At 64.5% G+C, this 57,671-nt stretch carries 42 protein-coding genes, 6 tRNA genes and 1 other RNA gene (2 of these 49 cut by a window edge); 28 read left to right on the plus strand and 21 right to left on the minus strand.

What is annotated here, in order from left to right; genetic code table 11:
* The 3 genes in view from H0193_RS09040 to H0193_RS09050 are tightly spaced (at most 20 nt apart) and all read right to left on the minus strand, a layout consistent with a single transcriptional unit that may run on beyond the window.
* Nucleotides 1-482: the start of an arabinofuranosyltransferase gene (locus H0193_RS09040; protein WP_181889498.1), read on the minus strand. The gene continues 1,348 nt to the left of window position 1, outside the view; only the first 482 of its 1,830 coding nucleotides appear in the window; the start codon lies at nucleotides 480-482; its stop codon lies off the left edge, out of view.
* A gap of 20 nt (nucleotides 483-502) precedes the next feature.
* Nucleotides 503-1,147, minus strand: a complete 645-nt coding sequence (locus H0193_RS09045) for a response regulator transcription factor (RefSeq protein ID WP_181889499.1) — start codon at nucleotides 1,145-1,147, stop codon at nucleotides 503-505.
* Entirely contained in the window at nucleotides 1,144-1,821 is a 678-nt protein-coding gene (locus H0193_RS09050; RefSeq protein WP_181889500.1) for a sensor histidine kinase, read from the minus strand. The genes H0193_RS09045 and H0193_RS09050 overlap by 4 nt, the downstream gene beginning before the upstream one ends.
* Before the next feature lie 83 nt (nucleotides 1,822-1,904).
* Between H0193_RS09050 and H0193_RS09055 the strand changes: the two genes are divergently transcribed.
* Entirely contained in the window at nucleotides 1,905-2,579 is a 675-nt protein-coding gene (locus H0193_RS09055) for an ABC transporter ATP-binding protein (RefSeq protein WP_181889501.1), read from the plus strand.
* Nucleotides 2,576-3,967 carry an FtsX-like permease family protein gene (locus H0193_RS09060; RefSeq protein WP_181889502.1) on the plus strand — a complete coding sequence of 464 codons (1,392 nt, stop codon included), beginning with the start codon at nucleotides 2,576-2,578 and terminating at the stop codon, nucleotides 3,965-3,967. Before H0193_RS09055 ends, H0193_RS09060 begins: the two co-directional genes overlap by 4 nt.
* Nucleotides 3,968-4,084: 117 nt before the next feature.
* Here the strand turns inward: H0193_RS09060 and H0193_RS09065 are convergent, their stop codons facing one another.
* The 3 genes from H0193_RS09065 to H0193_RS09075 are packed head-to-tail and all read right to left on the minus strand — an operon-like array spanning nucleotide 4,085 to nucleotide 6,515.
* Nucleotides 4,085-4,849, minus strand: a complete 765-nt coding sequence (locus H0193_RS09065; RefSeq protein ID WP_181889503.1) for a decaprenylphospho-beta-D-erythro-pentofuranosid-2-ulose 2-reductase — start codon at nucleotides 4,847-4,849, stop codon at nucleotides 4,085-4,087.
* A 12-nt stretch (nucleotides 4,850-4,861) separates the two neighbouring features.
* Nucleotides 4,862-6,259: a decaprenylphosphoryl-beta-D-ribose oxidase gene (locus H0193_RS09070; protein ID WP_181889504.1), complete on the minus strand. Its 1,398-nt coding sequence runs from the start codon at nucleotides 6,257-6,259 to the stop codon at nucleotides 4,862-4,864.
* Between the two features lie 19 nt (nucleotides 6,260-6,278).
* Nucleotides 6,279-6,515, minus strand: coding sequence for a hypothetical protein (locus H0193_RS09075; protein WP_181889505.1), 237 nt, complete (start codon nucleotides 6,513-6,515; stop codon nucleotides 6,279-6,281).
* Nucleotides 6,516-6,540: 25 nt separating this feature from the next.
* Between H0193_RS09075 and H0193_RS09080 the strand changes: the two genes are divergently transcribed.
* Complete coding sequence (locus H0193_RS09080; RefSeq protein ID WP_181889506.1) at nucleotides 6,541-7,323, plus strand: hypothetical protein; 783 nt, start codon at nucleotides 6,541-6,543, stop codon at nucleotides 7,321-7,323.
* Nucleotides 7,324-7,334: 11 nt separating this feature from the next.
* The gene (locus H0193_RS09085; RefSeq protein ID WP_338026637.1) at nucleotides 7,335-7,763 is read left to right on the plus strand and encodes a GtrA family protein; all 429 of its coding nucleotides are present in this window, start codon (nucleotides 7,335-7,337) and stop codon (nucleotides 7,761-7,763) included.
* On the opposite strand, the gene glfT1 is transcribed toward H0193_RS09085, so the two are convergent.
* Nucleotides 7,750-8,652 carry a galactofuranosyltransferase GlfT1 gene (gene glfT1 / locus H0193_RS09090; RefSeq protein ID WP_181889507.1) on the minus strand — a complete coding sequence of 301 codons (903 nt, stop codon included), beginning with the start codon at nucleotides 8,650-8,652 and terminating at the stop codon, nucleotides 7,750-7,752. The genes H0193_RS09085 and glfT1 overlap by 14 nt on opposite strands.
* 54 nt (nucleotides 8,653-8,706) lie before the next feature.
* Here glfT1 and H0193_RS09095 point away from each other — a divergent pair, with 54 nt between their 5' ends.
* On the plus strand, nucleotides 8,707-9,681 hold the full coding sequence (locus H0193_RS09095; protein ID WP_181889508.1) for an endonuclease domain-containing protein: 975 nt from the start codon (nucleotides 8,707-8,709) through the stop codon (nucleotides 9,679-9,681).
* Between the two features lie 178 nt (nucleotides 9,682-9,859).
* On the opposite strand, the gene wzt is transcribed toward H0193_RS09095, so the two are convergent.
* Nucleotides 9,860-10,666 (minus strand): galactan export ABC transporter ATP-binding subunit Wzt/RfbE, encoded by an 807-nt coding sequence (gene wzt / locus H0193_RS09100; RefSeq protein WP_181889509.1) that lies wholly within the window; start codon nucleotides 10,664-10,666, stop codon nucleotides 9,860-9,862.
* Nucleotides 10,667-10,683: 17 nt separating this feature from the next.
* On the minus strand, nucleotides 10,684-11,532 hold the full coding sequence (gene wzm, locus H0193_RS09105; protein WP_181889677.1) for a galactan export ABC transporter permease subunit Wzm/RfbD: 849 nt from the start codon (nucleotides 11,530-11,532) through the stop codon (nucleotides 10,684-10,686).
* A 144-nt stretch (nucleotides 11,533-11,676) separates the two neighbouring features.
* Between wzm and H0193_RS09110 the strand changes: the two genes are divergently transcribed.
* A complete protein-coding gene (locus tag H0193_RS09110; RefSeq protein WP_181889510.1) occupies nucleotides 11,677-12,888 on the plus strand; it encodes an aminotransferase class V-fold PLP-dependent enzyme in 1,212 nt (403 codons plus the stop codon).
* On the opposite strand, the gene H0193_RS09115 is transcribed toward H0193_RS09110, so the two are convergent.
* A complete protein-coding gene (locus tag H0193_RS09115; protein ID WP_181889511.1) occupies nucleotides 12,885-13,820 on the minus strand; it encodes an NAD(P)H-quinone oxidoreductase in 936 nt (311 codons plus the stop codon). The genes H0193_RS09110 and H0193_RS09115 overlap by 4 nt on opposite strands.
* 31 nt (nucleotides 13,821-13,851) lie before the next feature.
* Here H0193_RS09115 and H0193_RS09120 point away from each other — a divergent pair.
* Both H0193_RS09120 and H0193_RS09125 read left to right on the plus strand, forming a co-directional pair.
* Nucleotides 13,852-13,939: transfer RNA gene (locus H0193_RS09120), tRNA-Ser, on the plus strand.
* Nucleotides 13,940-15,207: 1,268 nt separating this feature from the next.
* Entirely contained in the window at nucleotides 15,208-20,340 is a 5,133-nt protein-coding gene (locus tag H0193_RS09125; RefSeq protein ID WP_181889512.1) for an SdrD B-like domain-containing protein, read from the plus strand.
* A gap of 68 nt (nucleotides 20,341-20,408) precedes the next feature.
* On the opposite strand, the gene H0193_RS09130 is transcribed toward H0193_RS09125, so the two are convergent.
* A complete protein-coding gene (locus tag H0193_RS09130; RefSeq protein WP_181889513.1) occupies nucleotides 20,409-20,906 on the minus strand; it encodes a hypothetical protein in 498 nt (165 codons plus the stop codon).
* A gap of 85 nt (nucleotides 20,907-20,991) precedes the next feature.
* Between H0193_RS09130 and H0193_RS09135 the strand changes: the two genes are divergently transcribed.
* Nucleotides 20,992-21,082: transfer RNA gene (locus H0193_RS09135), tRNA-Ser, on the plus strand.
* Nucleotides 21,083-21,084: 2 nt separating this feature from the next.
* Nucleotides 21,085-21,157, plus strand: a tRNA-Arg gene (locus tag H0193_RS09140).
* A 318-nt stretch (nucleotides 21,158-21,475) separates the two neighbouring features.
* On the opposite strand, the gene H0193_RS09145 is transcribed toward H0193_RS09140, so the two are convergent.
* Nucleotides 21,476-23,800 carry a hypothetical protein gene (locus tag H0193_RS09145; protein ID WP_181889514.1) on the minus strand — a complete coding sequence of 775 codons (2,325 nt, stop codon included), beginning with the start codon at nucleotides 23,798-23,800 and terminating at the stop codon, nucleotides 21,476-21,478.
* Between the two features lie 137 nt (nucleotides 23,801-23,937).
* Between H0193_RS09145 and mgtE the strand changes: the two genes are divergently transcribed.
* From mgtE to H0193_RS09165, 4 genes are all read left to right on the plus strand, one after another.
* Entirely contained in the window at nucleotides 23,938-25,299 is a 1,362-nt protein-coding gene (gene mgtE / locus H0193_RS09150; RefSeq protein WP_392398647.1) for a magnesium transporter, read from the plus strand.
* A gap of 109 nt (nucleotides 25,300-25,408) precedes the next feature.
* Nucleotides 25,409-25,484: transfer RNA gene (locus H0193_RS09155), tRNA-Arg, on the plus strand.
* Between the two features lie 982 nt (nucleotides 25,485-26,466).
* Nucleotides 26,467-31,488: a carboxypeptidase regulatory-like domain-containing protein gene (locus tag H0193_RS09160; protein ID WP_181889516.1), complete on the plus strand. Its 5,022-nt coding sequence runs from the start codon at nucleotides 26,467-26,469 to the stop codon at nucleotides 31,486-31,488.
* A gap of 183 nt (nucleotides 31,489-31,671) precedes the next feature.
* Nucleotides 31,672-33,885 (plus strand): hypothetical protein, encoded by a 2,214-nt coding sequence (locus H0193_RS09165; protein ID WP_181889517.1) that lies wholly within the window; start codon nucleotides 31,672-31,674, stop codon nucleotides 33,883-33,885.
* Between the two features lie 72 nt (nucleotides 33,886-33,957).
* Here H0193_RS09165 and H0193_RS09170 read toward each other — a convergent pair whose 3' ends face one another.
* The gene (locus H0193_RS09170) at nucleotides 33,958-34,962 is read right to left on the minus strand and encodes a prephenate dehydrogenase (RefSeq protein ID WP_181889518.1); all 1,005 of its coding nucleotides are present in this window, start codon (nucleotides 34,960-34,962) and stop codon (nucleotides 33,958-33,960) included.
* 50 nt (nucleotides 34,963-35,012) lie between these two features.
* Between H0193_RS09170 and H0193_RS09175 the strand changes: the two genes are divergently transcribed.
* The 6 genes from H0193_RS09175 to tgt all read left to right on the plus strand — a co-directional run bounded on the left by H0193_RS09175 (nucleotide 35,013) and on the right by tgt (nucleotide 40,097).
* Nucleotides 35,013-35,495 (plus strand): tRNA adenosine deaminase-associated protein, encoded by a 483-nt coding sequence (locus H0193_RS09175; protein WP_181889519.1) that lies wholly within the window; start codon nucleotides 35,013-35,015, stop codon nucleotides 35,493-35,495.
* Between the two features lie 22 nt (nucleotides 35,496-35,517).
* Nucleotides 35,518-35,952: a nucleoside deaminase gene (locus H0193_RS09180; RefSeq protein ID WP_181889520.1), complete on the plus strand. Its 435-nt coding sequence runs from the start codon at nucleotides 35,518-35,520 to the stop codon at nucleotides 35,950-35,952.
* A gap of 75 nt (nucleotides 35,953-36,027) precedes the next feature.
* Nucleotides 36,028-36,255, plus strand: a complete 228-nt coding sequence (locus H0193_RS09185) for a CsbD family protein (protein ID WP_181889521.1) — start codon at nucleotides 36,028-36,030, stop codon at nucleotides 36,253-36,255.
* 38 nt (nucleotides 36,256-36,293) lie between these two features.
* Nucleotides 36,294-36,381 (plus strand) — tRNA-Ser (locus H0193_RS09190).
* A 108-nt stretch (nucleotides 36,382-36,489) separates the two neighbouring features.
* Nucleotides 36,490-38,853 (plus strand): MMPL family transporter, encoded by a 2,364-nt coding sequence (locus H0193_RS09195; protein ID WP_181889522.1) that lies wholly within the window; start codon nucleotides 36,490-36,492, stop codon nucleotides 38,851-38,853.
* Entirely contained in the window at nucleotides 38,850-40,097 is a 1,248-nt protein-coding gene (tgt, locus tag H0193_RS09200) for a tRNA guanosine(34) transglycosylase Tgt (protein ID WP_181889523.1), read from the plus strand. The genes H0193_RS09195 and tgt overlap by 4 nt, the downstream gene beginning before the upstream one ends.
* A gap of 83 nt (nucleotides 40,098-40,180) precedes the next feature.
* Here the strand turns inward: tgt and H0193_RS09205 are convergent, their stop codons facing one another.
* Nucleotides 40,181-41,461, minus strand: a complete 1,281-nt coding sequence (locus H0193_RS09205) for a zinc metalloprotease (protein WP_181889524.1) — start codon at nucleotides 41,459-41,461, stop codon at nucleotides 40,181-40,183.
* Between the two features lie 535 nt (nucleotides 41,462-41,996).
* Complete coding sequence (locus H0193_RS09210; protein WP_236883443.1) at nucleotides 41,997-42,638, minus strand: queuosine precursor transporter; 642 nt, start codon at nucleotides 42,636-42,638, stop codon at nucleotides 41,997-41,999.
* Nucleotides 42,639-42,657: 19 nt separating this feature from the next.
* Here H0193_RS09210 and gluQRS point away from each other — a divergent pair, with 19 nt between their 5' ends.
* Both gluQRS and H0193_RS09220 read left to right on the plus strand, forming a co-directional pair.
* Nucleotides 42,658-43,596 carry a tRNA glutamyl-Q(34) synthetase GluQRS gene (gene gluQRS / locus H0193_RS09215; RefSeq protein ID WP_181889526.1) on the plus strand — a complete coding sequence of 313 codons (939 nt, stop codon included), beginning with the start codon at nucleotides 42,658-42,660 and terminating at the stop codon, nucleotides 43,594-43,596.
* A 97-nt stretch (nucleotides 43,597-43,693) separates the two neighbouring features.
* Nucleotides 43,694-46,927, plus strand: a complete 3,234-nt coding sequence (locus H0193_RS09220; protein ID WP_181889527.1) for a YPDG domain-containing protein — start codon at nucleotides 43,694-43,696, stop codon at nucleotides 46,925-46,927.
* 69 nt (nucleotides 46,928-46,996) lie between these two features.
* Here H0193_RS09220 and H0193_RS09225 read toward each other — a convergent pair whose 3' ends face one another.
* The 3 genes from H0193_RS09225 to H0193_RS09235 all read right to left on the minus strand — a co-directional run bounded on the left by H0193_RS09225 (nucleotide 46,997) and on the right by H0193_RS09235 (nucleotide 49,558).
* A complete protein-coding gene (locus H0193_RS09225) occupies nucleotides 46,997-48,688 on the minus strand; it encodes an alkaline phosphatase D family protein (protein ID WP_420838848.1) in 1,692 nt (563 codons plus the stop codon).
* A gap of 91 nt (nucleotides 48,689-48,779) precedes the next feature.
* Nucleotides 48,780-49,283, minus strand: coding sequence for a ferritin (locus H0193_RS09230; RefSeq protein WP_181889678.1), 504 nt, complete (start codon nucleotides 49,281-49,283; stop codon nucleotides 48,780-48,782).
* A 189-nt stretch (nucleotides 49,284-49,472) separates the two neighbouring features.
* Nucleotides 49,473-49,558, minus strand: a tRNA-Ser gene (locus tag H0193_RS09235).
* 122 nt (nucleotides 49,559-49,680) lie between these two features.
* Between H0193_RS09235 and ffs the strand changes: the two genes are divergently transcribed.
* The 6 genes from ffs to H0193_RS09265 all read left to right on the plus strand — a co-directional run bounded on the left by ffs (nucleotide 49,681) and on the right by H0193_RS09265 (nucleotide 55,547).
* An RNA gene (gene ffs / locus H0193_RS09240) (signal recognition particle sRNA small type) lies at nucleotides 49,681-49,778 on the plus strand.
* Nucleotides 49,779-49,797: 19 nt separating this feature from the next.
* Nucleotides 49,798-51,078 carry an aspartate aminotransferase type Ic gene (locus H0193_RS09245; RefSeq protein ID WP_181889529.1) on the plus strand — a complete coding sequence of 427 codons (1,281 nt, stop codon included), beginning with the start codon at nucleotides 49,798-49,800 and terminating at the stop codon, nucleotides 51,076-51,078.
* Nucleotides 51,079-51,088: 10 nt separating this feature from the next.
* Nucleotides 51,089-53,245 (plus strand): DNA polymerase III subunit gamma and tau, encoded by a 2,157-nt coding sequence (locus H0193_RS09250; RefSeq protein WP_181889530.1) that lies wholly within the window; start codon nucleotides 51,089-51,091, stop codon nucleotides 53,243-53,245.
* Nucleotides 53,246-53,284: 39 nt separating this feature from the next.
* Nucleotides 53,285-53,659, plus strand: a complete 375-nt coding sequence (locus tag H0193_RS09255) for a YbaB/EbfC family nucleoid-associated protein (protein WP_181889531.1) — start codon at nucleotides 53,285-53,287, stop codon at nucleotides 53,657-53,659.
* Nucleotides 53,660-53,721: 62 nt separating this feature from the next.
* Complete coding sequence (gene recR, locus H0193_RS09260) at nucleotides 53,722-54,348, plus strand: recombination mediator RecR (RefSeq protein ID WP_181889532.1); 627 nt, start codon at nucleotides 53,722-53,724, stop codon at nucleotides 54,346-54,348.
* A gap of 116 nt (nucleotides 54,349-54,464) precedes the next feature.
* A complete protein-coding gene (locus H0193_RS09265; RefSeq protein WP_181889533.1) occupies nucleotides 54,465-55,547 on the plus strand; it encodes an HNH endonuclease signature motif containing protein in 1,083 nt (360 codons plus the stop codon).
* 52 nt (nucleotides 55,548-55,599) lie between these two features.
* On the opposite strand, the gene H0193_RS09270 is transcribed toward H0193_RS09265, so the two are convergent.
* From H0193_RS09270 to H0193_RS09280, 3 genes are all read right to left on the minus strand, one after another.
* Nucleotides 55,600-56,322, minus strand: a complete 723-nt coding sequence (locus H0193_RS09270) for a glutamine amidotransferase (protein WP_181889534.1) — start codon at nucleotides 56,320-56,322, stop codon at nucleotides 55,600-55,602.
* The gene (locus tag H0193_RS09275) at nucleotides 56,315-57,601 is read right to left on the minus strand and encodes a Mur ligase family protein (protein WP_181889535.1); all 1,287 of its coding nucleotides are present in this window, start codon (nucleotides 57,599-57,601) and stop codon (nucleotides 56,315-56,317) included. Before H0193_RS09275 ends, H0193_RS09270 begins: the two co-directional genes overlap by 8 nt.
* Nucleotides 57,602-57,611: 10 nt before the next feature.
* Nucleotides 57,612-57,671 carry part of the coding region annotated (locus H0193_RS09280; protein ID WP_181889536.1) for a DNA polymerase III subunit epsilon on the minus strand (this coding region is incomplete at its 5' end). The annotated region continues 767 nt past the right edge of the window, so 60 of the 827 annotated nt are shown.

Below are 57,671 nucleotides of genomic sequence, written 5' to 3' on the forward strand. Positions count from 1 at the left end.
ATACCCAGCACGTTGGCGGTGCGCCCGCCCAGCCAGAACCACCCCATGGGGTAGAAGGTGGGTAGGTCCTTGTACGCCATGTCCGCGTGGCCGAGGTTTTCCGTCATGCGCGACAGGAACTGGGTGCGGAAGCCCTGGTCCACCTGGATGCCGTCCAGGTAGAGGCGGGTCGCGCCCAGCGGGATGCCGATAGACGACACCACCAGCCCCGCCGGCACCAACGACATCATGGCCGAGGAGATCCAGGGTTTCTTGCCCTTGGTCCACAGCACGGCCAAAACGACGCCGACGCCGATGCAGACGAAGGACGCGGCGGTGGCCAAAGACCTGGTCACCATCGACGTGTTAAACGCCGGCAGCGAGATCTTGTGCAGCACGAACCAGGCGGCCAGGGCGATCACGCCGCCGGCGAGCCCGGCCGCGACAGTCCGGGCAGCGGTTTGCCCGACCGACAGCTCGTCGGGGTGGTAAGCGGTAGTCATACGTAACAGTTTCGCATACGCTATCCAACTCCACGTTCTGCCAGGTACATCAGGATCGCGCGTACTCGACGGTTGTCCTCGTCGGGGGTGAGCCCCAGTTTGGAGAAGATGCTGGAGACGTGCTTCGCCACCGCAGCGCCGGAGAGGTAGAGCTGCTCGGAGATCTGCGCGTTGGACAGGCCCTCCGCCATGTGTTCGAGTACTTCCGTCTCGCGCGGCGTGAGCGTGGTTAGCCAGCGCGAGCTCGCGGCCATGAGCGCGCTCGCCACGTCCGGGTCGATGACCACCCCGCCGGACGCCACGGTTTCGCACGCCTGGATGAAGTCTTTCACTTCGGCGACACGATCCTTGAGCAGGTAACCGGTGCCGCCGTCGCCACCGGAGAACAGTTCCCGCGCGTAGGCGGGCGCAACGTACTGCGAGAGCACCAGCACGTTAACCGGGCCCTGCTTGCGTAGCGCCAGCGCGGCTTGGAGGCCGTCGTCACGCATGTTCGGTGGCATCCGCACGTCTGTGATCACCAGGTCGGGCACATGCGTATCGACGACTCCCTGTACCCGATCCGCACTGTCCACCTGCGCCACAACCTCGTGGCCGCGCCGGGTGAGCAGGCCGGCGACGCCTTCCCGCAGCAGTGCGGAGTCGTCCGCGATGACAATCCTCATGGCGCAATCCCACTTTCTCCCCGGAACAACAGCAACGGAATACGGGCGGTGACGGTGGTCGGCCCACCGTCGGGCGAGGTCACCTCCATCGTCCCGCCGAACGCCGCGATCCGTTCCTGCATGCCGTCGAGCCCGCCGCCGGAGGTGATGTGCGCGTTGCCGCCGCCCTGGTCGGTCACCGAGATGTTCAGAGTGTGGTCACAAGTCACGAGCACGCTGACAGGTTTTTGGGGTGCATGCTTCGCGGCGTTGGTGAGTGCTTCGGCGGTGAAGAAGTAGGCGGCGGCGGTGACGGAGCCGTCGATACGCGGCAGCTCGTGCGGCGCGCGGACCGTGACGTGCGGGCCGTACTGCGCGGCGGCCGTCTCGATCGCGGCGATGAGCCCGTGGTCCGATAGCTCGCGAGGGTGGATGCCGCGCACGGTTCTCCTGAGTGCGTCGAGGCCGTTGTGGAGGTCGCGGGCGGCGTCGTCGAGAAGCGGCGAATCGACATCCAGCCTGGCCTCGCCCAGCTTCATCGCCGCGGCCACGAAATGCTGCTGCGCGCCGTCGTGCAGGTCGCGCTCGATGCGCAGGCGTTCCACCTCGTAGGCCTCCGCAATCTTGCGCCGCGATGCGGTGAGCTGGTGAATTTTTGCCGCTGCCCGCTGTTCGTGGTTTATTCTTCGCCGCATGTCCGAAAGCGTAGCGGGGTAGAGCTAGCACTACCCATATTCGGGAGTCAGGGCCATAGTGCTTAGCGACGACCACCTGTGAAATGGAAACCATGCTTGAACTCAGAGACATCACTAAGTCATTCCCCCAGCAGCGGGTCCTCGAAGGCATCAGTCTGACGGTGGGCGACGGCGAATCCGTGGCCATCATGGGGCCTTCGGGCTCTGGTAAATCGACGCTGCTGCACTGCATGTCCGGCGTGCTCGTTCCCGACCAGGGCGAGGTGCTGTTCGACGGCCGCGATGTAGCCGCAATAAGCGACGCCGAACGCTCGCGCCTGCGCCTGGAGCACTTCGGCTTCATCTTCCAAGACGGCCAGTTGCTGCCGGAGCTGACCGCCACCGAAAACGTCGCGCTGCCGCAGATCATGCGCGGGGTGTCGCGATCTCAAGCGCACAAGGATGCGGTGGACATGCTCACACGTCTGGGTCTGGGTGCCTATGTGGACCGGTACCCGGGGCAGCTCTCCGGCGGGCAGGGGCAGCGCGTAGCCATCGCGCGTGCTTTGGCCGGGCCGCCGTCTGTGGTATTCGCTGACGAGCCGACGGCGGCGTTGGACCAGGCCACCGGCCACGAAGTTATGCAGCAAATCGTGGCCGTGTGCCAGAAGTTCGGTGTAGCACTCGTGGTGGTCACGCACGACCCGAAGATCGCCGACTGGTGCAGCCGCCGCGTTGAAATCCGCGACGGCCTGATCCACTCGGAGGTGGCGCTATGAGTTCGGTGACGTTGATGCGGTCGGCGGTGTCGCAGACAAGCGAAGGGCGCTCGCAGCGGCAGATCGGCGAGCGCTGGGTTCGTGCGCTGTCGCTGGTTGCGGTGACGGTGGCGAGCTGGATGATGTGCACCCTTATGGGCGGCACCTGGATGTTCGTGGCGCGCGACAGACACCCGCACGAGGCGCTCGTGGAAGTCTCGAAAGACCTGGGCGGGCCGATCTCCATCACGTATATCTTCCTCGCGCTATTCGCGTGCGTGCTGCTCGTGCCGAGCCTGTTGGGTCTGCTCACCCAGGCCGCGCGCGCGAACCTGGGCGGGCGCGAGGAGCACCTGGCGGTGCTTCGCCTCATCGGCGCGACCGCCGGCGAGGTACGCGGGATGATGATCCTGGAATCGCTGCGCCAGGCGCTTGTCGGGTTGGTGCTGGGCTCGGTGCTGTACATAGTTACGTGCCCGGCGTGGAGTTTGCTGACGTTCCAGGAAAAGCGCGTCGACACCTGGGAAATGCTCACCTGGTGGGTCATCCCCATCGCCTGGATCGTCGTGCTGGTGTTGGCTGCGTGCTCAGTGTGGCTTGCTTTGCGACGAGTCTCCGTCACCCCACTCGGCGTCACCAAGAAAATCCCACCAAAGGGACAGAACATGATCACGCTGGTGCTCTCACTGGTTGGTGCGGTGGTGCTGTACCGCTACCTAAGCTCGCTGAGCATCGCTCCGCAGGCAGACGCGTTGGAGTTCGTGGTGGTGCTGGTCGTAGCCGGCGGCATTCTCAACGTCAACGCACTGATCGCCGTCGGCGTGATCCAACTCCTCGCACGCCTGAGCTACCGGGTCCCCGGGGCCGCAAACTACGTTGCCACGCGTCGGGTCGGCCGAGGCGCGAGAACCACCTGGAAGCGAGTGACCGCCCTGTACTTCGTGGCGTTCATTGGCGGTATTGGCGCCTGGATCTCCGCAGTACCGGAAGTCGAGGAAGAGCCCGTCCTGAAGATGATCACGGGTGATACTCCCCCCGGTGTGGCTATCACCGCCGTCTTCGCGGCGGTCTTGCTGGTGTCATCCACCCTGCTCACTCAGGCACTGGCCGTGGTGGAGCAGAAGCAACTGACCAAATCGCTCTACTTCATTGGCGCGCCGGCCGCGTTCCACACCAAGGTGGCCGTGCGCGAGGTTGGGGTTCCAATGCTGGTGGTGGCCCTGCTGGGATTCGGCATGGGCAGCCTGATGGGCACCATCATGGTCATGATCCACGTCAACGTGCTGGACAAGGTGGCCCTGTTCGGCGGGCTTGTTGCGGTCGCGCTGGTTGGCTGTGTCCTGGCGGTGGTGGGGACCGGTCGGCTTCGCGAGCAGGTGCTGCTCGGCATGGGCCGCGCCAAGGACTAGGTGGTCCTGATACTTTCAGACAGAAAAGTCAGGGTCCTGGGGATATAGGGCCGGTCTGACAAATTCAGCCGCGATCCGTCAGCGGGGACGGGTCGCGGCTGAATTATGCGCGCAGTACTAGAAGTTCAGCTTGCTCATGATCGGCGCCGGGATGGCCTTCAGCACCAGAGAGATCGGGCCGAAGAGCTTGTGCACAAACACGGAGGGTTTGCCGGCCAGGGCGGCGTCGACGGCGGCCTCGGCGACGTCTTCCTTGTTCACGGTGAGCGGGGCCTCGTCGAGGCCGTCGGTCATCTTGGTGCGCACCTGGCCGGGGCGAACCACGGTGACGGTCACGCCGTCGTCCTTCAGGGCCTCGCCGAGCTGCAGGTAGAACCCGTCGATGCCCGCCTTGGAGGCGCCGTAGACGAAGTTGGAGCGGCGCACGCGCTGGCCCGCCACGGAGGACAGGGCGATGATCGTGCCGTGGCCCTGGCGCTTCATGTGCTGGCCCAGCAGGACGCCGACGGACATCGGGGCGGTGAAGTTGGTCTGCGCGGACGCGACTGCCGCCGCCTGGTCCTGCCAGAGCTGCTCCTGGTCACCGAGGGTGCCAAAGGCGACCACGGCAACGTCGACGTCGCCGTCTGCAAACGCGGCGTCGATGACGGCCGGGTGGGAGGCGAAATCGAGCGCGTCGAAGTCCACGAGACGCACGTGGCCTGCGCCGGCGCGCTGGACGGCCGAGATCGCGCCGTCGATACGCGGGGAGTCCTTGCGCGCACACAGGGTGACGGTGGGGTTGCCGCCGCGGGAGGCGAGCTCGGCGACGATGGCGAGGCCGATCTCGCTGGTGCCGCCGAGGAGCAGGATGTGCTGGGCTTGGCCTACTGCATTCAACATGGTCGGTTCTCCTTAGTTCAGCTCAAGTCGGCGGGACATGTCGGACGCGAACACGCCGGTCGGGTCGATCTCGCGGCGGGTCTTCAGCCAGCCGGCCATCCCCGGGTACATGGCGTGGAACTTCTCGGCGGAGGTGCGGGACTCTTTGGCCAGGTAGAGGCGGCCGCCGAACTGCATGACCTGGTCGTCCAGGCGGTCCAGGAACTCGTTCAGGCCCGGGCGGATGGGGAAGTCCACGCACACGTTCCAGCCCTTCATCGGGTAAGACAGCGGCGCCTGGTTACCCTCGCCGAACAGCTTGAACACGTTCAGGGCGGTGTAGTGGCCGGAAGACTGGATGTCGTAGATGATGTCCTTGAACGGCTCCACGGCGTCGGTGGGTACGACGAACTGGTACTGCAGGAAGCCGGCCTTGCCGTAGCCACGGTTCCACTCGCCGATGAGATCCAGCGGCTGGTAGAACTGCGTGAGGTTTTTCACGTCGTTGCGGGAAGGCGAACCCATCAGGTAGTACGCCTCGCCGATGGCCATCAGCGACAGCTTGTTCATGGTCCAGGACGGGAAGATGTCCGGCACCGTCATCAGCTGCGGGGCCTTGAACTTCAGCGGGTCCTTGGCCAGCTTCGGCGCGTACTCCTTGAGCTGGTCCAGGGTGGCCAAGGAACCGCGGGAGATGGTGGAGCGGCCGGTCTTCGGCGGCGCGGAGATCGCGTCGAACCAGGCCGACGAGTAGGTGTAGTTCACCTCGGAGCCGTCGGAGTGGGCCGCGATCGTCTCGTCGAGCGTGTCGGTGCGGTCGGTGTCCGCGATGAAGTAGGCGGTTTCCGTGAACGTCATCTGGATGCGGGCGCGCAGGATGATGCCGGTCAGGCCCATGCCGCCGACGGTGGCCCAGAACAGCTCGGCTGTCTCGCCGGTCGGCTCCAGGTGCAGCACGCGGCCGTCCGCGACGAGAAGCTCCATGGAGAGCACGTGGTCGCCGAAGGAGCCTGCGGAGTGGTGGTTCTTGCCGTGGATGTCCGGGCCGATGGCGCCGCCGATGGTCACCTGGCGGGTGCCGGGCAGCACCGGGACCCACAGGCCGTAGGGCAGCGCGGCCTTCATCAGCTGGTCGAGGGTGACGCCGGCGTCCACGTCGACGATGCCGGTGTCCGGGTCGATGGAGTGGATGCGGTTCAGCGGGGTCATGTCGACGACGAGGCCGCCGCCGTTTTGGGCCGGGTCGCCGTAGGAACGGCCCATGCCGCGGGCGATGATGCCGCGGCGCCTGTGTTCTGGAAGCTCGGAGTTTTCGTCTGCCACCTGCTTGACAGCCTGAGCGATGGTGTCAACGTCGGCGGTGGAGAGGACCTGCGCGGTTGAGGGGGCGGTGCGGCCCCATCCGTAAAGGGATTGGGTTGTCAGTTCCATGCCCTCAACCATAGTCATACTAAAGGTCCATAATCGCGCGAATCTCCGCGGGCAGCTCCTCCTGACTGGAAATCACAGGTTTGCCGGCTGCCTTGTGCTCGCGCAGGATCTCGTAGATCCGGGTGCGGCCTTTGGAGTCCACGAAGGGCAGTTCCTCTGCCATGAGGCGGACCATGAAGTCGGACAACGGGGCGTCGATACGCTGTGCTGCCTCGTGGATCGCGTTGGGGTCGTCACCTTTGTAATGCTTCCTCATGGAAAGAAAGCCTATATTGGGCGCCATGTCCAGCACCCTCTACCGCTCAGACCACCTCGCGCCGGTGATCCGCCTCACCGAGCGCCGGGCTGGTGCGACGCTGCTTGTGCGCGTCGGCCTGGTGTCGGATGAGGTTGTGTACCGGTGGGTGGGCATCGACGAGGACGCGACCATCGCGGATTGCTGCGAGATCGTGGGGGAGGTCTTCGGCGTCGAGGATGTGGGTGCGGATGCGCCGCAGGGGCGTTTGCTTTGCGACGTCCTAAAGTCCCCCGGCGATTCCACCCACTTTTCCCACGGCTTGTGGTCCTTTGAAATGCAGTTGGCCAACGTGTACCCGCGCGACGAGTCCACGCCGCCGTCCGTGTGCGTGGCGGGCTCCGGTTCGTTCGGGTCCCATTCCTTCGACATCGGCGCAGTCAACGCCCGGCTGATGGGGGAGGTCGAAGTGCCGGGGCTGCGCGCCGAGGTGCGCGAGTTCATGGCGCGGGCGCGCGGCCACGACTTCGCCCCGCTGCTGCAGGCCCTGGATGTCGGTGCGGGGGAGCGGATCGAGGCGCTGCCGGTGGAGACCGGGCGCGTGGAGAGGGACGCCTTTTGGTCCCTGGTGTTCGCCCTGACCTGCTGCGCGGGTGCGGAGACCGCGCACATCGCCGAGAGTATCTTCGCCTCGCTCGGGCATGAGGAGTTGGGTATCGGGGAGATCCGGGGGCTGTGCGCGGAATCGCTGGCTTCGCTGGATGAAATTGGCGGCGAAAGGACCCCGGCGGAGATGTTGGATATCTACCGCCAGCTCATGCGCGGGTAGGGTATTCGCCCGTGGCTTCAAGTTCTACCCTGAAACAGCAGCTCGTGCCCTTCCTCTTGGTCGGCGTCGGCTGCGCCGTCCTCGACTTCGGCATCACCTACACCCTGGACGTGCCGTTGGGGTGGCAGCGCGACGTTGCCAAGGCCGTCGGCTGGGTCTTCGGCACGCTCGCCGCGTACGTGCTCAACTCCAAGTTCTCCTTCCAATCCAAGATCAACGCGAAGAAGGCCGGGGCAGTCTTCGTGCTCTACGCCGTGACGTTCGCGGTGCAGATGGTGCTGTGGCGCGTGACGGACTCGCCGCTGACGTCGCTGGGCCTGGTCAACCCGTGGAAGAACGTCGTGTCCTTTGTCATCGCCCAGGGCGTGGCCACCGTAGTCAACTTTGAGCTGCAGCGGCACCTGATCTTCCGCGAAGCCAAGAAAACTATGGCCGCCTAAAGTCCTCTTTGGCTCCCCGCCGAAGTAGCTTCAGCCACTCGATGAACGCCTTCGGGTCCTTCTTCTCCAGCAGGAAGAACCAGCCGAAGCGCACCACCTCCTGCAGCTGCATCTTCTTCATGCCGCGCTGGTTAATGATGTAGCCGCGGTTCCGGTACGTGAAATACCGCTTGGTGGGGTTGTCCGGGAACTGGGCGTGGGCGCGGCCGCCCATGATCGGGTGGAACTCGCCCGAGCCGTCCGGGTGCAGGTAGAACGTGGTCAGCGCCGTGCCGTAGGGAAGTCCGGATTGTGCCAGACGACGGTGGTACTCCACCTCGTCGCCCCGGATAAACAGACGGTAATCCGGCACGCCGATGCGCTCCATCGCCTTTGCCGAGATCAGCGCGCCGTTGAACAGGCTGGCGTACTGGGGCAGGAAGTCGCCTTCGAGCTCATCGACGCGGCGGTGCCAGGTCGTTCCCTGGCGTAGCGGGAACGCCAGCTTCTCAGGGTCGTCGATGTTCGCCACCACCGGGGAGACCTCCGCCAACTGGTGCTTTTCTGCGACCCGATACAGCTCTTTGAGCACGTGCTCATCCTTGGGGCGGCCGTCGTCGTCCGCGCACCAGATGGCGTCCGCGCCCAGGGCCAGGGCGTGCAGGAATCCGTAGGCGAACCCGCCCGCGCCGCCCAGGTTGGTTTTGGATGGGAGGTAGACGGCGCGGTCGGCCGCGAGGTCGTCGAGAAGCATTTGCACCTCGTGTTGCGCCCCGTTGTCCACCACAATCACCCAATCCACCGGATGCGTCTGGTTAACCACCTGCTTCAACGAGTGTTTCAGCAGGTCAACGCGGCGGTGGGTGACAATCACGGCGGCGGTCGTGCCGTTCGGATTCAACGCAGTCATGCTTTTTATTGTGCCCGAGGGATCCAAACGCGCATTCTTCACGTCTAAGTAGGCATGGCGAATTTGTATGACGGGATGAATGTCGGTCCAGAGAACAGCCTGCTCCCCGCCGGGAACCTGCCCCAGGGGATGCAAACGGTGCAGGTGAGCGTGCGATTCCACATGCTCGCGCGGGAACAGAGATCCTACGAGCTAGCCCGGGCGGACTCGCGAAGCCACCCGCGGGGAGTGATCTACCAAGTCCCCGCCGCGTACCGTGCCGCCGCCTTCGGGATAGAGAACCCCTCCAACGTGGTCCTCGCCCATGGCGCGCTTGCGCTGTACGGGCTCAAGTACCGAGTCGAGGGCAAAGACACCGTGCTCATGGACCCATCGGCGGAACGCAACTCACACGGCAACATCTACAAGCCGTCGATCGTGCGCCGCGGATGCAAGCCTGAGCACGTTTGGCAGGTCCGGCACTACGGGCATGCGTTTCAGGTTGCTAGCCCGGCGGCGGCGACGGCGCAGGTGCTGAGGGAGATCCGGAGGACGTCGCAAAGCAATGGCGCCACCTTCGCCGGCCACAGCATGGACCTTGTGGAAGCGGTCACGCTCATCGACTGCGTGCGGCGCCACCTGGGCATTGACCCGGTGGACATCCTGCAAGCGAGCTCAGGGACGGTGTGCCAGCGGTGGCTCACCCGCGCGCTTGCGAAGTCGAGCAAGCTGGCGGACTCGCCGAAAGAGACCGAAATGCGCCTGCTCGCCCAGATGGTGTGCGACAAGTTTGGGTTGCGGCTGGAGGAGCAGGTCGTTGTCCGGGACGGCGGCAAGATCGTGACCACGTTTGACCTGGCCATTCCGGAGCTCGGGATCGGGATCATGTACGACGGTGCCCACCACGGCGAGGCGAAGCAGTGGCACAAAGACACGGAGATCAACACCGACCTCACCATTTGTGGGTGGCGGGTGCTGCGCTTCACCTCGGCGTCGTTGCACAAGTTTGTGGAGAAGCTCGTGGCGCTGATCCACAAGCTCCAGTCCTGACAGATTACGGCAGCCATATGTGCCGACCTGGGGGTTTGAGACCAGCCTGACAGATTCGGCCACGATGTGCCGGGAGGGGAGGGGTGCTCCTGACAGATTACGGTGGCCGTTTGGGGCGACCTGGGGGTTTGAGACCTGCCTGACAGATTCGGCCACGATGTGTCGGGAGAGAGGGGGGCTAGGGCTTTTCGACGTCAGCGTCGCCGTGGAAGCGCTCGACCAGCTCCGCGACGTACTCGCCGGTCTCGGGGCCCTCGTAGGCGCCCACGACGTCGGCGACCAGGCCGGCCTCTCTAATTTCGCCCTTGTCCACCCACAGGGCGGTGTTGCAGAGCTGTGCCAAGAAGTCGTTGGAGTGGGAGGCGAAGACCAGGATGCCGGAGCGCTCCACCATCTCGGCGAGCCTCACGCGGGCTTTGGCCATGAAGGCGGCGTCGACGGCGCCGATGCCCTCGTCGAGCAGCAGGATCTCCGGCTCGATGGAGGTGACCACGCCGAGTGCCAACCTGACTCGCATGCCGGTGGAGTAGGTGCGAAGGGGCATGCTGAGGTAGTCGCCGAGCTCGGAAAACTCGGCGATCTCGTCCATCTTCGCCTTCATCTGTTTGCGGGTCTGGCCCAAGAACAGGCCGCGGATGATGATGTTTTCGTAGCCGGAGATCTCCGGGTCCATGCCCACACCCAGGTCGAATACGGGGGCGACGCGGCCGCGGACGTCGGCGACGCCGCGGGTCGGCTCGTAAATGCCCGAGAGCAGGCGCAGCAGGGTGGACTTGCCGGCGCCGTTGTGGCCGACCAGGCCGACGCGGTCGCCTTCCCGCAGGTGCAGGTTGATGTCGCGCAGCGCCTCCACGACCACGGTGTTGGAGGCGTTCTGGCCGATCTTGCCGCCGGCGGACGACATCACGGCCTTCTTCAGGGAGCGGGACTTGGCGTCGAAGATGGGGAAGTCGACGCAGGCGTTGTAGGTGTCGATGGAAACCATGTGAAACTCCTAAACTCCTAAACCCAGTACGGCACGCGGAAGCGCCAGCGCTTCATGGCAAGCAGGGTGATCAGGACGCCGGCGACGGTGCAGGCAAGGACGATGCCCCAGTGGTAGGCGGCCAACGGTTCGTCGATAAGCGGGGCCCTCACGATCTCAAGGTAGTGGTAGAGGGGGTTGACCTCGGCGAGCATGGCGCGCTGGGCGACCTCGCCGCTCTGGTCCTTGAGGGTGCGGGTGGTCCAGACGATCGGGGTGACGTAGAACAGCAGCTGCACCAGCGCTTCCAGCAGCGGGGCGACGTCGCGGAAGCGGGTGGCAACCATGCCGAAGAACATGGCCACCCACACGCCGTTGACCACGAGCAGGGCCAGGCCGGGGATGAACAGCAGGGTGTGCAGGGTCAGCGGGATGCGGAAAATCAGCACCAAAAGCAGCCAGATCACCATGTTGTGGGCCAAAAACAGCAGCTGGCGCCACACCAGGCGGTACACGTGCACCGACAGAGCAGATGGGAGCTGTTTGATCAGGCCTTCGTTTTCGATGAAGACGTTCGCGCCGTCCTTGATGCAGCCGGAGATGAAGCCCCAGACGATGAAGCCGACGGTGACGTGCGGGAGGAACTCCGCGACATCGATTTGGAACAGCATGGAGTACAGCAGGCCCAGCGCCAGCGACATCACGCCGGTGGCGATGGTGATCCACAGCGGGCCGAGGGTGGACCTCCGGTACCGCTGTTTGATGTCCTGCCATCCCAGTTGCAGCCAGAGCTCGTGTTGGCCCCAGCCGCGGATGAGGTCGTCGAACGCGCGCCGGAAGGTCTTGGACTTCGACGGCGGCGTGTCTTCGCCCGGAGGGCTGGTCATGCGGGCGACGTCTTGGCGCAGCTGATCTTCGTTGTGCACGCAGATCACCCTAGTGCACTGTATTTGCGCACCCGAGCTGGCGGTGTGCGCCGTGTCGGACGGGCGTGCATAATTGGGGCATTCTTGCCTGAAGGGAGGTCGGCCGTGGCGTATGACGTGTGGGGAGTGCGTGGACTCTACACATCGCTCGGTAGCGGCTGGACGTACCTGAACGCCCACACGCAGCCGCAGGTGCCGGAGAAGGTGGCGACGGCGGTCTCGCGAAGCTTCCGCAGCGCGGCGCTGGTGCCGCCGCCGGAGCCGGTGCTGGGATCGCACTCGAAGGAGGCGCTGGGCCAGCCGGAGGGCGTGCAGTACCCGGAGATGGCGCGGGTGGCCATCGCGGACCTGACCGGTGTGGCGGCGGACCAGGTGGTGCTGGGCCCGAGCGTGCCTGCGCTGTACTCGGCGCTGGTCAACGCGATGAAGCCGATGCTGCGCCGTAATTCTTCTATCGTGCTCAACCCGCTGGACCGGCCGCATTTGACCAAGCGGCTGCAGCGCGCCGGGCTGGATGAGGTCTGGGCGCAGGCGGATCTGGCCACCGGCGATCTGCCGGCGTGGCAGTACAGCGAGATCGCGGACGGCTCCACCCGCCTGGTGTCCGTGCCGGCGGCGCACCGGGAGCTGGGCAACGTGGTGCGGGTGGCCGACATCGCGGAGGCTGTGCGCGCGAAGTCGAGGGCGTGGGTGCTTGTGGACACCACCGCGTACGCCCCCTACCGGCCCGTAGACCTGGAGGCCTGGGGCGCGGACGTGGCCGCGGTGGACATCGCCCAGCTGGGCGGGCCGGACATCGCCGCGCTGATCTTCCGCGATTCCGCCATGTTCAAGCGCCTGGACATGGAGGCGCTGGACCTGGAGGTTTCCCAGGGGCTGGCGGGTGCGGTGCCGGCGGTGGTGGACCACTACGCCTCCCTGGTCGAGGGCTTTACCGGCCGCGCTACCCGCCGCAACCGCCTGAAGTACTCCCTGGACGCGACCACCGCCTACCTCAACGGCCTGCGGGATGACCTGCACACGTTCTTGGGCACCCTGCCCGCCGTGCACATCGTCGGCGTCAGCGGCGAGGCGGCCGAGGACGCGCGCGTGGAGCGCATCCCGCGCCTGGCGTTCGGCGTGACCGGCGTGCCGTCCGAAACCGTGCTGCGCCGCCTGTTGGCCAACGGCATCGTGGCCACCCAGACGTGCGCCACACCGCTTCTCGACGACATGGGCGTCGCCGACATGGGCGGCGCCGTGACCATCGCCATGTCGCCGTTCAACACCCAGAACGACATCGAGCAGCTGGTGCGCACCGTGGCGTCGCTGGCTTAAACCACCAAAAGGATCTTCCCGGTGTTGTCGCCGGAATCCAGGTGCTCGTGGGCCTTCTTGGCGTCTGCGAGCGGGAAGCGCGCGGAGATGTTCGGGGCGATCTTGCCGGACTCGATCAGCGGCCACACATTTTCCACCGTGGAGGCGACAATCGCCGCCTTCATCGGCCGGGGGCGTGCGCGCAGGGTGGTGGCGGTGACGGACAGGCGCCGCGGCATCATCCGGCCCAGCGACAGGGTGCCCTTCGGCCCGCCCTGCACCGCGATGACGATGAGGTGCCCGTCCGTGTTCAGCGTCTTGATGTTCTGCTCCAGGTACGGCCCGCCAACCACGTCCAGGATCGCGTCCGCCCACCCGGGCAGCTCCTCAGCGAAGTTCTGCTCCTTGTAGTTGATCAGGATGTCCGCGCCGAGCTCGCGGCAGTACTCGAGCTTCTCCTGGCTTCCGGCGGTCACCGCCACCTCGCAGCCGAGCGCCTTGCACATCTGGATGGCGAAGGAGCCGATGCCGCCCGCGCCGCCGTGGATGAGCACTTTGTCGCCCTCAGAGATCCCGGCGATCATGCCCAGGTTCGACCACACCGTGCACGCCACCTCGACCACGCCCGCGGTCTCCTCCACGGTCAGGCCCGACGGGATCGGCGTGAGCTGGCCTTCCGGCACCGCCACGTACTCCGCGTAGCCGCCGCCGGCGAGCAGGCAGCCGACCTCATCGCCCTCCTTGCGGCCAGTCGTGCCCGGATCCACGATCACCCCCGCGCACTCCAGCCCCATAATCTCGGACTCGCCCTTCGGCGGCGGGTACTTCCCGGCGGCCTGCATCAGGTCGCCTCGGTTCACGCCGGCGGCCACAACCTTGACCAGGACTTCGCCGTCTTGCGGGGTGGGCCTTTGGGCGTCGTAAAGCATGAGCTCATCATTGATTGCTTTCATGCGGCAAGGCTACGTTAGACTGCTCTGAGTTGGAGACGTGGCAGAGCGGCCGAATGCACCGGTCTTGAAAACCGGCGAGGTTAATCCCTCCAGGGGTTCAAATCCCCTCGTCTCCGCCAACTTCTTTTCGGGGGCATTTGCTTATCGACGCCTCCGGTTTCCCTCCCTTCCTTAAATCTCGGTGAATTTATTGGGAGGGGGTTTGGGCTGGGTCGTGAGGCGGCGTAACAGCTAGGTGACACACGAAAAACCGGTCAGGTTATCCATCTGGTCGGTTTTGCGTTGCGGATGTCGTACGGCCGATTTCTGATAAGTCCAAACAGCTGCTGAAACTTTGGTAAATAAATCAAAAACTCTGACAGCAAGCTTATTGACGCGTGTAGTGTGCGAACCATCCCTGCCGTCGTAGCGTTGCTTTTCCTGGATGCTGAAGGCGGGATTTCCCTTTATCAACGCTCTCCACGCGGAGGTACATATGAGCGAAAATTTGACCAGGAAAAACAGTTTGCGCCGCAACATTGCGGCGGTTATTGGAGCAGTATCGCTAGCGTGCGGGAGCGTCGCGGTGCCAGTGGTGGCACCGGAGTACGCGCCGGTGGCGCGTGCGGCTGATACGAGTGTGAATTGGGATTCGGTCGAGGCCCCGAGCTACAACCCGAAGATTGAAGTAACCGTCGATGAAACAAATCCAACTGGGGATTTTAATTACCTGTTAACTTTCGACGCTGTTCCGCCGAGGCCCACATCGCGCCCCAGCGAAGCAGGGCAGTCCAATCTTCGCAACCTTAAGGTCTGGGTTATTCCCGATGACGGGAAGACGGAACTGAGGCGAGATCCAGAACCGACGGACTTCAAATGGGCGAGCAGGCAAACACACCCTATCTACGACATCCAACACATAGGTAAGGAAACGCTGATCCTTTTCGGTGAGCCCGCCGGAGTAGATGGAGATGGGAATACCATCCTGGAGATTCCAGATGGTGATTACCCGATTAGCGCAAAACTGCCTGCGCGAGTTTCGGAGGGCAGTTCCGTGCCTTTCCACGCGTTCGCTGGAATGTATGCGCAGCTTCGACCGAAGGTGGGTTGGCAAAAAGACTTTACTTACCTGCTCCGAGAGCCGGAGAAAGACTCCCAGTTCCACACTTACCCGGATGCCTGCAGGTCGGAAAACTGGAGCAAGTATACGCTCCACGGTGACGGTTACGGTCAGCAGTTGGTCCAGTTATATGTGGGTACAGAATTGCCGTGGATGGCTCTAGGGGCAGAGCAGACGAACCTTGCCGCAGATAAAAGGCAAGAGCTCGAGCAGCAAGGATTCTTTTTTGGGCCTGGCTACAGTATCCGAATTACGGATCCGAACGGAAATGTCATCACTGAAGAGGTGATGGATAAAGCTTCCGTCGGCGATCCCAAACAAGATCCACGGGACCCTTACCCCTATTCCGTCAACCAGAACTGGTTGCAGGCATGGGAGTGGAATTTTAATGCGACAAGCATCGCGGACTCCGATCAGATCGATGAAAGCGAAGTTTGGCTCCGTTCTGGAACTACGATCGAGTTCCACCAACTCAACCTGATCCAACCGGATGAAAACGGCGAATGCAGCCTGGGCAGCAAGGACGAAGCGCAGGCATGGGCCAACCGCTCACTCACGCACATCGTCAGCTATCGCAAAGATGTGGAGCGAGAAATTGAGGACGAAATTCAATTTGGTTCCCCGTTCATCGGCGACCGCGTCTGGGTCGACGCCAACGGCGACGGCATTCAAAACGAGGATGAGACCACCGGCGTCCCCAATGTCAAGGTGATCGTTTCTCGCGAGGGCGAACCGGATCGCACCGCTACCACGGACGCTGATGGCAAATGGCTTGTGCAGGACTTGACTCCTGACGCCCAGTACAACGTGCGTTTCGTCTTGCCTGCAGGTGGTGACTACAAGGATTACTTGGTCACCAAGACTGGTACGGGTGACGGTGACGTCGACTCGAATGGCTTGAGCTTTACGACGGATCCGGTGCCCGCGACAGGCGATCTCACCTACGACCTCGGCATTACGCCGCCGGCCTCGGTTGGTGATTTCGTGTGGGAGGACACCAACGGCAACGGTATCCAGGACGATGGTGAGCCGCCGGTGCCGAACACAACCGTTCGAGTGAATGGTCCGAACGGTGAGGAGCACACGACCTCGACTGACGAGGACGGTAAGTGGAGTGTGGACGGGTTGACTCCGGGTGTGGAGTACACCGTGGAGTTCACCCCGCCGGCTGGGTACCAGGTGACTAAGACTGAGCAAGGTGAGGATCGCGGCAAGGACTCGAACCCGCAGTCTTCGAAGGTCACGTTGGAACCGGGCGAGAACAACACCAGCTACGACCTCGGACTTGTGAAGGCAGCGTCTGTTGGCGATCGGGTGTGGCTCGATTCGAACAATAACGGTGTACAGGACGAGGGCGAGACGAACGTCGCTGGAGTGACCGTGACGGTGACCGGCAATGGAGAAACTCACACTGCCACAACGGATTCCAACGGCCAGTGGCGTGTTGATGGTCTGACTCCGGGGGTGGAATACACCGTGGAGTTCACCCCTCCGGCTGGGTACCAGGTCACGAAGACGGGGCAGGGCGATGAGGCTACGGACTCCAACCCGCTTTCGTCCACAGTGACTCTGACGACTGGGGAGTACAACGAGACGTATGACCTTGGGCTCGTCGGAAAGCCCGCTTCTGTTGGTGATCGCGTATGGATCGATGCGAACCGCAATGGTGTGCAGGATGAGGGCGAGGAGAATCTCGCTGGTGTGACTGTCACCGTCACCCCGCCTGCTGGTTCGGACGAGCAGCCGCGTACTGCGACGACGGATGCGGACGGCAAGTGGCGCATTGACGAACTGACTCCGGGTGTGGAGTACACTGTTTCGTTCGAATTGCCCGAGGGGTACAAGGCCACGGATGCGTTGGTTGGCGAAGACCGCGGGGTTGATTCCAACGGTTTGCGTTCGACGGTGACGCTCAAGCCGGGTGAGTACAACGACACCTACGACTTGGGTGTTTACCAACCAGCATCGATTGGTGACTTCGTGTGGGAGGACACCAACGGCGACGGCATCCAGGATGAAGGCGAACCGCCGGTGCCGAACACTATCGTTCGAGTGACTGGCCCGAATGGTGAGACGCACACGACCGCGACCGACAAGGACGGTAAGTGGAGTGTTGATGGGTTGACTCCGGGTGTGGAGTACACCGTGGAGTTCACCCCGCCGGCTGGGTACAAGGTCACGAAGGCGGAGCAGGGTGAGGATCGCGGCAAGGACTCGAACCCGCTGAGTTCGACGGTTTCGCTGAAGCCGGGCGAGAACAACACCACCTATGATCTCGGGCTCATCAAGCCTGCCTCCGTCGGCGACCGCGTCTGGGTCGACGAAAACGCAGACGGTATCCAAGACGAGAATGAAAAGAACGGCGTGCCGAACGCCAAGGTCACGGTGACCGCGCCGGAGGGCGTCGATGAGCAACCGCGCACAACCACCACGGATGACAAGGGTAACTGGCGTATCGACGGGCTGACACCGGGTGTCGAGTACACAGTCACGTTCGAGCTCCCCGAGGGCGTATCGGCCACCAAGTCACTGGTTGGCGATGATCGCGGCGTGGATTCCAACGAGCTTTCGACCAAGATCACCCTCGAGTCTGGCCAGCACGACCCGACCATCGACCTCGGTGTGGTCCCCGCATCGATCGGCGACCGCGTGTGGCTGGATGAAGGCGACGAAGAAAAGGTCGGCAGAGCCGACGGCATCCAGGATGACGGCGAGGGCGGCATTCCAGATGTCGTAGTGCGAGTCTCCCGCCCGGGTGAGGAAGTCCGCGAGACGAAGACCGGCGCAGGCGGTACATGGAAGATCGAGGGCCTTACACCTGGAGTGGATGACTACCGCGTGGAGTTTGATGCTCCAGACGGTTTCCGCATTTCGCCGACGAAGGCGGGCGACGCCGCTGTGGACTCCAACGGTCTGTCCGACAAGGTTGCAGCTCTGAAGTCCGGTGAATTCAACGACACGTACGACCTTGGGCTGTTTATTGACGTGCCGGAGACTGAGACGACCACCGTTCCAACCCCGGTTACCGTAGAGAAGACGACTACGGTGTCAACTCCGTGTGATTGCTCGTCGACGACGGTGCCGACAACCACTACCCAGGTCGTGTCGACGACGAAGACCCAGTCGGTGCCGACGACGCTGACGACTCAGGTTCCGGTGCCGACGACCACTACCCAGGCAGTGCCGACGACGCTGAAGACTCAGGTTCCGGTGCCGACGACCACTACCCAGGCAGTGCCGACGACCACTACCCAGGCAGTGCCGACGACGCTGACGACTCAGGTGCCTGTGCCGACCACGGTCCACTCCACGACCACTGCTGAGGCGCCGAAGCGAGGCACGATCGGTGATCGTGTCTGGGTTGATGAGAACGGTGACGGCAAGGAGGACCCGGGTGAGAAGACGGGTGTTCCGGGTGTGACTGTGATTGTGAAGGATCCGGAAGGCAACGAAGTCACCCGCACTGTCACGGATGAAAGCGGCAATTGGAAGGTTGACGTTGAGCCGGGCGAGTACACCGTCCGCTACGAGCCGGGCGATCGTACTCCAAGTGATCCGGAGCTGGTCGAGCGCACGATCGTCATTGAGCCGGGCGAGGAAAACTTCGAGGTTGACCTTGGCATCCTGCCGTCTGGTTCCGTCGGCGATCGTGTCTGGAATGATGAGGACGGCGACGGCGAGCAGGGTGAGGACGAGAAGGGTCTCGAGAACGTCGTGGTGTTGGTCTCCCGCGAGGGTGAGCCGACCCGTTCCGCAGTGACCGATGCAAACGGTGATTGGAAGATTGAGGGTCTGAACCCGAACGCTGAGTACGACATCCGCTTTATCAAGCCTGAGGGCTGGGAGGTCACCGGGAAGGTTCCGGGTTCGGATGAGTCTGGTCTGGTTTCGAAGGTGACGGTGAAGCCGAACGAGTACAACGACTCCTACGATCTCGGTTTGAAGAAGGTCGATCCGGGTTGCGACTGCGAGCCGGTGAAGCCGGGCACGATCGGTGATCGTGTGTGGGTCGATGAGAACGGCGACGGCAAGGAAGACCCGGATGAGAAGACGGGTGTTCCGAACGTGACTGTGATTGTGAAGGACCCGGAGGGCAATGAGATCACCCGTACGGTGACCGACGAGAACGGCAACTGGAAGGTTGACGTGGAACCGGGCGAGTACACCGTCCGCTACGAGCCGGGTGAGCGCACCCCGAGCGACAAGGAGCAGGTCGAGCGCACCATCGTCATCGAGCCGGGCAAGGACAATTTCGATGTTGATCTTGGCATTCTGCCGTCTGGTTCTGTCGGCGATCGCGTCTGGCACGACGAGGACGGCGACGGCAAGCAGGGTGATGACGAGAAGGGCCTTGAAAACGTCGTGGTGTTGGTGTCCCGTGAGGGTGAGCCGACGCGTTCTGCAGTCACCGACGAGAACGGTGACTGGAAGATTGAGGGGTTGACCCCGAACGCTGAGTACGACATCCGCTTTATCAAGCCTGAGGGCTGGGAGGTCACCGGCAAGGTTCCGGGCTCGGATGAGTCTGGTCTGGTCTCGAAGGTGACGGTGAAGCCGAATGAATACAACGACTCCTACGACCTGGGTCTGAAGAAGACCGACGTGACGTGCGACTGTGAGCCGATCAAGCCGGGCCGCATCGGCGACCGCGTGTGGATCGACCTCAATGGCAACGGCAAGCAGGATCCGAACGAGACTGAGGGTGCACCGGATGTGACCGTGATCGTCCGCGATAAGGACGGCAATGAGGTCACCCGTACCGTCACCGACGAGGACGGCAACTGGAAGGTCACCGTCGAGCCGGGCGACTACGAGATTGAGTACCGTCCGCGCGACTGGAAGCCGACTGACCCGAAGCGCGTGACCCAGAAGGTCACGGTGGAAGAGGGCAAGGAGTACCTGGACCTCGATCTCGGCGTGCAGAAGCCGAAGCCGGGTGAGCCGACTCCGCCGACTGGTGAGCCGCAGCCGCAGCCGGAGAAGGGCTCGTCGACTGAGACCCTCGACCGCTGTGTGGCTAACGCGGTGCGCTCGCCGCTGCTGTACTTGGTGCCGGTGGCACTGCTGGGCGCGTTCGGCGGCGAGATCGCCCGTCCGTACATGGGTGCGATCAATGAGCAGGTCAACCAGATCAACGCGCAGTTCCAGGAGGCCATGCGCCGTAACAGCCCGGATTGGGGTCAGGGTGGCCGTGGCGGCCGCGATGATGACCAGTTCGCTGAGCTGCGTGGCCAGATCGACGCGGCGAACCGTCGCATCGCGGAGCTTGGCCAGGACCCGAACGTCCAGCGCTTCGGCACCGTCGCCGCTGGCGTCATCGGCCTGATCGCCGCTGGCGGCGTGCTCTACGACTGGTGCTCCAACGAAAAGGGTGAGGCCTTCACCTCCATCGGCGGATCCTCCAGCAAGGACGCGGCGTAATCGCTAGCTAATCGACGAAAACCGGCCAGGTTATCCACCTGGCCGGTTTTTTCTATTGCTGGTGTTGGTTAGGCGATCTCGTCCGGGAAAAGCTCTGGCATGGTGTGGAATTGGCGGGTGCCGGGGAAGTCCGAAGGGACGTCGATAAGCAAATCCTTTGCTCGCTTCGTATCCGGACGATTCTGGCCGGCGACGACCTGCACCTTCTCAATCGGGAACTCGCCGCGCAGCTGCACAACCGCGGCGCCGTCGTTGCGGTACGCGAAGTTCTCGCCGAGCAGACCGGCGATCTCCGAAATGGACTCGGCGGAGCTGCCGAGGTTGTCCGCGCGCCACGAGCCTTCCAAATCGCCGAGGGGGACGCCGAGGAGGACAATGCCGTCCGCGGACTTAGCCAGCGCGGAAGTCTTCGGGGTGAAATAGAACGGCACGGACGCGCTCTCGCCGACCAATGGGCCAACAGTGAGCGAATCCAGCTTGGCAGGGAACCAAACTAGGTAATCAGACGGGTCATTCGAAGTGTCGCGGGCGGCGAGGCCGGAGGTGAGCCAGGTGTGGATTTTCATGTGGCCGAGTATACGGATTTCGCCCAGGGCGTTTCGGGGTGTATTTGGACGCGCGGGGCCGACAGAGTAATGTGGAGCAAGGTCTGGAGATGTGCCAGAGTGGCCGAATGGGGCTCCCTGCTAAGGAGTTGCCCCCTTGACGGGGGCCGCAGGTTCAAATCCTGTCATCTCCGCCACCGCGCCCGTAGCTCAACGGATAGAGCATCTGACTACGGATCAGAAGGTTGGGGGTTCGAATCCCTCCGGGCGCACTCTAGTTTTTGTGTGGAAACCCCTGCTTGTCGAGGGTTTTCGGCGTTTGTGGGGAAAGTTCACTCGGCGGGGCGGCGACGGTGAATTTTTCCGCACGGGGCTTTGCGCGACTTGCGACGAACGAATGATTCTGCAGGCGGAGGTAGGGAGATTCATTCGGTAGTGAACTTTGCCGCACGGGTGCCGATCCTGACAGATCACGGCGGGCGTTTGTGGCGACCTGGGGCGATGGGGCGCTCTGACAGATTCCGCCGCGATGTGTCGGGGGATATAGCGAAAAAGCCCCGCCGGCGGGGCGGGGCTCGGGTGTTGGGAGCTTAGGCCTGGCGGGTGTCCACCACCGGGGCGGCGACGGTCTCAGCCGGCTTGTTGTTGCCGTTGCTGCTGCGGCCGATGGTGACATCGACGCCGTTGACCTGCGGGATGCAGGTGCGGACGGCGCCGGTCACAAGCAGGGCCGCGACGACGCCAACGGCGGCGCCACCAGCGGCGGTGAGCTGCGCGGGCTCGACGTTGAACTGACGGGCAGCGTCGTTGAATGCGCGCTCAGCCTGCTTGGCGGTGTCGTTGAGGCCCGGGACGTTCACCTGGCCGGCCAGCGCGAGCGGGATCAGAGCAACCAGCGGCAGGCCCAGGCCCACCAGGGAAGCGATGCAACGCGGGTCGGAGGAACCGCCCTCGATACCCACGGTGGCGTCCAGGAGGCTGGAGCCGCCGTTCTCGGCTTGGCCTTCGTTGCCCGGGGCAGGCTCGCCGTTCTGGCCACCACGGCGGGAGGAACCGACGCCCACCAGGCCGCCGTTGGCGTTTCCGGTGACCACCGGGTTGGCATTGCCAGTGATGAGCACGGACGGGTTCGCATTACCGGTGGCGACGACGCTGTTGTTCGAGCCGTTGTTGTTGCCGATGTTCGACGGGTTCGCATTGTCAGTGATGACCACGGACGGGTTCGCATTACCGGTCACCACCGCGGAGTTGTTCGAACCAGCCTCGCGGAGGTTGTCGTTGGCGTTGCCCGTCACCACCACGGAGTTATTGGACCCGTTGTTGTTGGCATTGTCCGTGACTACGGGGTTTGCGTTGTTGGTGACCACGACCGAGTTGTTCGATCCTGCCTCGCGGAGGTTGTCGTTTGCGTTGCCGGTGATGACCGGGTTCGCATTGCCGGTCACGACTGCGGAGTTGTTGGACCCGTTGTCGCGGAAGTTGTCATTGCCGTTGTTGTTGGCGTTGTTCGTGACCACGGGATTCGCATTGTCGGTGACCAAGACAGAGTTGTTCGAACCGTTGTCATTCGCATTGCCCGTAATCACCGGGTTCGCATTGCCCGTGATGACCGGATTGGCATTGCCAGTAATCACTGCGGAGTTGTTCGAACCGTTGTCGGAGATGTTCACCGTCGGGTTCGCATTGCCCGTGATCACCGGGTTGGCGTTGCCGGTGACGACCACGGACGGGTTGCCGTTATTGGACAGGTTGTCCTTGATTTCGACGGTCGGGTTGGCATTGCCGGTGATCACCACCGACGGGTTCGCATTGTTCGTGACAACCACGGATGGATTGCCATTATTAGAAAAGTTGTCCCGCGGGTTGACGTTGTCGGTGATGATCACGTTCGGGTTGGCGTTATTCGTGATGATCACGTTCGGGCTGCCATTGTTGTTGCCGATGTTCGACGGGTTCGCGTTGTTGGTAATCACCACGTTGATCAGGCGACCAGCACCGCCGCCGCCACCGTTGGTTCCACCTTCACCGCCACCGGTTCCGCCGTCGCTACCGCCGCTAGTGATACCGCCGAGGATGTCGCCCAAGCCACCAAGCAGACCGCCGCCGGTGCCAGCACCGATCAGGCTGCCCAGGATGGGGCCGAGGATGCCAGCGACGGTGCCCGCCGTTTCTGCGGGGGTTTTCGACGGGTTCTTGGCCGCGATCTTCAGGGTGGCATCGAACGTGTCAGTGCCGTCGTTCACCTTGATGGGAAGGTCGAAGTCGCCTTCCTTGAACGTGGTCGGCGGGGTGACGCGGATGGTGGTGCCGTCGTTGGAGACGGTCCAGCCAGTGGGCAGAGCGGCACCGTTCTTGGATACAGTGACGCCTTCCGGCAGCGTGATTCCCTCGACGGACTGCGCGGACGTGGACTTCTCAAAGTCCATCGGGTAGCGGGTGGTCAGCTGGTTTTCCCATTCGGCGCCCGGACGCTCGTCGATGATGTTGACGCGCAGCGTCGTCTCAAAGGTCTTTCCCGCGGCGGTGGTCACGCGCACCGGGATGTCCTTTTCGCCCGTGGCGAAGGCAGTCGAGGACTGCGGGCGGATCAGGGTCAGCGTGCCGTCGTCGTTGCGGAAGTTCCAGTTGAAGATGGTTTTCGCGCGCGGGGCGACGGTGTCGCCGGGCTGAAGCTGCAGCCCTTCAACTACAGCTTCATCGGCGTTCCAAAAGTTCGCGGTGTCGAAGCGCGGCTCGAATGTGGCGGCTGTGGTGCCTTCGCTTGTCGACGGCTGCTCCGCCGGTTCCGGTTCAGCTTCACTCGTCGGCGTGGTGGTCTCCTGGGCCTGAACCGGGGAGATGAACGGGGCCACGAGGGCAAGGGATAGGGCGCCCGCCGCGATGGCGGTGCGGCGGGAACGAACGGGCTTTGCCATGGTGGCTCCTTTTAGGATTCAGCGGATTGTCAGCGATGTATGACATCTATCGCAGAATACGCGTAGATCTTTACATACAACCGCCAAGAATCTGCCCTTTCTCGCGCAAAAATTTTCAGCCTGGGTACCCTCGCCGTGTGACTACGGCCAACGCGGCGGCGATCGCGCACCTGGAAAAGCAACTGAACCGGCACCGGTTGGACTCCGACGACTTGGACGGGCTCCACGAGGAGCTGGCGGAAATCCCGTTGCACGATGTGGTGCACGTGGTGGAGCGGCAGCCGTCGAAACGCGGTGCTGTGCTTATCCGCCTGCTGCCGCCGGAGCGCGCGGCCGCGGCGTTTGATGCGCTGGATCCCGCCCACCAGGCGGAAATTGTGGAGGCGCTCGGGCGCGAGGACGTCGCCGGGCTGTTCAGCGCGCTGGGTGCCGAGGACCGCGTGCGCATGCTGGACAACCTGCCCGCGGAGATCGCGGAGCGGTTCCTGGGGGATCTGGACGAGGATGCCCGCGCGGACACCGACCTGATTCTGGGCTACGAGAAGGGCTCGGTCGGTCGCGCGATGAGTCCCAACGTGGCGGCGGTTGGTCCTGGTGAGGGGGTGCGGGAGGTCGTCGAGAAGCTTCGTGCGAATGCGGACCGCTTTGAGACGGTGTACACCATTGCCGTGGTGGACCCGGAGCGCACGCTGTGCGGCGTGGTGGGGCTTCGCGACCTGTTCAAGGCGGCGCCGGACGCGCGCGTCGGCGACGTGATGCGCGAGCGGCCGTCGGTGCAAGTCAGCGACGATGCCGAGGACGCCGCGCGACGCCTGCTCTCCTCCGGGCTGCTGGCGTTTCCCGTGGTGGATGCCGGCAACCGTGTGGTGGGCATCTTCACCCACGACGAGGCCGCCGACATCGTCGAGCACGCCGACAGTGAGGACACCGCGCGCCAGGGCGGCTCCGAGTCCCTGAAGCAGCCGTACCTGTCCACCCCGGTGCTGAAGCTGGTGCGCTCGCGCATCGTGTGGCTGCTGGTGCTCGCACTCTCCGCGATCCTGACCGTGCAGGTCCTCGGGGTGTTTGAAGGCACGCTCGCACAGGTGACCGTGCTGTCGCTGTTCATCCCACTGCTCACCGGCACCGGCGGCAACACAGGCAACCAGGCGGCAACGACGGTGACAAGGGCACTTGCGCTTCACGACGTCACCAAAGGAGACATCCTGAAAGTGATGTGGCGCGAATTCCGCGTCGGCGCGACACTCGGAGCAGTGTTGGGCGTGCTCGGATTGGGCATCGCGTGGGCGGTTTTCGGCCGAGAAATCGGGATTGTGATAGGAAGCACACTATTTTGTGTCTGCGCCATGTCCGCGACCGTGGGCGGCATGATGCCGATTGTTGCCAAGACCGTCGGCGCGGACCCCGCCGTATTTTCCAACCCGTTCATCTCCACCTTCTGCGACGCGACCGGTCTGGTGATCTACTTCGCGATTGCCAAGGCGGTGCTTGGGTTGTAGTTGGGGTTCGGTTTGGGCGATGTTTGCCGGTTTGGCCTGGGGTTTTGGCTGTGAGTTCACCTGGGTGTAATGTTCTTTTTCGTTGTCCGCACGGCAACGAACTGAATACGCGCCCGTAGCTCAACGGATAGAGCATCTGACTACGGATCAGAAGGTTGGGGGTTCGAATCCCTCCGGGCGCACCAATTTTTAACGCCCCGAGCGTACCGCTCGGGGCGTTTTGTGTTTCTCTCAGGATTAGGTGGCGCCTGAGCGCTCATTGTTAGGAACTTTAGAAAACCTTTTAAAACTGGAAAAGGCCTGATTAACTGCGTTTTCAAGGTTGGTGCTTGCTTGAAAGCGACTGTCCAAATTGGTAGGTTTTACGGCAGTTCCGCGGGAGAAGTGTGTTCTATGTACTTCTTCCTCGAATTTCTCCCATTTACAAAAACAACCATTGGAGCCATCTTGAAGAACGCTTCCTCCCCGTTCGAGTTCAACTCGGACTCTGCCGCCCAGGGACCCTTGAACCCTGGGCGTTACAACGCAATGTCCTCCGCGGACCGCAACCCGCGCCGCCACTCCGGCAAGCGCTCCGTCATCGCCGGCATGACGTCCGTCTCCCTGGCGCTGGCCGGTTTGACGGTGCCGAGCGTTGTTGGGGGTTCATCGCCATTTGCCGTAGCTCAGGTTGCAGTTCAGGTCGCTAACACTTCCAATCTTGAGGCTCTTTCCTATTCCCAGGAGCGAAAGGAAAAGGTAGGGGGGGAAACTATTGAGCACGATGACTGGCGCCATGTGATACGTTACCGAGGTTCTGGCGTTAACCAGCCATTGAAACTTCAGGGCTACACGATGCGCATTCTCGAGAACCCTGGTACGTCGGTCACGGGCGATCGGAAATTCGAAGATGCCAAAGTGGTTGCAACCGTTTACAAGAGCGGAGCTACCGCACCGGAAAACGTGGTCGAAACAGTAGGCGCCACCTTGACGGCAGACCCCAATAACCCTCTACGTGTGGCTGTAAGGCTGGACCGTGAGGTGACTATTCCTGCATCCGGGCGCCTCCAATTTGATGTTGCGGACAAGGGGGGCGCCTGGCCATTATCGGGAGACAGTGAAACTCATGCTCGTCGTGACGTAGGAAACACTGTCATTGAAGACGCAACCGGCATATCTACTGGTTCGGTGTCTGGTCGTGTGATTGATCCGGACGGCAGTGGTGTTGAGGGTGTCACTGTCGAGGCTGGCGGCAAGACTGCTGTGACTGACCGCGGTGGTGTGTATTCGATTGCTGGTGTGCCGACGGGGGATACTGAGGTCAAGGTTGTCGATGGTGTGCCGGCTGGGTACTCGGTGTCTGGTGCGCAGCAGAAGAATGTGACGACGTCGGGTGTGACTGGGGTGGATTTCGCCACGACGCGTGAGACTGGTTCGGTGTCTGGTCGTGTGATTGATCCGGACGGCAGTGGTGTTGAGGGTGTCACTGTCGAGGCTGGCGGCAAGACTGCTGTGACTGACCGCGGTGGTGTGTATTCGATTGCTGGTGTGCCGACGGGGGATACTGAGGTCAAGGTTGTCGATGGTGTGCCGGCTGGGTACTCGGTGTCTGGTGCGCAGCAGAAGAATGTGACGACGTCGGGTGTGACTGGGGTGGATTTCTCCACGACGCGTGAGACTGGTTCGGTGTCTGGTCGTGTGATTGATCCGGACGGCAGTGGTGTTGAGGGTGTCACTGTCGAGGCTGGCGGCAAGACTGCTGTGACTGACCGCGGTGGTGTGTATTCGATTGCTGGTGTGCCGACGGGGGATACTGAGGTCAAGGTTGTCGATGGTGTGCCGGCTGGGTACTCGGTGTCTGGTGCGCAGCAGAAGAATGTGACGACGTCGGGTGTGACTGGGGTGGATTTCTCCACGACGCGTGAGACTGGTTCGGTGTCTGGTCGTGTGATTGATCCGGACGGCAGTGGTGTTGAGGGTGTCACTGTCGAGGCTGGCGGCAAGACTGCTGTGACTGACCGCGGTGGTGTGTATTCGATTGCTGGTGTGCCGACGGGGGATACTGAGGTCAAGGTTGTCGATGGTGTGCCGGCTGGGTACTCGGTGTCTGGTGCGCAGCAGAAGAATGTGACGACGTCGGGTGTGACTGGGGTGGATTTCTCCACGACGCGTGAGACTGGTTCGGTGTCTGGTTCGGTTAAGGGCGCTGATGGCGAGCGGGTTAAGAATCCGACGGTGACGTTGGAGGGTATTAACGGCAATGATGATTCGTTGGAGGTGCCGGTCAAGGCTGACGGTTCGATTGATACCTCGAAGGTGCCCACTGGTGATTACAAGGTCACGGTGACTGCTCCTGGTTATGACGACAAGGTGCTTCCGAAGGTCACGGTGACCGAGGAGGGGCCGAACACCATTGAGGTTGAGCTGGATCGTTCGACTGGTTCGGTGTCTGGTTCGGTTAAGGGCGCTGATGGCGAGCGGGTTAAGAATCCGACGGTGACGTTGGAGGGTATTAACGGCAATGATGATTCGTTGGAGGTGCCGGTCAAGGCTGACGGTTCGATTGATACCTCGAAGGTGCCCACTGGTGATTACAAGGTCACGGTGACTGCTCCTGGTTATGACGACAAGGTGCTTCCGAAGGTCACGGTGACCGAGGAGGGGCCGAACACCATTGAGGTTGAGCTGGATCGTTCGACTGGTTCGGTGTCTGGTTCGGTTAAGGGCGCTGATGGCGAGCGGGTTAAGAATCCGACGGTGACGTTGGAGGGTATTAACGGCAATGATGATTCGTTGGAGGTGCCGGTCAAGGCTGACGGTTCGATTGATACCTCGAAGGTGCCCACTGGTGATTACAAGGTCACGGTGACTGCTCCTGGTTATGACGACAAGGTACTTCCGAAGGTCACGGTGACCAAGGAGACACCGGGTCGCATTGACGTGGTGCTTACCCCGGCGGAAGCACCGGCCCCAGAAAACCCGGCAGAGCCGACAACTACCACGCCGAATCCGGCCACGTCGACCACGACGAAGGTGACCACCTCGAAGCAGGTCACTAAGCCGTCCGAGCCGACGACTATGACGCCGAATCCGGCCACGTCGACCACGACGAAGGTGACCACCTCGAAGCAGGTCACTAAGCCGTCCGAGCCGACGACTATGACGCCGAATCCGGCCACGTCGACCACGACGAAGGTGACCACCTCGAAGCAGGTCACTAAGCCGTCCGAGCCGACGACTATGACGCCGAATCCGGCCACGTCGACCACGACGAAGGTGACCACCTCGAAGCAGGTCACTAAGCCGTCCGAGCCGACGACTATGACGCCGAATCCGGCCACGTCGACCACGACGAAGGTGACCACCTCGAAGCAGGTCACTAAGCCGTCCGAGCCGACGACGCCGAAGACTGCCGTGCCGGCAACGACCGCGCCTTCCTCGACCCCCAAGTCGGATGAGAAGAACCCGAGCATCATTGGCACTGTCACCGACCCGGAGGGCAACCCGCTTCCGCCCACGAAGGATAAGGACGGCAAGCCGCAGCCGCCGACGGTGATCGTCAAGGACAAGGACGGCAACCAGGTTGGCGACCCGATTAAGGTCGACGAGAACGGCAACTTCGAGGTGCCGGAGCTGCCGAAGGACGGCGACTACGTGGTAATCGTCGACGCGCCGGACGGCTTCAACGATCCGAAGCCGCAGGTTGTGCCGGTAAAGAAGGGCGAGACCTCCAAGCTGCCGCCGATCGAGGTGACCAAGCCGAACGCTGATCTGGATAAGAACAAGCCGGCTGCGAAGCCGGGCTCTGTCCACGGCTGGTTGGTCGATGAGTCCAACCGTCCTATCACTGGCTCTGACATCAAGCTGGTGAAGAAGGGCGTTACCGACCCGGAGACCGGTGAGACGTTCGATTACGAGGTCCCGATCGAGGTCGACGCGGATGGCTACTTTGTCACCCCGCCGATCGACTTCAAGTACTTCCCGGAGGGTGTCGCCGACTTCGATCTTGAGGTCACCCTGCCTGAGGGCTGGCCGGATGTCGACATCAAGGGCGACAAGATCAACCGCACCGTGACTGTCAAGCAAGGCGAGTCCACCCCGGTTGAGATCAAGGTTGAGGCACCGAAGACGCAGTCCATCGTCGGCCGCATCGACGACGGCAACGGCAAGGCTGTGCCGGGTACCACCGTTGTGGTGACCGATCCGCGCGGCAACTCCCGCGTCATTCCGGTCGAGGATGACGGCTCCTTCGCGATCGACGACGTCATTCCGGGTGTCCACGAAGTGGAGATCCTCACCCCGGGTCGCGGCAACGATGTTGATCCGATCAAGGTGCCGGTCCGCGCTGGCGAGGATGTCGAGCTGCCGGAGATCCACCTGACCCAGAACAAGTCCCTGAAGCTTGAGAAGCGAGTTTGGGGCCGTGACGCCGACAACAACGGCAAGGTCAAGAACAAGGACGGCGAGCTCGTCGACGATGTGATGACCGTCAAGGACGGTGAGGACCTCCTCTATGCCCTGATCGTCACCAACGATGGCGACGAGCCGATCAAGAACATCACGTTCGACGATCCGGAGCTGGATAAGCGCAACATCGAGCTGACCATGCCGGAAGGCTGGACCGCTGAGTCTGAGCTGGCCCCGGGTGACTCGAAGGTCTTCAATGCCAAGATGAAGGCGCCGGAGGACGCGTTCGACTTCAACAACGTCGCAACCGCAAGTGGTGTCACCTCCAAGGGTGAGAAGGTCAGCTCCCTGCCGGATTCCGCCTACACCAAGTTCCTGCGTGGCGCTGTGGAGAAGAAGGTCAATGCCCGCTTCGCCACCAACAAGGACAAGCCGGTGAAGGCATCGGCGAACTCCCCGCTGGGCTTCACCTACGAGGTGAAGAACACTGGTTCCACGCCGATGGTCAACGTCAAGCTCACCGACATCGTCTACGAGGACGGCGTGGATGAGGACAACTGCAAGCCGGTCAAGGCGTCCGAAAAGGCAGAGGACGGCCAGTGCTACCAGCTCGACGTGAAGGAGCCGGAAGGCTTCACCGGCACGCTGCTGCCGGGCGAGCGCGTCGTCTTCAGCGCTGAGTTGCCGGAGGGCCTCAACCCGGGTGCGAAGCACCACAACGCCGCTGAGGCTCGTGGCGAGCTGCCGGCACGTCCGGGCCGCGGCGACGGCTACACGGGTGAGCCGGAGTACGGCGAGGATCCGTCGTCCGTGCTGATCATCTCCCCGAAGGACAACATCAAGGGCAACGCCCACGTTGTGGTCTCCGAGGGTGCAGAGCTGGACGCTAGCGATGTCCAGGTGGTTGCTTGGGTCGACGAGAACGGCAACGGCAAGCAGGACCCGGACGAGGGCCTGTCTGGCCTGAAGATCTCGCTGGCACCGACCGACGGCACCCCGTCCTTCGCCGGTGAGTCCAATGAGGACGGCAATGTCCTGTTCGAAGGCTCGCCGTACGGCAAGTACACGCTGAAGATTGACAGCCCGGGCAACCTGCGCCTGGTCGATCCGAAGGATCCGGAGAACAACTCCTTCGATCCGGGTGCGGTCCTCGAGTCCAAGGAATTCGAGGTCAACAAGGCCGAGCAGGTGATCAACCTGCAGCTTGAGACCCCGCGCACCGCTGGTATCTCCGAGGGCGGCGCTCAGGGCGAAGAGGAAGACAGCTCCCTGGGCAAGTGCCTGGCGTCTGCGTCCTCCGTGTCCAACCCGGTGGCGTGGTTGGTCCCGCTCGGCCTGCTTGGTGCCGTCATGGGCGGCATCGGTGTGATGTTCGAGGACGAGCTGAACCAGATTTCCGCTCAGGCCAACGCGGCAATCCGCGAGGCTATGCCGAACGTCGACCTTGGCATCGGCTTCCAGCAGCCGGAGTGGGTCACTGAGATCCAGGGCCAGTGGCAGGCGCAGATCGACCAGGTGAACCGTCAGCTGGCACAGATCAACCCCGCAGCCCCGGCTGCTGCGGGCGGCGTCGCTCTGCTGGCTATTGCTGGTTTGCTTACCGGTATCTTCTACGCCGGCTGTGAGGCTGGCTGGTTCGAGCCGAGCGAGGAGGGCAGCTCCGCTGGTAGCTCCTCCAAGGCAGACGCTGAGGGCACTGAAGATGTTGCTGGCTCCAGCAGCTCCAGCTCCGAGGGTGGCAGCTCCAAGAAGGCTGAGGCCGACGCCCAGCCGGAGGCAAAGCCGGAAGAGGCCGCCAACTAAGGCCCCGAGGGCTCTAGTCCATGGCTGAGTTATAGAACGTGCCCCGGTCTCGTCGATACGCATCGGCGAGACCGGGGCGCTGTGTTTTTACAGGCAATAAATATTGAGACAGCGCGATGAAACGTATACATTCGTAGGTGCTTTTTGGGCTTTCGCGCGCTTTTTCACATTCGAGAGGTAATAATGGCTGCAAACTCCAAGGTCAACCGCATCGCCGGGCTGTCGCTCGCCGCTGCTGTCGCGGGCACGCTGACGCTCGTGCCCGTTGCGAAGGCGGAAACCACGTCTCCGTCCTCGGAGTCCACGACGTCGAAGGCTCCGGTCGTCTCCACGGAGGACAAAAGCTCCGCCGCCCCGGCATCCTCTTCCACCGCCGCGCCGGTAACGACGTCGGTGAAGTCGGCTGAGGGGTCACCGAAGGCGTCGGCAAGCAATGTTGCCCCCACGACCAAGGCGGACACCACGCAGGAGTGGGCCGACATCCTCAAGGGCTTCGCCTCCCTGATCGTCTCGGCGACGGCCGCCGGCTCTGGCACCTCGGGTGTGCAGCTCACCTCTGACAACCACACCTACAGCGCCATGGCCAGCAACCCGACCAACGGCCGTCTTTACGCCGTGTCCGACGAGGGCCACCTGCTGCGCATCCACCCGCAGACCGGCAACCTGAAGGACCTGGGCGAGATCCCGGGCGTCGAGGCGAAGGAGATCACCTCCGCAGCCTTTACTCAGGACGGCACGCTCGTGCTTTTCGACGGCGAAACCGTCTACGCCAAAGACCTCGCCGACGACGAAACCGGTCCGAAGAGCAAACCGGAAAACCTCGAATTTGTGAAGAAGCCCGTCGAGGGTGTGCGCGACCTGCCGGAGCTTGCGTGGGCTCCGACCGACAATGACGGCGAGCTGGTCGCCCTGGCCACCAAGGACGGCAAGGCGACGCGCTACACCCTGAACGTGAAGGACGCGAAGGTCGCTGAGGCTCCGGCGGAGGTGAGCAAGGGCGTCGACCTGGCCGACGTCGCCGCGTTCGAGTATGCCTACCTCGCCGACGACGCCACCTTCTTCGCTGACGGCGAAGGCAACGCTGTCAAGCTTGTCGACGGCAAGATCGTCGACGTTGAGACCGACCGCACCGAAGAGGACAACTACAAGGCCGTGGCCGGCCTGGAGGCGAAGCCGGAGTCCGCCGCTGGCGAGACCCCGGCCTCCGGTGAGCCGACCACCACGGCTGCTGATGCGTCTGCCGGCGCTGGCTCCGCGACGGTTTCTGCTACCACCACCGCTGAGCCGACTCCGTCCAAGAAGGCCCCGAGCGTTGGTCAGCGGGACGCTGAGGTCGTCGAGCTTGACGTGGAGGTTGTCACCGCGGATGGCGGCCTGGTGCGGGACGCCAGCTTTGTGAGCGCAGACGGCACCGTCGACGGCGCGACCGACGAGTCCGGCAAGGGCAAGGTTTCCCTGAAGCTGGACGATGCGTCCCGCGGCAAGGACACCTTTAACCTGGCGATCGACCAGGCGCCGGAAAACTGGGGCGTGGCTGTCGCCGAGGTTCAGCGCGGTGCCAAGTCCGTGAAGTTCGTCCTCCCGAAGGGGGAGGATGCTTCCGCGACCACCACCGTCGCGGCGCCGAAGGACACCACGTCCTCGACCACTACGAAGACCGCTGCGCAGGGCGATGACGGCCTCATCGAGGTGGACGTCCTGGTCAAGACCGCCGACGACAAGCTCGTCGAGGGCGCCGAGTTCAAGAGCGAGGATGGCCGCGTCTTCGGCACCACCGATGCGAACGGCCGCGGCAAGGTCACTATCGACCCGAAGAAGGACAACGCGAAGCTCGTCCAGCTCACGCTGAAGGAAGCTCCGAAGGGCTACAAGAACGCTGACGTGGTTATCCGCCGCGGCGACACTGAGGCCGAGCTCGTCCTTCCGCGCGACCCGAACGCGACCCCGTCCTCCACGCTGAGCAAGCCGGACCAGGTGCTCAAGGTCCTCGACCAGGTCCGTCCGGTGGCGTCGTCCTTCCTCGCCCCGGCGGCCGCTCTGGCTGGCGCTGGCGGACTGGCGGGTGCCGCGGGCGCGGGCGGCTCGAAGAGCACCAAGAGCACCAACACCACGTTCGGCGGCACGAAGGTCACTTCCAGCAGCACCACGGGTCGTTCCACGGGCCGCTCCACCAGCGTGACCCCGTCCGCGAAGGTGGTCACCCGCAACGGCAACTCCACCAAGGTGGCCAAGGCGAACACGTCCACCCGCGCAACCTCCTCCGACGAGGACACGGAGCGCGACGGTGATCTCGCGGATACCGGTACCCCGATGCGCGCAATTATCGCGATCGGCGTGCTGTCCGTGCTCATCGGCGGTGCTTACCTGGCCCTGGGCCGTCGCCGCGAGAACCAGTAAGCCCGCGTAGAACACAAAAGGCGGCTCCCAAACACAGGGGAGCCGCCTTTTGCGTTGCTACGTCAGCCGAAACTAGAACACCTCGACGCGCCCGCCCACGGACTCGATCTGCACCAGCTGTTTCTCCCAGCCCGGGGTGCCCGGGTGCACGCGCATGATCGGGCGTGAAGAGATCTCCACGGGCGAGACGGACTCGCGCCGCGCCCCCTTGCGCGCCGCCATGCGCAGGTGGGCGCGGTGGCCAGACTTGGTCAGGTCCTCGAGCGACCTGCTCTCGCCGGACAGGGAATCGCGGGCGCCCTGGAGGAGGTCGATGAACTCATCCAGCACCGGCACCAGGGATTCCGCGTTGGTCTCGCACATGTTGCGCACGAGCTCCGGGTCGGTGCTGGCCACGCGCGTGGCGCCGCGGAAGGACCCGGCGGACAGGGATTGCGCCAGGGTGCCGCCGTGGTCGCCGACAAGCGCCAGCGCCTCGGCGATCACGTGGGGCAGGTGGGACACGCGGGCGACGGCCTCGTCGTGGCGGTCCACGGACACCGGCACCGCCTCCGCGCCGACCACCGCGGCCATGCGGCACACCACGGTGAACAGTGAGGCCCACTCGGGGTCGCCGGGGTGCTCGCGGGCGTAATCGAAGGTGACGGCCCACGCGGCGCTTGCGAACAGCCCTTCCTGGGAGGCGGTCCACCCGGAAAACTCAGTGCCGGCCATGGGGTGACCGCCCACGTAGCGCGACTCCATTCCGCGTTCGACCACCAGGTCGTAGACCGGCTTTTTCACGCTGACCACGTCGGTGATGCCGCACGACGGCGCGAGCTCGGCCACCTGGTCCAGCACCGAGGCCACGGCCCGCATGGGCACGGCCACGACCACCAGGGCGCCGTCGTCTTCGGCGCGGCGCAGCACTTCTTCCACGGAGTCGGACACGTCGAAGCCGTCCCTGCGCGCGGCACCCGCGCCGTGCAGCGTGAACCCGTAGACGCGCTCGCCGCGCGAGTGCAGGTCGCGCATGAGCGATCCGCCGATGAGTCCGAGGCCGACGATGCACACTGGGGGCAGCTGATGTGTAGTCACCGCACACAGTCTAGTGACACCTCCGCGGACGCGGACTACGCTTCGACACCATGAGCCAGGATTTCCCGGACGGGTACGCAGTCACCGTCGAGCGCACCGGCGGCACGTGGCGTGTGCGCGAGTTCGACGACGATTTTTCGGACCTTTCCACATCCGTCACCGCGGTGCGCAACCTGCGCGCGGAGGGGCCGGCGTTTGCGCTGCTCAATGTGGAGGAGGACTACCTGGTCATCGTGCGCCCGGGGCCGTCGCAAACCCGCGTGCTCATCTCGGATGCGACGATGGCGGTGGACGACGATTTCGCCGCCGACATCTTGGATGAGGCGGGCGCCGAGATCCCGGACATCGACCCGGACGAGCTGGACAATGTGGACGCGTGGGCGGACGGGGACTTCGACATCCTCACGGACCTCGGCCTGTCCGAGGAGCAGATGAGCATTTTGCTTGACGACGACGCGGACCCGGCCGACCTCGCCCAGTCAATCGCCGACGAACTCGGCTTCGGCGACGAGTTGGACGACGTTGTCGGCTAGCCTGCGGCGCGCCGAGGAGCGCATGCGCGTCGCGCTCGAGACCGCCAAACAGACACCCGCCGGCGACGTGCCGGTGGGTGCTGTCGTGTTTGATGCTGGCGGGGAGGTGGTGGGCAGGGGCGTGAACCGTCGAGAAGCGAACTGCGATCCCACTGCCCACGCCGAGGTGGAAGCGATCCGCGACGCCGCGCGGACGTTGGGGACGTGGCGGTTGGACGGCTGCGAGCTGGTGGTGACGCTGGAGCCGTGCACGATGTGCGCCGGCGCGATCCTGGGGGCGCGGGTGTCCTCGCTGGTCTTCGGTGCGTGGGAGCCGAAAACCGGCGCTGTGGGCAGTGTGCTGGACGCGATCCGGGACCCGCGACACCTGCACACCCCGGAGGTGCGAGCGGGCGTGCTGGAGGCGGAAGCTGCCGGAATGCTGGGCGAGTTCTTTGAAGGTCTGAGGAGTAATTGAATCGTTACCCAACGCCGCGCCGTTCGCACCTATAGTGGGGCACCTAACTGATTCCAACGAACAAAGGAGAACATCATGGGTATTGAGGACAAGGCAGACCAGCTCAAGGGCGGCGCTAAGGAAGCTCTGGGCAACCTCACCGACAACGAGAGCCTGGCCAACGAGGGCAAGGCTGACCAGCTGGCTGGCGCAGCCAAGGAGAAGCTCTCCGAGGCTGGCGACGCGATCAAGGACAAGGCCAACGAGGTCGCGGCAAAGGTCGAGGACAAGCGCGACGAGGCTGAGAACGAGGCTGACCGCTAATTTGGTTATCCGGCAGCGCTGCCGTTAATCTGTTCGGCGGTAGCGTGTCCGAGCGGCCGAAGGTACTCGCCTCGAAAGCGAGTGTGGGTAAAACCACCGCGGGTTCAAATCCCGCCGCTACCGCCAAAGTGTCAAGCCCCCGGAAACGGGGGCTTTTCGCATGTCGGGGGTGCCCACTAGGATGGGCCGGGTTACGCTCGCGCGGCCGCGGGCGGGAAGGAACGGGTCTTTTACGTGGCGAAACTGCTGTACAAACTCGGGCGCTGGTCGTACCTGCACAAGTGGCGGGTGGTCGTCGCCTGGCTGTTGCTGCTCGGGGCGACGGCCGCCGGCGCGTTGTCGCTGATGAGGCCGTTCACGGACGAGTTCGCCATCGAGAACACCCCGGCCATTGACGCGCTGGACACCATGGCGGAGAACTTCCCCGACGCGGGCAACGTGGCCACCGCGCCGAGCGTGAACCTGGTCTTCGCCGCGCCGGAAGGGCAGCGGCTGGACACCCCGGAGCACATGGCGGCGATGGACAAAACCGTCGACTACATCCGCGACCACCTGGGCGTGGAGGGGCAGCGCTTCGGCAACCCGGTGCAGGTCAACGATGAGTTGCAGCGCACCATCATCGACCAGATGTCGCAGATGGGCATGCCGCCCGAGCGCGCTGAGGCCGATGCGCACAACATGCGGATGCTTTCCGACGACGCACGCATCGGCTACACCACCTTCGACTTCGATGCCCCGTCTTCGATGTCCGTGGACCAAGCGGACCGCGACGTGGTGACAGAGGCCATGCAGCTGGGCCGCGACGCCGGGCTGCAGGTGGAGGCCGGCGGCGCCGGCTTCGGCGACCCGATCGCGGTGAAGACCACCTCCGAGCTGGTGGGCCTGGGCGTGGCGTTTGTGGTGCTGGTGGTCACGTTCGGCTCGCTTGCCGCGTCCGTGATCCCGCTGATCTCCGCCGTAGTGGGCGTGGGCATCGGCGCACTTTTGGTGCTGTTGACCACGCACTGGGTGGAGCTGAACAACGTCACCCCGGTGCTGGCCGTGATGATCGGCCTGGCCGTGGGCATCGACTACGCCCTGTTCATCCTCTCCCGCTACCGCCAAGAATCGCGGGACCTGCCGCCGGACGAGGCCGCGGGCATGGCGGTGGGCACCGCCGGCTCCTCCGTGGTCTTCGCCGGCACGACCGTGTTTACGGCGTTGGTTGCGCTGGCGCTGGCGGGCATCGAGTTCCTCACCTGGATGGGCCTGGCGGCCGCGGCCACCGTCGCGATCTCGGTGCTGGTGGCGCTCACGCTCGTGCCCGCGCTGCTGGGCCTGTGGGGCTCGAAGGCGTTCGCCGGCAAGATCCCGGGCCTGGCCGGCAACCCCGGGCCCGGCAAGCGCCCGGGCAAGGACCTGGACGAAAACTCCATGGGTCGGCGCTGGGTCCGCTTCGTGGAAAAGGCCCCCGGCCTGGTCATGGCCGTGGTCGTGCTGGGCCTCAGCGCCCTGAGTATCCCGGTGCTGAACCTGGAGATGGCGCTGCCGTCTGACACCACCTCCAACCTGGACACCACCCAGCGCAAGTCCGCCGACCTGATGGCGGAGGGCTTCGGCCCCGGCGTCAACGCCCCGCTGCTGTTGGTGGTGGACGCACACAGCGTCAACCCGGATTCGGAGATCCTGCAGCCGTACATGGACGCCATCCCGGACGAGGCCGGCGGCGACGCCGAGAAGGCCGCGATGGCCAGCTTCATCTACACCGTGGGCGAGGTCGGTGCCGTCGGCGGCATCACCCACGCCCAACTCATCGGCGCCAACGATGACCTCACCGCCGCACAGATCCTGGCTACCCCGGACGGCGGCCCCGAGGAGCAGCGCACCCTCGCCGTCGCCCACGGCGTGCGCGACGTGGTCGGCCAGGTGGAGGATGCCACCGGCACCGACATCGGCCTGACCGGCCTGACCGCGGTGCAAATGGACATCACCGAAGAGCTCGCCGAGGCTATGCCGCTGTACTTGACCATCGTGGTGGGCCTGGCCATCGTGCTGCTGATGGTGGTGTTCCGCTCCATCCTCGTGCCGCTCGTGGCAGGCTTGGGCTTTTTGCTCTCGGTCGGCGCCGCGTTCGGCGTGACCGTCCTGGTCTTCCAGGAGGGCCTGTTCGGCCTGGTCAACACCCCGGGACCCATCCTGTCGTTCCTGCCCATCTTCATGATCGGCGTGACCTTCGGCCTGGCCATGGACTACCAGGTCTTCCTGGTCACTCGCATTCGTGAGGCGTATCTGAAACGTGGAAACGTCGATAAGCTTCGCGCCGTCCACGAATCCACCGTCGACGGCTTCGCGCAGGGCGCACGCGTGGTCACCGCCGCCGCGATCATCATGATCGCCGTGTTCATCGCCTTTTTGGACCAGCCGCTGCCGTTCATCCAAATCTTCGGCTTCGCCCTCGGTGTCGCCGTGCTTTTCGACGCCTTCTTCATCCGCATGGCGCTCGTCCCCGCCACCATGTACATCCTGGGCCGCTCCACCTGGTGGATGCCCACATGGCTCGACCGCCTCCTGCCCGAAGTGGACGTCGAGGGCACCGATCTAGAAAAGGAACACGCATGACCGACGTGACGTTTGAGGCCCGCACCCAACTCGAGCCCGCGCCGGGCCGCCACGGCCGCACCGGTGTGATCCACACCCCGCACGGCGACATCCAGACCCCGGCGTTCATCCCCGTGGCCACGAAGGCGACCGTGAAAACGCTCACGCCGGAGCAGATCCGACAGACCGGCGCGCAGGCGATTCTGTCCAACGCGTACCACCTGTACCTGCAGCCCGGCCCCGACATCGTGGACGAGGCCGGGGGCGTGGCCGCCTTTGAAAACTGGCACGGGCCCACATACACCGACTCCGGCGGCTTTCAGGTGATGAGCCTCGGCGTCGGCTTCAAGAAGGTCCTGGCCATGGACACCGCCGGGCTGACCGAGGGTGATATCCGCGCCGCCAACAAAGACCGCATGGCGCGCGTGGACGACGACGGCGTGGACTTCAAATCCGTCATCGACGGCTCGTCCCACCGCTTCACGCCCGAGGTGTCCATGCAAATCCAGCACCAGCTGGGCGCCGACATCATGTTCGCCTTCGACGAGCTGACCACCCTCGTGGATACCCGCGCCTACCAGGAACATTCAGTCGAGCGCACGCGCCGCTGGGCCCGCAGGTGCCTGCTGGAGCATGACCGCTTGACGACGGCACGTTCCGACAAACCCCTCCAATCCCTCTGGGGCGTGGTCCAAGGCGCCCAATACGAGGACCTGCGCCGGCAGGCGGTGCGTGGTTTGCTGGACCTGGATAAGGAGGCCCGCGACGAGGGCCGCCGTGGCTTCGGCGGCTTCGGCATCGGCGGCGCGCTGGAGAAGGAGAACCTGGGCACCATCGTCGGTTGGGTCACCGATGAGCTGCCCGTTTCGATGCCGCGGCACCTGCTTGGCATATCCGAACCCGACGACATCTTCACCGCCGTCGAAGCCGGCGCCGACACCTTCGACTGCGTCGCGCCCACCCGCCTGGGCCGCCGCGGCGGGGTGTACACCCTGGACGGGCGCCTGAACCTCGCCGGCGCCCGGTTCAAGCGCGACTTCGCCGGGGTGGACGAGGAGTTCGGCGGCTACGTCTCCGAGAACTACTCCCGCGCCTACATCCACCACCTGCTCAAAGCAAAGGAGTATTTGGCCGGCACGCTGTGTACCATGCACAACCTGGAGTTCATGATCCGGCTGGTGGACAACATCCGCGCCGCCATCGACGCCGGCGACTACGAGGCCTACCGTGACGAGTTCCTTGGCCGCTACTACGCGGGGAAGTAGCAGACACAAAAGCGGGCCCTTCCCTTTTTCGGGAGGGCCCGCTTGTTGGTTTATACCTACCTGCTGGCCTTAGCTTTCAAGCCTTAGCGCATTGCGAGGAATGCTGCGCCGATGCCGAGGGCTGCCAGGGCCGCGACGACGCCGCCGATGATGGCCGCGACGTTGACCTGGTTGTTAGCCTGCTTCGGGGCCTCGGCCTTGGCCTTGGCTTCCACCTTCTGCTCGGCCTTGGGCTGCTCGGCGGGGACGACGCCGGGTTGTGCCTCAGCCTCTTCAGCCTCGTCGACCTCAGCTACTTCTGCTTCGATCTCGGCGGGGACTTCGGGTTCTGCGACCTCGACGGGTGCCGGGGTTTCGATTTCGATGTCTTCTTCGACCTTTTCGGCTTCGACTGGTGCGGTGACGCGGGCGCCGATGGATTCGGCGTAGGCACCGATGCGCGGGTTGTCGAGTACCAGGGAGTCCCAGTCGGCGGGGACGAGGACCTTGCCCGCCGGGGTGTCGGCGAAGTACGGCTTTTCGGAGTAGTTGAAGTAGTCGAACTGGCGGTCGTAGTTCATCACCGACTGGTAACCGGCCTGCATCGGGGAACCTTCAGCGATGTCGGTGACGTACTGCTGAGCACCCCAGTGGCGCAGACCCAGGGTGTGGCCGAACTCGTGCAGGATGGTGTTGCGCACCTGCTCCTCGTTGGCGCGGCCATCCGGGTTAGCCACGTAGAAGGAGTTATCGCCCACCAGCGACAGGCCCGTGGCGTTGGAGCCAGCGCGCATCCTATCGCCCAGCACGCCGGGGCGGAAGATGTTGGCGCGGTCACCAAGGTTGTTGATGGTGTTAATGAGCTGGAACGCCTCAAACTTGCTCGGGTCAAAGTACGAATCGCGGTACTCTAGCGTCTCGCCGCCGTGGGCGTCGGAGTAGTTGGGGATGTTGGTGTAGTGCTCGCCAGCGTCGATGTGCAGGCTAATGCCGTGGTCGGCAAACAGGTCCACTAAATCGTCCAGGCTCTGCGTCGACGGGGCGTAGGAGGTGCGGTTGGCGTTGGCGCACTCGCGTGCCGCGTGGGTGTCGCACTTCAAGGTGTCGTATTCCGACGACATCCAGTTCAGCTGCATGAACAGATCCGGGCGTTCGGGGTCCGCGCCCCAATCCGGCAGGGGGATCTCGGTGCCGTCGGCGAGGACGACGCCTTGCTCTTCCCAGATGTCCGGCAGGCCGTCGCCGTCGGAGTCAACGAGGGTGGCGGTGTTGGTGCGCACCGGTGCGAGCTCGATCTCTTGGGCGGCGTGTGCGACGTCGGCGCCGGAGATGGCGATGGCTGCGGCAACTGCTGCGGCGATGGTGTTTCGGAATGCTGCTCGCATCTCGGTGACTCCTTGGTGTGTGTTTTTCTCTTTGTGACATCCATGAGTTTATGCACCGAATATGCGCAGGTAAACCGCTCGCCGCCAGGCTGAAAAATTCCGTAAATCGTTGAGCATTCTTTCCGGATTGTTCAACGTTTCCACCCGTTTTGGCCTGCGGATTGTTCATCAATCCGGGGGCGCGGTCCGGGGTTTCGTCAGTATTGTTCAACGATCAATCCGGCAACGCTCGCGGATGGTTGAACAATCCACTATCACCGCATTTTATGCACCTTAAGGTGTTTTCCAGCATGGATTTCGGCAATTCCGCATCTACCTGCATGTTCCGGTTGACCATACAATTCATACTCTCTCAGATTTGGTGGTTTCCCCCCAGAAACCCCCGAAAACCCCTGGATTGTTCAATGATCCGCAGATTGTTCAGCAATCCGGAAACCCCCACTACCCCCGTTCTTTACCCCCGCTGCGGCGGCAGGACGCCGTCGCAAAGCAAAAAGCCCGCAACCACAACGGCTGCGGGCGGAAGAAGCCTGGTTTAAACGGACGCCTCCGCGCGGCGTACTGCCGCGATGGTCGGGTAGGTCACCGGCAGGAGGAGCACTTCCATCAGCGTCTTCCACAGGAAGCCGACCGCCACGTAGTTCGCAAACGCGCCGGCCGAGTCGATGCCAATCACAGCTGCGGCAATCGAGCAGAACAATAAGGTGTCCGCGAATTCGCCGACCACGGTGGAGCCGATCAGACGAGCCCACAGATGCCCAGCACCAAACCGGTCCTTCATCCGCTGCAGCACCCACGCGTTGAGCAGTTGCCCCACCACGTAGCCGGTCAGCGAGGCCACCACGATCCGCGGAAGCAGGCCGAGGACGGCGGCGAAGGTGTCGTTCATGTCGTAGAAATCCGCGGCCGGCAGCCAGATCGCTATATAGAAGGACAACACTGCAATGACGGCGATGGCGAAGCCGGTGAACACGGCGCGCCTCGCCGCGCGAAACCCGTAGACCTCCGCGATCACGTCGCCGATGACGTAGGAGATGGGGAAGAGGAAGAACGCGCCGTCGGTGATCAGCGGCCCGAGCGCGACGCCTTTTTGCGCGGTGATGTTGGAGATCAAAAACACTGCGCAGAACAGGGCGAGCAGGTACGGGTACGGGGAGCGGGAAACGCGGGGTGACATGCGCTTTATCATGGCACACATGTCTGATTTTCAAGCTCCCGCCGGCCGTTACGCCCCGAGCCCCAGCGGTGATCTCCACTTCGGCAACCTCCGCACCGCGGTGTTGGCGTGGTTGTTCTCGCGCCACACCGGCCGCAACTTTTACCTGCGCGTGGAGGACATTGATTCGGAGCGCTCGTCCGCGGAGTCCGCGCAGCGCCAGATCGAGGATCTGCAGATGCTCGGCCTCGACTTCGATCAGCCGGTGATGTACCAGCACGACCGCGGCGACGCGTACGCCGATGCGCTGTCCCGCCTGGATACCTACGAGTGTTACTGCACGCGCCGCGACATCCGCGAGGCCGCTTCCGCGCCCCACGCCCAGCCCGGCATGTACCCGGGCACCTGCCGCGATCTTTCAGAAGAGCAGCGAGCTTTTCGACGCTCCGAGCTCCACGCCGAAGGCCGCCTCCCGGCAATCAGGCTGCGCGCGCACGTGAAAGAGTGGACGGTGCGCGACTTCTACCAGGGTGAATACACGGGTCCGGTGGACGATGTGATCTTGAAACGCGGCGGGCGCATCGACCAGGCGCAGGCGGGGGATTGGGCGTACAACTTGGCCGTGGTCGTCGACGACGGCTACCAGGGTGTGGATCAGGTAGTGCGCGGAGACGATCTGTTGTTTTCAGCGCCGGCTCAGGCGTACCTTGCCGACCGCTTAGGGCTCACAGTTCCCGTTTATATTCATGTGCCGCTCGTGGTGGGGCCGGAGGGGCGTCGATTGGCAAAGCGCGATGGGGCGGTGACGTTGCGGGAGATGCTTGCCGGGAAGAGCGTGGAGGATGTTGTGTCGCAAATCGCGGAATCGCTCGGCTACGTGGGCGTTTCGAGCGTCCAAGAGTTACTGGAGGAATTTGATCCGGCGCAGCTTTCGCGCGAGCCATGGTTGTGGACACCTCAACAACCTGAGGGTTTCTAATATATAACCTGACAATTATATCAAAAAATGTTGCAGAATGCCTGAAGTTTCTTCATATTGGGCGAAACCCTTTAGTTAGCCTTTTGAGGAGATTTCAATGAACGCGAAGAAGATCGCCGCGAGCGCCGTCGCGCTGGCTCTCGGCACCTCCGCCATCGTCGCGCCGCAGGCGACTGCGCTGCCGGAAGAGTTTGTCAGCCCGCCGGGTGTGCTCGGCAACCCGGAGCAGGATGACTGCCAGATCACCATGGAGGACAACGTTTCCACCTCCCAGCCGGGCGAAGCCAGGGAAGCGGACCAGAACGGCGTTGCCGCTGGTGTCGCGCTCAACGAGGCCAACACCGAGTACCTGGCGTGGGTCACGCTGGACAGCAAGGGTGAGCGCATCTTCAAGCGTGCCGTGGCGAACGCCGAGATCGCGAACAAAGCGACCAAAGACGTCACGCAGTCGTTCACGGTGAAAGAGCAGCAGTCGGGCGCGCTCGCGTTCGATGCGGAACTCAAGGACAAGAAAGTCAACCTCGACGTTACCGACATTGTCCCGGTGAATAACGACAGCTTCTCGGTGAAGCCCGGCGATGAGCAGAAAGTGTCCGCGAAGCTCGGTCTGAACAATTCCCTGGATAAGCAGACGTGGGCGTGGAAGATCAACCAGCCCACCTCCTCTGGTCAGTCGGTCACCCGTGTGAACACCTGGGCGACCGTCGACGTTGCGCCGTGGCCGATTGAGACGGACAACTGCCTGCCGATTACGGCGTCGTCCACCAAGTCCAAGGCGATCATCGCCGACGGCAACGAGTACGACACCGGCATCACCGTCGCCAACGCCGAGAACGACTTCGAGCGTCTGACCGGCAACGTCACCGTGGGCGGTAAGGCTGTCGCCGACGCGAAGGTGCGCGTGGACGCCGACGGCAAGGTCTACGTCACCCTGCCGAAGAACGCGACCGGCGGCGTCGATAACGACAAGCCTGCCAAGGTCGACGTGCAGCTGCTCGCCCAGCCTCGCGAGGAGACCAAGGACTCCAAGTTCGAGGCCTACAACTCGCCGCAGGCGCTGCGCGTGGTGGACGACCTCGGCCGCGTTACCCAGGATTCGCCGGAGTTCACCGGCGAGGTCCCGGTGCAGAAGTTCGCGCCGGAGTACAAGTCCCCGGCGACCGTGAAGCCGGGCAAGACCGTCAACGTTGCGCTGAAGACCCAGCCGGGCGACGTGCGCGGCAAGGCCGTGGACGCCACCTACACCGTCAAGAACGCCCCGGAGGGCTGGACCGCCGAGCCGGCCAAGGACGGCACCCTGAAGGTCACCGCACCGAAGGGCGCGAAGGGTGGCGACACCGCTGAGTTCACTGTTGAGGTGGCGTACCCGGACGGTTCCGTCGATACGCTTAAGCCCGTTGTCAACGTCAAGGACTTCGACACCACCGGCGCCACGCCGGGCTACGGCGAGGAGAAGGGCAAGCGCGGCACCGAGGTCACCCTGACCCAGAACGAGAAGCTGCCGAAGGGCTCCACCTTCACCATCACCGAGGACCAGGACCTGGGCGACTGGAAGCCGCAGGTTGACCCGAACACCGGCGAGATCACCGTCACCATCCCGAAGTCCGCGAACCCGGGCGACGAAAAGACCATCCTGGTCGACGTGAAGTACCCGGACGGCTCCACTGACAAGAAGGTCCCTGCCAAGGTCATCGTGCTCAACGAGCCGAGCTACGGCGAGGTCACCGACAAGCCGGGCGAGAAGGTCGAGCTGCCGCAGACCGGCGACGTCGTCGACGGCTCCACCTTCACCATCAACCCGAAGCAGGACCTGGGCGACTGGAAGCCGGTTGTGGACGAGAAGACCGGCAAGGTCACCGTCACCATCCCGGAGAACGCGAAGCCTGGCGACGAGAAGGAAATCCTCGTCGACGTCAAGGACCCGAAGTCCGGCAAGACCGACACCGTCCCGGCGAAGGTCATCGTCCACGGCGCACCGGAGTACCCGGCAGTGGAGAAGACCCCGGGCGACAAGGTGACCCTGCCGCCGAAGACCGACGGCGTGCCGCCGAAGTCCACCTACGAGATCACCCCGGACCAGGACCTGGGCGACTGGAAGCCGGAGATCGACCCGAAGACCGGCGAGATCACCGTCACCGTGCCCGAGACCGCCAAGGACGGCGACAAGAAGACCATCGACGTCACCGTCACCTACCCGGGCGGCAAGACCGACAAGGTCCCGGCCGAAATCACCGTGAAGGACCCGAAGACCCCGGGCAAGGACGACGAGCCGGGCACCCCGGGCACCGAGACCCCGGGCACCCCGGAGAACCCGGACAACAAGGGCCCGAAGGTCATCGTCATTCCGGGTGAGACCAAGGAACTGAATCCGGAGGTCATCGGCGACAAGAACGGCGACCCGACCTACAAGATCCCGGACGGCTGGAAGATTCCGGACGGCTGGAAGATCACAGTCGACCCGAAGACCGGCGACGTCAACATCACCGCACCGAAGGACGCCACCCCGGGCACCAAGATCGAGGTCCCGGTGGAGATCACCTTCCCGGACGGCGAAAAGAAGACCCAGGAGATCCCGGTCGAGGTCGGCGAGACCTCCGAGGGCACCATCCCGTACGTCCCGGGCCAGAAGAACCCGCTGGTGATCTTCGTGCCGAAGGACGCGGACAAGGGCACCGACCCGAAGCTGCCTGAGGGCTGGACCATCGTCGAGCGCGGCGACAACTCCTTCACTGTTGAGGTGCCGGAGGGCACGAAGCCGGGCGTCTACGAGGTCGTATTCCCGGGCAAGAACGGCGAGGTCAAGGTGCTGGTCGAGGTCAAGCAGGCCGTGACCGAGCAGGGTTCCTCCGAGAACCTGCAGAAGTGCTTCGCCAACATGTCGTCCGAATCCAACCCGCTGCTGTGGCTGGTCCCGGTCGGCCTGCTCATCGCCATCGGCGCTCCGCTGGCCGGCCCGCTCGGCCAGGAGCTGGGCAAGGCTGCCGCGAACGTGTCGGCGCAGATGAACATCCCGAACCCGCTCGAGCAGTTCGGCATCGGCGGCAACACCAACCGCCGCCCGCAGCCGGAGTGGGTGACCCAGCTGCAGGCTGAGGCTAACCGCATCCAGGCGCAGTTCGGCCCGCAGGTCACCCAGGCCGCCGCAATCGGCCTGTCCCTGGCCGGCCTCGCAGCGGGCCTGGGCATCCTGGCCGCGCTGTGCAAGGACGGCGAGCTGCCGGAGTGGGCGGCTTCCTCCGCCAACGTCGAAGGCTCGTCCGCGAAGAAGGACGCTGAGGGTTCCTCCAAGGAGGAGAAGCCGGCTGAGGAGAAGCCGGCTGAGGAGAAGTAACTCCCACCGCTAGAACGCCCAGCCGCCCCCGTGAGATCAACCGGGGGCGGCTGGTTTTTCGTCGATAGGCTATTGCCCGAAGCCCTCGCCCTTGCGCCACGTCAAGGCCGCGCCGGGGGAGACGGGGGAGGCTGGGTCCAGGATGTTGTGGACGCGAAGCCACTGCATGTCCACCTGCTCGGGCGTGATGGCCACGATCGTGTAGCCGTGCGTGTCCAGCGCCACGTGGTGCAGGCTGGGGTTCGCGGCGCGCAGGTAGCCGCACGCCGCGCTGAAAACGGGGTGGCCGGCGCGGATCTTCGTCGACTCCGCCACGTTCGGCGCGGTGATGGACGAGCAGACGATCTCGCAGCCGATCTCCTCGCCGCCGTGGGTGATGGTGTGCGCCCACTCGGAATGGATGTCGCCGGTGAGGAAGATCGGGTGCTTGCCCAGGCGGCCCAGGGCGTTGATCAGGCGGCGGCGCTCGAAGTCGTAGCCGTCCCACTGGTCGCCGTTGAGCGGCATGTCGTTGAGCTCGGGCAGCGGCGCCTGCGCTGGCACGATGTTCGCGCTGAGTGACTTAGCGACGGGACGCGTGGCCGCATGGTTAAACGCCGCGCCGATGTGCAGCGGGGAGAACATCACCGAGTTGCCCAGCGCGTTCCACGTCGCGGTGGAGCGCTCGAGGGTGTCGATGAGCCAGTCGTACTGCTCCGAGCCCAGCATCGTGCGCGCGTCGCCGGTCTGGCGGGCGCCGCCGCGCCAGAACTCCTTGTCGCGGTAGGTGCGCAGGTCCATGATGGTCAGCTCAACCAGGTCGCCGAATTGCAGGGAGCGGTAGATGTGGCCCTCGTCGGAGGTTGCGGTCAGGCGCACCGGCATCCACTCGTAGTAGGCGCGCATGGCGGCGTCGCGGCGTGTGTGGAAGTCGCCCTCGTCCGCGTTGTGGTTTTCGGCGCCGTCGCGCCAGTTGTTGTTGGCGAACTCGTGGTCGTCCCACACCACCACCCACGGCAGGGCGGCATGCGCGTCGCGCAGGTTGGGGTCGGTGCGGTAGCGGCCGTAGCGGGTGCGGTAGTCCGCCAGGGTGACAATTTCGTGGGCGGGCTGGTGCAGGCGCACGGGCCCGTAGCCGGCGTATTCGTACTGGGCGTACTCGTAGATGTAGTCGCCGAGGAACACGGTCAGGTCCAGCTCGCCGTCCCAGCCGCGCGCCGCCATGTCCTTGTAGGCGGGGAAGAAGCCGGATTCCCAGTTGGCGCACGACGCGACGGCCCAGCGCTGCCGGTCCACGTGGCCAACGGGTGCGGTTTTGGTGCGGCCGAGCGGGGAGGCGGCGCCTTCGTGCGGGCCGTCTGCCACGGTGAACGCGTAGTAGTAGACGGTGTCCGGCTCCAGGCCGCGCACGTCGACGTGGATGGTGTGGTCGCGCTCCACGCGGCTTTCGGTCTCGCCTTCGGCGATGACGTCGCGGAGCTGTGCGTCGCGCGCGACCCGCCAGCGCACCCGGGTGTTGGCGCCGCCGCCGGAGCCGGGCATCGCCTGCTCGTCGGGGGTGATGCGCGTCCAGATCACCACCGCGTCCGGCAGCGGGTCGCCGGAGGCCACGCCGTGCACAAACGGCAGGGGTGGCAGCTCCATCTCCACGGGCACCGGCTTCGTGGGCAGCGTGCTCTGCGACTGCGCACTCGGCACCGCCACCGCCGCACCCGCCGCCGACGTCGCCACAGCGGCGGTGCGCAGGAAGTTGCGGCGGGAGACTGTGTGCGGCGAGTTCACGCCCATATCTTGGGCCGTGGATGGCAGTCCCGCGACCCGAGTGGCGCGATTTTGCGGGGATTTCAGCTCGAATTTTCGCGCTGTTTACCCTTTACGCGGATGGGGTCGCGATGTCGCGGTTGCCCAGCCGGGCGTCGATACGCAGAAGGCCCGAGCCGTCATCGCCGACGAGGTTGAGCTGGTCGAGGATCTCACCGACGGTGGCCTCCTCCTCGACCTGCTCGTTGAGGAACCAGTTGAGCAGGGCGCGGGACTCGAGGTCACCGACTTCGTCGGCAAGCCGGGTGATGGTGCGGATCTGCTCGGAGACCTTCCGTTCGTGGGCGAGCGCGGCCTCGAATGCCTGGCGCGGCGTGTTGATCTCCGGCGCGTTGATCTCGATGGTCTTCGGCACGACGCGCTCACCGCGGTCGATGAGGTGCTGGGCGAACTTCAGTGCGTGCTCGCACTCCTCCTTTGCTTGGGCGACGAACCACTGGCACAGGCCCGGGAAGGACAGTGCGTCCATCTCGTTGGCCAGGTGGCGGTAGGTGTAGGCGGCTGCGTACTCTTCGGTGACTTGCTGGTTGATGGCGTCTTTGAGCTGTTGGTCGATCATGGTGCGCAATCGTACGCGAAATTTTGTAGCTAGGTAAGCCTTGCCTAAAAATTTTTAGGAGGAGCCCTATGGCGGTGAGTGGGTGTGTTGCAACGGCATTGATGACAGATCTGTCGTTTAACCCCAATTCCCCCACGCGTATATGCGAAAACCGGCACCCACGCAGGGCACCGGTTTCGGATTTTGCGGAGGATGTGGGATTTGAACCCACGAGGGTCGTGAAACCCGCACGCGTTCCAGGCGTGTGACATAGGCCGCTAGTCGAATCCTCCAGCGACACTCGAAAGCGTCTTGCGATATATTAGACCACCCGGCGCCCAAGGCCAAAACCGCAGCGCATCCGGCTTATGCGTCCTTGGCTTGTTTCTGGAGGGGCAACATGACTACAGTATCGGGCAGGATCCCACGCGGTGTTATCTTGTGAACTCCCCCAGGGCGGGAACGCAGCAAGGGTCAGCGAGCTCTGGCAGGTGCGTGGGGTCCCCTTTTATTGCGCTGTACGATGTAACCCATGTCTCTTTCGGATCTCGATCCCGCACAGTTCTCCGAGCTGGCCCAGCGCACCCGTCAGCAGTATGACGAGCTCAAGGCCCGCAACCTCAACCTGGACCTCACCCGCGGCAAGCCGTCGAGCGAACAGCTCGGCTTCTCCAACGCTCTGCTCTCCCTGCCGGGGGAGGGCGATTACACCGACAACACCGGCGCGGACGTGCGCAACTACGGGGGCCTGACCGGCATCCCCGACATCCGCGAACTGTGGGCCGAGGCCCTGGGCATCGACCCGGACAACCTCATCGCGGGCGACTCCTCCAGCCTGAACATCATGTTCGACCTGATCTCCTGGTCGTATATCTGGGGCAACAACGACTCGCCGCGCCCGTGGAAGGATGAGGAAACCGTCAAGTGGATCTGCCCCGTGCCGGGCTACGACCGCCACTTCTCCATCACCGAGCACTTCGGCTTCGAGATGGTCCAGGTGCCCATGACCTCGACCGGCCCGGACATGGACGCCGTCGAGGAACTGGTCAAGGACCCGCAGGTCAAGGGCATGTGGACGGTGCCGGTGTTCGGTAACCCGACGGGGGTGACGTTCGCACCGGAGGTCGTCGAGAAGCTTGCTGCGATGGAAACCGCGGCGCCCGACTTCCGCATCGTCTGGGACAACGCCTACGCCATCCACACCCTCACCGGCGCGCAGACCGACAACCCCGACGTGATCGCCCTGGCGGAAAAGCACGGCAACCCCAACCGCTTCTGGTACATGTCGTCCACCTCGAAGATCACCCTCGCGGGCTCCGGCGTGGCGTTCTTCGCCTCCTCGAAGGCGAACTTGGAGTGGTACGCCTCCCACGCCTCCATCCGCGGCATCGGCCCCAACAAGGTCAACCAGCTCGCACATGCGCGTTTGCTTGGCGACGTCCAAGGGTTGCACACGCTCATGAAACAGCACGCGAGCTCGCTTGCGCCGAAGTTCGAGGCCGTCGTCGGGATTTTGCAGGACCGCCTCGGCGAGTTTGGCGTGACGCAGTGGACCGAGCCGGAGGGCGGCTACTTCATCTCCCTCGACGTGCTGGACGGCTCCGCCACCCGCGTGTGGGAGTTGGCCAAGGACGCCGGCATCACCCTGACCAAGGCCGGCGCGTCCTTCCCGCACGGGGTGGATGAGAAAGACCAAAACATCCGCCTCGCGCCGTCGCTGCCGCCTCTCGACGAAGTGCGCACCGCCATGGACGGTGTGGCCACCTGCGTGCTGCTCGCCTGCGTGGAAGCTGCGGAGGCACAGGCGGGCTAGACTTGCCCGCGTGGCTCTGTACAGGAAATACCGCCCCGCAACGTTCGGCGAGGTCATCGGCCAGGAGCAGGTGACCCGCCCACTTTCGACCGCCCTGGACAACGGGCGGATCTCGCACGCCTACCTCTTCTCCGGCCCGCGCGGCTGCGGAAAGACATCCTCGGCGCGCATCCTGGCGCGCTCCCTGAACTGCGCCGAGGGGCCGACTTCCACCCCGTGCGGCGTGTGCGAATCCTGCGTTGCGCTCGCGCCGGGCGGGTCCGGCAACCTGGACGTGATGGAGCTCGACGCCGCCTCCCACGGCGGCGTGGAGGACATGCGTGAGCTGCGCGAGCGGGCGCTGTTCGCGCCGGCGGAGTCGCGCTACCGCGTCTTCATCATCGACGAGGCCCACATGATCACCAAGGAGGGCAACAACGCCCTGCTGAAGATCGTGGAGGAGCCGCCGGCCCACCTGATTTTCATCTTCGCCACCACCGAGCCGGAGAAGATGCTGGGCACCATCCGCTCGCGCACCCACAACTACCCGTTCCGGCTGCTGGCGCCGCAGGCGATGCGCGAGCTGGTGCAGCACGTGGTGGAGGAAGAAGGCGTCCACGTCGACGAGAACGTCTACCCGCTGGTCATCCGCGCAGGCGGCGGCTCGCCGCGCGACACCCTGTCGATTCTGGACCAGATGCTCTCCGGCGCCGGCGAGGACGGCCTGACCTACGAGCTGGCGCTGCCACTGCTGGGCGTGACGGACCTGACGCTTCTCGACGCCGCCGTCGACGCCCTTGCCGACCGCGACGCTAGCGCGATGTACCGCACCATCGACCAGGTCATCGAATCCGGCCACGAGCCCCGCCGCTTCGCCCTCGACCTGCTCGACCGCATGCGCGACCTGCTGCTGATCCGCACCGTCCCGGATGCCTTCGGGCAAGGGCTTGTCGACGCCCCTTCGGACCGCGCCGACATCCTCACCCAAGAAGCCCACCAGTTCTCCCCGCAGCACCTGGCTTTGTTGGCGTCCGAGGTCAACGACCGCATCGCGAGCCTGCGCGGCGCGACCTCGCCCCGCCTGCTGCTGGAGATCATGGCCGCCCACCTGCTGACGTTGCAGCCGGGCGGCGGGGCCGCCCTGCCCGCCCCGGCCACCGGTGCCGGCGCTGCTGGTGCTGTCCAGCCCCAGGCCGCTCCTTCATCTGCGCCGTCACCGCAGCAGCCCCAAACGTCGCAACAACCCAGCTCTGTTCCCGCGGGTGGTGGCGCGGCCGCGGCGGCCGCCGCAGCAGCCGCAGCCGCGAGCTCGCGCAACCGCCAGCAGGAGGCGCCTGCGCAGCCCGAGCCGCAGCCAGCGCAACAGCAGGCAGAACCCCAGCAGCCGGAGCCCAAGCCTGAGTCCCAGCCGGATACGGACGAGTTGTTCGAGCGCATCGACAAGGACTGGACGCGGCTGCGTCAGTCCGTCGGCGAGCGCAACAAGGTCGCCGAGATCATGCTCACCGAGGCCAAACCGCTCGGCTTCGACGGCGACGTCCTCGTGGTCGGCCACCACACCGGCGCGCTGGCCGAGCGCATCAACGCAGAGAAGAACAACGCCGACATCGCCACTGTGCTTTCGGAGAAGCTCGGGGCGAAGATCCAGGTCCGCTGCGTCATCGGCACCGACCCGTCTACCGCGAACCTGCGCCGCCCCGCCAAGCGCGAGGTGTGGAACCCGGGCGCTGAAACCAGCAGCGAGGACGGCTCGAGTTCCGACAGCGCCGAATCCGACGACCCTGCGCCTGCCAGCGGCTGGGACTCGCCCGCCCAGATCGGCGAGTCCGCCGCGGAGCAACCCGCCCCGCCGCAACCACAGGCACAGCAGCAACCGCAGCAGCCAGCCCAACCAACGCCCGCCAAGCGCGAGGACGACTGGCGCAGCGCAGCACTTGCCGCCAGCCAGAAGGCCGCCGAGAAAGCCAAGCGCGAACGCGACGAAATTCCGCCGCCGCCCGAGCCGTATGACTATGACGAGGGGGAGCCGGAGGCGTCGATAGGCAATGTGCCCGAATACACCCGCGAGGACGAAGAACGCGACATGGCTGACCAGGCGCGCGACGAAGCCGGCACCGCCGACCGCCGCGACGCCACCGAAGTCGCGATGGACCTGCTTGCCGCCGAGCTCGGCGCGAAGCCGTTGTAGACTGGCCCGAGAACTATTAGCGAACGAAAGGGGACAACCATGACCCAGCCGCAAGACATGCAGGAACTCATCCGCCAGGCCGCCGAGGTGCAGGCCGCCCTCCAGCAGGCGCAGATGGAGCTGCTGCAGACCGAGGTCACCGGCACCGCCGGCGGCGAACTCGTCACCATCACCATGACCGGCGGCGCCGAGATCACCGACATCAAAATCAAGCCGGAGGCTGTCGACGCCGACGACATCGAGTCGCTGCAGGATCTTATCCTCGCCGCGTACCGCGACGCCCACAACCAGGCCGGCAAGCTCGCCGAGGAGAAGATCGCCCCGCTGACCGGCGGCGCGATGGGCGGCGGCGCACCGCAGGGTGGCGCACCGCAGGCAGGCCCGGGCGAGATCCCGTTCGGCGGCATCATCTAACACCCGCTTAACCGCGTCCGGCCCCTTGCGGTCGGGCGCGTTTTCTTTTGTGAAAGGACGCCGTGTTCGAAGGACCACTGCAGGACCTTATCGACGAGCTATCGCGCCTCCCCGGCGTCGGACCGAAGTCCGCGCAACGGATTGCGTTTCACCTTTTGAAGGAGGAGCCGGAGGACGTCGATAGGCTGCGCGCCGCGTTGGCCGCCGTGCGCGACGGGGTGACGTTCTGCCGCATCTGCAACAACGTCTCGCGCGAGGACGTGTGTCGCATCTGCGCCGACTCGGGGCGCGATAAGGCGCTCGTGTGCGTGGTGGAAGACGCGAAAGACATCCAGGTCATCGAGCGCACCGGCGAATACTCCGGTCGCTACCACGTGCTGGGTGGGGCGCTGGACCCGCTGGCCAACGTCGGGCCGAAGGATCTGGCGATTGCGCCGCTGCTGCAGCGCATCGGTGGGGTGCTTCCGGACCTGGAGGGCGCCGGGGCGCCGGCGGTGTCCGAGGTCATCTTGGCCACCGACCCCGACACCGAGGGCGAGGCGACCGCGTCGTACCTGGTGCGGCTTTTGAAGGATTTTCCGGACTTGACCATCTCCCGTTTGGCGTCCGGCATGCCGCTGGGTGGGGACTTGGAATTTGTCGACGAGCTCACGCTCTCCCGGGCCCTGACCGGCAGACTGCGGTTGTAGCGCCGCGGTTCCCGGGTGGGGGCGGCTGTGGACAACTTTGGGGCTGGTGTGGCGAGTTATCCACAGATTTCGTTTCGGGGGTTGTGCGGGGTTGTGTGCTGTTTAGTGTTCGTGGCATGAACCCGTTCGACGCGTTTATCGAGGCGATGGCCGCAGCATCCATGGAGACGCTGCGGCACTTCGACCTGTCGGTTGCGCTTTCGGCTGGGATGGCGCCGGATCGGGCGCGCGCGTGGGACGGGATGCAGAAGGTGTACTACGGGCCGACGAAATTCACCCGAAAGCAAGCGTTGGCAGTACAGAAAGCCCGCGGGTTCTCCCTGGACGAGCTCGCGTTGATCGAACGCCGCGTCGGCGGCGTGAAAGACGCCGGCGAGCGGTGGCGGCTTCGCCTGGCCTTGTTGGATGTCACCGGCGGGTACCGCGCGATCGAACGCGCCGCACGAGAATTGGTACCCCGCGCGGATAACGCTCCGAAGAAGAAACAGGTCGCGTTCTCCGCGCCGAAGAACGGCCGAGCACGCATCACCATCGACACCACCGACCGCAAAGCAGCAGACCTCGAACACCGCCTGCGGCAAGACATCGACGCCACACAGCCAGCAGCACCCCAGATGGAGGAGGCGCTCTGGCGCATCGTCGAAGGCAAAACCGGCGGGGTCGTCGCTGCCGCGCCACGCCCGATCGTGATGGTGCCGATTTCCGAGCACGCCCGCATCATGGCGGGTAATGGCGACGACATCATCCTCACACTCACCGACGGCACCATCATGACCGGGGCGGAGTACATGCAGCAAGAGTTCGGCGAAGCCTTGGAGGTCGCCGCCTTCCACCCGGAGGAAGGGGCGGTGAACCTGTACGACACCGAGCGCTTCGCCAACCAGAAGCAGCGCGACATGGCCTGCATGGTCTCACCCGTGTGCGCGTTCCCCGGCTGCCGCCACGGGGCGTACGGTGCGGAGATCCACCATGTGGATGCGTGGAAGCACGGCGGCTACACCAACATGGACAACCTCGTGCCGCTGTGTAAGTACCACAACCGCATCAACGACGACGACCCCTGGCGCAAATCCCGCGGACGCATCGCCATGATCAGAGGCGCACCCTGGTGGATCTCACCCCGCGGATACCACCTGAGAAACACAGACCGCGGAGCACTCGACCAACTCTTCGGACCACGAAGTACACCCCTGCACTGACAACGCGAAACGCCGCCGCCCAATCGGACGACGGCGCTCACGCATGCGGTTTTTAGCGCAGGCGCTCCTCGCGCAGCTTGGTTACCGCGTCGAGCTCAAGCGGCTCCAGCTCCGCCAGCGGGATGTCCAGGGCGCGGGCGATGAGCAGGTCCGCCAGCTGCGGGTTCCGGGCGAGTGCCGGGCCGTGCATGTAGGTGGCGATCACGCTGCCCTGCACGACGCCGTCGACCTTTTCTTCGCCGTCGGCGCCGTTGCCCACGCCGCGGGTCACGCGCCCCAGCGCCGACGCGTCCGGGCCGAGCACTGTTGCGCCCATGTGGTTTTCGAAGCCGGTCAACGGCTCGGAAAGCTCGGCGGTGATGCCGGCGCGGGTGGGCTCGGAGGCGAGTTCGCCGGTGGCGCGGCGGGTCAGCGGGGCGGTGGTGACGTCGAGAAGCCCGACGCCCTCGACCTCGTTGCCGTGGGCGCGGAAGGTATGGCCGAGCACCTGCAGCCCGGCGCACACGGCGAAGATGGGCCGGCCGTCGGCGGCCGCGGCCTGCAGCCCGGGGGATGCGCTCAGCCGCGCCGCGGCGAGCAGCTGGGCGGAGTCTTCGCCGCCGCCGAGGGTGTAGAGATCGTGGGAGGGCGGGACGTCGTCGTGAAGCATGATGCGCTCGATGGACGCGTCGATGCCGCGGCGGCGCGCACGCTCGCGCAGAACGAGCGCGTTGCCGTCGTCGCCGTAGGTGCCCAGCACGTCGGGCAGGACGAGGCCGATGGTGAGTTTAGGCACGGTAGTCCTCCTCCTTGGTCAGCGCGCGGCGCAGGTTGAGTAGCGCGGTGTAGTTGGCCAGCACCTCGACGCGCCCGGGCGGGCAGGCGCGGATGGCGGCGATGGGGTCGTGGACAGTGTCGTGGCCGATGCCGCCGTAGGTCAGGCGCACGGCGAGGTCGGTGGCGCGCTCGCCGGCGGCGACGACGTGGGTGTCGCCGAAGTCCTCGAATTTCACGTCCCACAGCCAGGAGACGTCCTCGCCGTCGCCTTGTTGGGCGTTGACGGCGATGACCACGCCGTCGGCATCGCGGTCGACCATGGACAGCGCCTCTTGCCAGCCGGCGGGGTTTTTGGCCAGGAGGAGGTGGACGTCGTGGTCGCCGAGGTGGACGGTGGTGTAGCGGCCGGCGACGTTGTCCACGTCGGCGGCGGCGCGCACGGCGGCGTCGAGGGGGACGTCGAACGCTTCGACAGCGGCAGCGATGGCTTGGGCGGCGTTGCCCCGGTTGGCGCGGCCGGGGAGTTTGAGCTCAAGCTTTGCGACGCCCTCCGGTCCCACCAACGTCTCCCCCTCGACCTTGTACGTGGGGGTGGGGCGGCGGAATTCGCGGCCGTCGGGGAGCGGTTCGACGGCGTACCAGTCCGCTTCCCCCTCGTGCGTGACGGAGGAACGCACGACGTGGCCGCCGGAGCGGGGGTTGGTCACGGAGTCGCCGGTCCAGCCGGCGCCGGCGGAAACCCAGACGGCGTTGGGGTGGTCGTAGGCGATGGAGGTGATCAACACGTCGTCGCAGTTGGCGACGACGGTGGCGTCCGGGTGCGCCATGACGGCTGCGCGCAGGGCGCGTTCGATGGAGTTGATTTCGCCGACGCGGTCGAGCTGGTCGCGGGTGAGGTTGAGCAGCACGAACGCGGTGGGCTGCAGGCGTTCGGCGACTTTGGGCACGTGCAGCTCGTCGCATTCTAAGACGATCGCGTCGGCGTCTTTGCCGGCGAGGAGGGCGGAGATGATGCCGGCGTCCATGTTGTCGCCGCCGTCGTTGGTGGCCACTTTGTGCTTGGCGCCGACGGCTCCGGCGAGCATGCGGGTGGTGGTGGATTTGCCGTTGGTGCCGGTGACCAGGACGGTGGGGCGGCCGCCGCCGAGGGAGGCCATGATGTTCGGGTCGATCGCCGCGGCGACGAGGCCGCCGATCATGCCGCCGGCACCGCGGCCGGTGGCCCGCGAGGCGGCCGTGGCCAGGTTGGCGGCGGTGGCGGCTACCGCGGTGCGGAAGCGGGAGATGGGTCCTTGCATGCGGACAAGGCTACTCCGCGGATTCCATCTGTCCGACTAGCCGGGCGAATTCGTCGCCGGAGACGATGGG

The sequence above is a fragment of the Corynebacterium haematomassiliense genome (assembly GCF_013978595.1).
In the GTDB taxonomy this organism is placed as follows: domain Bacteria; phylum Actinomycetota; class Actinomycetes; order Mycobacteriales; family Mycobacteriaceae; genus Corynebacterium; species Corynebacterium lehmanniae.

What these genes read in the sequence shown, in the direction of transcription:
- tgt (WP_181889523.1), top strand. Translation starts at nt 38,850, where the DNA reads ATGACCGACGTGACGTTTGAGGCCCGCACCCAACTCGAGCCCGCGCCG.
- gluQRS (WP_181889526.1), top strand. Translation starts at nt 42,658, where the DNA reads ATGTCTGATTTTCAAGCTCCCGCCGGCCGTTACGCCCCGAGCCCCAGC.
- H0193_RS09265 (WP_181889533.1), top strand. Translation starts at nt 54,465, where the DNA reads ATGAACCCGTTCGACGCGTTTATCGAGGCGATGGCCGCAGCATCCATG.
- H0193_RS09245 (WP_181889529.1), top strand. Translation starts at nt 49,798, where the DNA reads ATGTCTCTTTCGGATCTCGATCCCGCACAGTTCTCCGAGCTGGCCCAG.
- H0193_RS09275 (WP_181889535.1), bottom strand. Translation starts at nt 57,601, where the DNA reads ATGCAAGGACCCATCTCCCGCTTCCGCACCGCGGTAGCCGCCACCGCC.
- H0193_RS09180 (WP_181889520.1), top strand. Translation starts at nt 35,518, where the DNA reads ATGCGCGTCGCGCTCGAGACCGCCAAACAGACACCCGCCGGCGACGTG.
- H0193_RS09095 (WP_181889508.1), top strand. Translation starts at nt 8,707, where the DNA reads ATGGCGAATTTGTATGACGGGATGAATGTCGGTCCAGAGAACAGCCTG.
- wzt (WP_181889509.1), bottom strand. Translation starts at nt 10,666, where the DNA reads ATGGTTTCCATCGACACCTACAACGCCTGCGTCGACTTCCCCATCTTC.
- wzm (WP_181889677.1), bottom strand. Translation starts at nt 11,532, where the DNA reads ATGACCAGCCCTCCGGGCGAAGACACGCCGCCGTCGAAGTCCAAGACC.
- H0193_RS09115 (WP_181889511.1), bottom strand. Translation starts at nt 13,820, where the DNA reads ATGAAAGCAATCAATGATGAGCTCATGCTTTACGACGCCCAAAGGCCC.
- H0193_RS09070 (WP_181889504.1), bottom strand. Translation starts at nt 6,259, where the DNA reads ATGGAACTGACAACCCAATCCCTTTACGGATGGGGCCGCACCGCCCCC.
- glfT1 (WP_181889507.1), bottom strand. Translation starts at nt 8,652, where the DNA reads ATGACTGCGTTGAATCCGAACGGCACGACCGCCGCCGTGATTGTCACC.
- H0193_RS09165 (WP_181889517.1), top strand. Translation starts at nt 31,672, where the DNA reads ATGGCTGCAAACTCCAAGGTCAACCGCATCGCCGGGCTGTCGCTCGCC.
- H0193_RS09060 (WP_181889502.1), top strand. Translation starts at nt 2,576, where the DNA reads ATGAGTTCGGTGACGTTGATGCGGTCGGCGGTGTCGCAGACAAGCGAA.
- H0193_RS09220 (WP_181889527.1), top strand. Translation starts at nt 43,694, where the DNA reads ATGAACGCGAAGAAGATCGCCGCGAGCGCCGTCGCGCTGGCTCTCGGC.
- H0193_RS09185 (WP_181889521.1), top strand. Translation starts at nt 36,028, where the DNA reads ATGGGTATTGAGGACAAGGCAGACCAGCTCAAGGGCGGCGCTAAGGAA.
- H0193_RS09045 (WP_181889499.1), bottom strand. Translation starts at nt 1,147, where the DNA reads ATGAGGATTGTCATCGCGGACGACTCCGCACTGCTGCGGGAAGGCGTC.
- H0193_RS09055 (WP_181889501.1), top strand. Translation starts at nt 1,905, where the DNA reads ATGGAAACCATGCTTGAACTCAGAGACATCACTAAGTCATTCCCCCAG.
- H0193_RS09175 (WP_181889519.1), top strand. Translation starts at nt 35,013, where the DNA reads ATGAGCCAGGATTTCCCGGACGGGTACGCAGTCACCGTCGAGCGCACC.
- H0193_RS09065 (WP_181889503.1), bottom strand. Translation starts at nt 4,849, where the DNA reads ATGTTGAATGCAGTAGGCCAAGCCCAGCACATCCTGCTCCTCGGCGGC.
- H0193_RS09145 (WP_181889514.1), bottom strand. Translation starts at nt 23,800, where the DNA reads ATGGCAAAGCCCGTTCGTTCCCGCCGCACCGCCATCGCGGCGGGCGCC.
- H0193_RS09205 (WP_181889524.1), bottom strand. Translation starts at nt 41,461, where the DNA reads ATGCGAGCAGCATTCCGAAACACCATCGCCGCAGCAGTTGCCGCAGCC.
- H0193_RS09080 (WP_181889506.1), top strand. Translation starts at nt 6,541, where the DNA reads ATGTCCAGCACCCTCTACCGCTCAGACCACCTCGCGCCGGTGATCCGC.
- H0193_RS09210 (WP_236883443.1), bottom strand. Translation starts at nt 42,638, where the DNA reads ATGTCACCCCGCGTTTCCCGCTCCCCGTACCCGTACCTGCTCGCCCTG.
- H0193_RS09130 (WP_181889513.1), bottom strand. Translation starts at nt 20,906, where the DNA reads ATGAAAATCCACACCTGGCTCACCTCCGGCCTCGCCGCCCGCGACACT.
- H0193_RS09255 (WP_181889531.1), top strand. Translation starts at nt 53,285, where the DNA reads ATGACCCAGCCGCAAGACATGCAGGAACTCATCCGCCAGGCCGCCGAG.
- H0193_RS09125 (WP_181889512.1), top strand. Translation starts at nt 15,208, where the DNA reads ATGGATAAAGCTTCCGTCGGCGATCCCAAACAAGATCCACGGGACCCT.
- H0193_RS09075 (WP_181889505.1), bottom strand. Translation starts at nt 6,515, where the DNA reads ATGAGGAAGCATTACAAAGGTGACGACCCCAACGCGATCCACGAGGCA.
- H0193_RS09050 (WP_181889500.1), bottom strand. Translation starts at nt 1,821, where the DNA reads ATGCGGCGAAGAATAAACCACGAACAGCGGGCAGCGGCAAAAATTCAC.